The organism is Teichococcus aestuarii, from assembly GCF_042651065.1.
GTDB lineage: Bacteria > Pseudomonadota > Alphaproteobacteria > Acetobacterales > Acetobacteraceae > Pseudoroseomonas > Pseudoroseomonas aestuarii.
This window is the reverse complement of record NZ_JBHSCH010000003.1, coordinates 1-55,305: the sequence shown is the minus strand read 5'-3', so window position 1 is coordinate 55,305 and position 55,305 is coordinate 1. Positions and strand designations below refer to the sequence as shown.

Genomic DNA, 55,305 nt, shown 5'->3' with positions numbered 1-55,305 from the left:
GCAGTATGGCGGCTCCACCGCCTCCATCCTGATGAACCTGCCGGGCACCCCCGCCGCGGCCGTGGCCTGCCTCGACGGCTACCCGATGGCGCAGAAGGGCCGCGCCGGCGTGGCGCTGGCCATGACGACCATCGCCTCCTTCGTCGGCGCCAGCCTCGGCATCATCATCCTCACCGCCTTCTCGCCGCTGCTGGCGGGGGTCGCCCTCTCCTTCGGGCCGGCGGACTACTTCGCGATGATGCTGCTCGGGCTGGTGGCGGCGGCGACGCTGGCGCACGGCTCGCCAGTCAAGGGCATCGCCATGGTGCTGGTGGGGCTCGCGCTCGGCATGGTCGGCACCGACGTGCAGACCGGCCAGCAGCGCTTCACCTTCGACATCCCGCAGCTCGCCGACGGCATCAGCCTCGTGGCGCTGGCCATGGGCCTGTTCGGCGTGGCCGAGGTGATCGGCAGCATCAACCGCATCAAGGCCGGCAGGAGCCAGCACAAGATCACCATGCGCTCGCTGATGCCGACCGGGAAGGACATGAAGGATTCCACCCTGCCGATGCTGCGCGGCACCGGCGTCGGCGCCATCTTCGGCGCGCTGCCGGGGGCGGGCGCCACCATCGCCTCCTTCATGTCCTACGCGGTCGAGAAGAAGGTGGCGCGTGATCCGAGCCGGTTCGGCAAGGGCGCCATCGAGGGCATCACCTCCCCGGAATCCGCCAACAACGCCGCCTCGCAGACCGCCTTCATCCCGACGCTGACGCTGGGCATCCCGGGCGACGCCACCATGGCGCTGATGCTGGGCGCGCTGATCATCCAGGGCATCCAGCCGGGGCCGCGGCTGGTCACCGAGCACCCCGAGCTGTTCTGGGGGCTGATCGCCAGCTTCTGGATCGGCAACGTCATGCTGGTGATCCTGAACCTGCCGCTGATCGGGCTGTGGGTGAAGATGCTGTCCATCCCCTACCGCATCCTCTACCCCGCCATCCTGATGTTCATCTGCATCGGCGTGTACAGCGTCAACAACAGCGCCTTCGACGTGCTGCTGGTGATGATCTTCGGCGTCTTCGGCTACGTCATGGCACTGCTGAAGTTCGAGCCGGCGCCGCTGCTGCTGGGCTTCATCCTCGGGCCGTTGATGGAGGAGCATCTGCGCCGCGCCATGCTGCTCTCGCGCGGCGACGCCATGGTGTTCCTGGAGCGGCCGATCAGCGCCGGCTTCCTGGCCGTCACCGCCGCGCTGCTGGTCTGGGCCGCCGTCGCGCTGATGCGGCAGAACCGGGCGCGGCAGCGCGCCGCCGCGCTGGCGGAATAACGGCAGGGCCATGCAGGAGAAGATCATCGGCCCCTTCCTGGCCTGGATCGCCGCGCACCAGGATTGGGCGGGGCCGGTGGCCTTCCTGCTGGCCTTCACCGAATCCCTGCCCCTGGTGGGGCTGGTCATTCCCGGCTCGGCGCTGCTCTTCGCCGCCGGGGTGCTCATCGTCAGCGAGGCGCTGCCGGCCTGGCCGGTGGTGCTGGGCGCCGGCCTCGGCGCCGCGCTGGGCGACAGCACGGGCTATGTCATCGCGCGCCGCTGGGGCCCGGCGATGGTGCGGCGCCACCTGCCACGCGGACAGTGGCGGCTCTATGCGCGGGCGCGCCTCGGCTTCCGCCGCTGGGGGCTGTGGGCGGTGTTCCTCAGCCGCTTCTTCGCGCCGCTGCGCGCCTTCATCCCCGTGGTGGCGGGGCTGTCGGGCATGCGGCACGGGCGCTTCCAGCTCGCCAACATCCCCTCGGCGCTGCTCTGGGCGCCGCTGCTGCTGATGCCGGGGCAGGCCATCGGCTGGGCCACCGGCCTGTTCCGGCGCGAGGAAGGCTGGCCGATCGCGGCGCTGGCCGGGCTGGGCGTGGCCGGCATGGCGGCGGCGGCCTGGGCGCTGGCCGCCGCCCTGCGGGGCGGCCCCCGCCGCTAGAGCAGATCGCGAGCAGGCTGCTTCGCCTGATCGCATTAAGATGCTCGCGAACACAATGAGCTAGAGCCTTTTCCGTGAGGCAGTACGAACGGAAAAGGCTCTAGCCGCCCACCGCCCCGCCGCCCAGGCGGGTGAAGGAGACCAGCGTGCTGCGCGGCGGCAGGGTCGGGTCGAAGGCCGGCCAGCGCGTGCCGGGGCGGCCATAGCTGGCGCCCGGCTCGGCGCCCGGCGTGCGCACCAGCGCGAACAGCGCCGCGCCGTCCGGGCTCATCGCCGCGCCGCCCAGGGCGGCGCCGCGCGGCGCCCCGTAGAGCGGCAGCGCCAGCCCCCGCCCCGCCCCCTGCGTGTCGCAGCCATAGAGCGCATCGGGCGCGGGCCCTACACGCCCGTCATGGTCGGTGCCGATCCAGAGCCGGCCGCGCCCGTCCAGCGCCAGGGTGGCGGGCGCCTCCGGCCAGGCGGTGCCGAGGCCGGCATGGCGCGGCTCCGGCGCGCCGCCGGTCAGCAGCAGGCTGGCCGAGGCCTCGTCCGACCCATGGTCGCCCCCCGTCGGGCGGATCTCCACCACATGCCCGGCATTGCTGCCGGCGCGCGGGTTCAGCCGGTCCACTTGGTCGGGGCGGCGCGCGGCGTTGCCCTTGCAGGCCAGGAACAGCCGGCTGCCATCCACGGCGAGGCCGCTCGGCAGGTCGAAGGCGGTGGCGCCGAGGCCGGCGGCAGCCGCGATGGGGTTGAGCAGCGTCTGCGCGTCGCGCGGCAGGGCTTCCCAGCGGATCCCCTGGCCGGCGAGGCGCGCCACGGCGAGCGTGCCCTGCTCCAGCGCCCCCGGCTCCGCCGCCGGCCCGTCCGAGACGAAGCGGAACAAGTGGCCGAAGGCGCGCCGGTCGGAGAGATAGACCACGGCGCGGCCATCCCGCCCCAGCGCCGCGGCGGCATCCCCGCGCGGGAAGCGGGCGAGCGCGGTGCGCTTGGCCGGCACCGCGCTCGGGTCCAGCGGGTCGAGCTCCGCCACCCAGCCGAAGCGCAGCGCGTCGCGGAAGCGGGCGTCGAGGGGCGCGAGGCGGGTGGACCAGGGGGCCGGGTCGTCCTCGGCCAGCAGCAGCGTGCCCCAGGGCGTGGCGCAGCCGCCGGAGACCGCCAGCAGCCCCTGCACCGCCTCGCCCACGCTGGCGGAGGCCGGACCGGTGATGCGGCACAGCGTCTCCGCCGTCAGCCGGCGGGACTGGTAGCCGCCATCGGCGACGATCCAGCGGCCGCCCTGCCGCTCCAGGTTCAGCAGCGAGGCGCCCTGCATCATCGCCGCCACGGCCGGGCGGTCCCGCCCGCCGGGGAAGGCCATGGCCGGGTCCACCGTCGGGTGGGCCACCGCCAGCACGGCGCGGCCGATGCCGTCCGCCGCCGCCGGCTGCGGCACCAGGGCGCAGATGCGGCCATCCCAGCCGAACTGGGTGGCGGCGGCCTCGGGCGTCGGCGCGGCGGGGTTCCAGGGCAGCGCGTCGAAGGTGACGCGGTCGCCCCAGCGGGCCAGCACGTCGCGCCGGTAGCCGGGGGCCACCGTGTCGTCCGGCTTCACCGGCAGCAGGGCGGGCGGCATGTCCAGCGTGGTGACCTGGGCATGCGCCGGGCGCGCCGCCGCCAGCGGCAGCGCCGCCCCCGTGGCCAGCAGCGCGCGGCGGGAGAGTGTGTTCACGCCGCCGGCTCCGCCACGGGCCGGGGCGCATCATGCACCGTCACCGCCGGCAGGGCGCCGTCGAAGCGCTCCACCTCGACGAGGCAGGACTGTGCCGCGCTGCCCTGGCCGAGGCGGGAGGTGCCGATGTCGCGCGTCAGCACGTTGGGGTTGCCGTGCACGTCGAGCCCGCCCTGCTCCGGCGAGGGGTCCCACCAGGCGCCGGTGGCCATGGCCACCACGCCGCGCCGGATGCCCTCGCTGAGGCGCAGCCCGGCGAGGCAGGCGCCACGGTCGTTGAACACGCGCAGGATGTCGCCGTTCCGCAGGCCGCGCGCGGTGGCGTCCTGGGGATGCATCAGCAGCGGCTCGCGGCCCTGGATCTTGTCGGCGGCGGCGACGCGGCCGGGGTCGAGCTGCCCGTGCAGCCGGGTGGCGGGCTGGTAGGAGAGCAGGTGCAGCGGGAACCGCGCGGCGAGCGGCGCGCCGAGATACTCCTCCGGCGCCTGCCAGCGCGCATGGCCGCCGATCTCGTCGTAGCCGAAGCCGGCGATGGTCTCCGAGTACAGCTCCACCTTGCCGGAGGGCGTGTTCAGCGGATGCGCCGCCGGGTCGCGCGCGAAGTCGGAGAAGAGAACAAAATCCTCCTCCGGCGGCGGGATCTCGATGAAGCCCTCGGCCCAGAAGCTGTCGTAGTCCGGCGCGTCGAAGCCGAAGCGGGCGCAGGCCTGGCGCCAGCGCTCGTAGAGGTGGCGCAGCCAGGCGGCCTCGTCCCGCTGCTCGGTGAAGCGGTCGCGGAAGCCGCAGGCCTCGGCGATGTCGGTCAGCATGTCGTGGTCGTTGCGCGCCTGGCCCAGCGGCGGGATGGCCTGGTGCATGGCGCGCAGGAAGCGGTCGCGCGAGGAGGAGGCGATGTCGTTGCGCTCCAGCGTCGTCGTCGCCGGCAGCACGATGTCGGCGTGGCGGGCGGCGGCCGTCCACCACGGCTCCTGCACGATGATGGTCTCCGCCCGGTTCCAGCCGCGCCGCAGCCGGTTGAGGTCCTGGTGGTGGTGGAAGGGGTTGCCGCCCGCCCACCAGATGATGCGGATGTCGGGCAGCACGATGTCCCGCCCGTTGTATTGCAGGATCTCGCCCGGCCGCTCCAGCAGTTCGGTGACGCGCGCGACGGGGATGGAGAGGCCGCCCGGGTTGCGCGTGGCCGGCAGCGAGACGGAGGGCAGCTCGCGGCGCGGCGTGCCCATGCCGTTGAGCGAGCCATAGCCGAACATCACCCCCTCGCCCGGCTTGCCGATGCCGCCCAGCGCCGCGGCCAGCGCCACCAGCGCCCACCAGGGCTGCTCGCCATGCTCGGCGCGCTGGATCGACCAGGTGGCGGTGAGCATGGTGGGCAGCCGCGCCGCCTCCAGCGCCAGCGCCCGGATGGTCTCGGCCGGCACCTCGGTGATGGCGGCGGCCCAGGCGGCGGTCTTGGGGGTGCCGTCCGTCTCGCCCAGCACGTAGGGGCGCAGCCTGTCCCAACCGGTGCAGTGGGTGGCGAGGAAGCCGCGATCCTCCAGCCCGGCATCGACCAGCGTGTGGATCATGGCGAGGATCAGCGCCGTGTCGGTGTTGGGGCGGATCGGCACCCATTGCGCGTCGAGGAAGTCCGGCGTGTCGCCCCGGAAGGGCGAGATGTTGACGAAGCGCACGCCCGCCGCCGCCACCTGCTTCAGCCAGGGCACGTATTCATGCGCGCCGGCGCCGCCGGCCGTGACCAGCGCGTTCTTCAGCGGCAGGCCGCCCAGGCAGATCATCAGCTTCGTGTGCCGGAGGATGCTGCGCCAGTCCGTCACCGGCCCCTGGATCACCTCGTTGGTGCCGAGGATATGCGGCATCAGCGTCATGCCGGCGCCGTAGGAATAGTTCGTCACCTGGTTGGTGTAGCCACCGCCGAGGCCGAGGAAGCGCTGCAGCTGGCTCTTGGCGTGGTGGAAGCGCCCGGCGCTGGACCAGCCATAGGAGCCGCCCATGATGCTGGGGTGGCCGAACTCGGCGCGCACGCGCTGCGTCTCCTCCGCCACGAGGCGGATGGCGCGGTCCCAGGAGACGGGGACGAAGTCGCGGTCGCCGCGCTCGGCGCCGCGCCGCTCGCCGCGCAGCCAGCCGGCGCGCACATGCGGGCGGTCGATCCGGCTCTTGGCGTGCACCACGTCGGGGATGGCGTCGATCAGCGGCCCGGGATGCGGGTCGCGGTGGAAGGGGCGGACGCCCACCACGCGGCCCTGCTCCACCACCGCGTCGAAACTGCCCCAGTGCGCGGCGTGCGGCTTGATCCCCGACATGCTGCTCCATCCTCCAGCCAATGGCGGCGGAGAATGCGCCGGCAGGCGGCGGGGGGCAAATGCACGCGGCGCACGGCGCGCAAAAAAAAACGCGCCCCTTCAGGGGCGCGATGCGGGCGGGGCCGGGAAAGGGGCGCCGTTCAGCGGCTGCCCGTGGCATCCATGTTGAGGTTGCGAACGGCGCCGGCCATGTGCTCGGCATGGGCGCTGCGCACCGAGGGGGCCTCGGCCATTTCCTCGAAGCCGGCCTCGCCCTTGGCCATCATGGTGCCGGAGGCGCGGTTGTGGATGAAGCCGTTGGTGGCATAGACGCGGCCATAGGCGTCGTCGCTACGGCCGACCTGCACGCGCACCGCCGTCCAGTCGTTGCGGTCCGACACGTCGATGACGGAGACGCCGCGCTGGACCGTGCCCTTGCGCAGCCCCGGGCCTTCCCAGTTGGCGTGGTCGATCAGCACCTCGCGCGGGCCGATGACGCGGGAGACGACGGCGACATGCCCAAGCCGCATGCCACCCGAGGCGCGGAAGCTCAGCACCGAGCCACGCTCGGGCCGGTTGCCCCGGGCATAGACGCCGGCGGCGCTGGCCCACCAGGTATGGGCGTTGCCGGAAAGCTCGATGCCGCTGATGGCGCGGGCGAAGGGCACGCAGGAGATGTTCTCGGCGCGGCGCAGCTCGGCCGGGAGCGGCTTGAGCGTCGGCGACTTGGCGCTGCGGGCGGCAGCCGGCTGGTGCAGGGCGGCGCGCGGCTGCTTGACGGTCTCCCGGGTGTTGCGGCCGGTTGCCGCATCGGCGGCCACAGGCACGGCGCACATCGCCCCGAAGAGAACGGCAAATGCCACTGCTGCGCTGTTTACCCGCATGAAACCCCCAAAGCCCTGTCTCCACTACGGCCTGCACCGCGTTGTTATTCCGCTAGCAAGGACGTGAGGGCGGCGGCAATGCCGGAGCTTGTTACTGGGGGAAATACGACGTGATTCGCATTTTCACGCAGTACGTGAGGGTCCTCAATAAGACCTTAATCCTAAACCACCGAAGATCTCTGCAATTTACCACAGTGTTGCGGCAAAAATGCAACAGCCCTGCCGCAGCAGGGATTCCGCTAAGCATATGTTTCAAAAACAAGAAAGGCGCCGGGAAGTTGCATCCCCGGCGCCAATTTCTTTCCGGACGCCCGGAATTCCGGGCCCGCTTTGGCTCAGCGGCAGGCGGTGACCATGATCTCAACCAGGTGGCGCGGGTCGGCCATGTTGGCCTGCACGCAGGCGCGCACCGGGGCGCCGCCTTCCGGCAGCCAGGCCGTCCAGAGCTTGTTCATCGCGTCGCGGTCGCGAATGTCCTTCAGCCAGATCTGGGCCTGCAGCAGCCGGGTCTTGTCGGTGCCGTGGCCTTCCAGCGCGGCGTCGATCTTGGCCAGCACCTGCTTGGTCTGGCCGACCACGTCCTGCGACAGGTCGTCGGCGGTCATGCCGGCCAGGAAGACGAAGCCATGATACTCGACGGCGCCGGAGAGGACCGGGTTGACGTCGTGGCGGGTGATCTTGCTCATCGGATCTTCGCACTCCCTGCTGTGAAGCCGCCGGGCCGGGCGAATCCGGCCGGCGGCATGGGGCCCGGCGCTTCTAGGCCGCACATGGACGGCCCGCAAGGCAGGCGCCGCCCGCCCATCGAGCCCTCCGCTCAGGGCACCGCGTGCGCGCCCCCCGAGGCCGCGGCCACGATCATCGTCTCGAACACCGACACGCCGTGCACCGCCTGCTCCAGCGGCAGCGGATAGGCCGGGCCACCCGCCACGGCGGCGGCGAAGGCCTCCAGCTCGGCGCGCTCGATGTCCACCTTCGGGAAGTCGCGGGTGAAGCCCTCCCCCTCGCGCGGGCGATAGACGAGGTGCTCGTGGTCGGTCAGCTCCGCCCAGCCCTCGCTGCCGTAGAGGGCCACGCGCCAGCAGCGCGGCGCATAGGCCAGGGTGGCGAAGGTGCCGGTGGCGCCGCTGGCGAAGCGGCAGAGCATGGCGGTGGTGTCGTCGAGCCCGTTCTCCAGCACGCGGGCGGTGCTGTGCACGGCCACCTCGCCGATGGGGCCGGCCAGGTTCACCATCATGTCGATCATGTGGATGCCCATGCCGCCCATGCCGCCGAGCGGGCTCTCGCTGCGGTCGGCGCGCCACATGCCGGCCTTGTAGGCGGCGGCGCCGGGGCCACTGAAATGCCCCTCCACATGCAGCAGCGTGCCGATGCGGCCATCGGCCAGCATCGCCTTCAGCTCCGCCACCGCCGGCAGGAAGCGGCGGTTGTGGCCGAGCGCCAGCACCACGCCCGCCTCGCGGCAGGCCGCCACCGCCGCCTCGGCGCTGGCCTTGCTCAGCGTGAAGGGCTTCTCCACGAAGACCGGCTTGCCCGCCCGCGCGGCGGCGATCACCTGCTCGGCGTGCAGCTTGTGCGGCGTGGCCAGCACCACCGCCTGCACCTCCGGGTCGGCCAGCACGGCCTCGAAGCTGTCGTGCAGGCGCAGGCCCTGGGCGGCGGCCCAGTCGCGCGCCTTCTCCGGCGTGCCGGTGCTGCCGGCGACGAAGCGGAGGCCCGCCTCGTTGCGGCCCTGCACGCTCTCCACCAGGGTGCGGCCCCAGCGTCCCATGCCGACGATCGCGGCTTGCAGGCTCATCGCTTCTCTCCTTCGAGGGTTTCGTCCGGGGGCGGGCCTTCCAGCGCCGCCTCGATATCCCGGTAGCGCGTCCAGCCCCAGGCGAAGACCAGCAGCCCGAGCACGACGCCCACCAGCGTGGGCCAGCGCAGGCCGAACGCCTCCCCCGCCGCGCCGAGCAGCAGCGCCCCGAGCGCCGGGCAGGCACGGGTGATCATGCCCCACAGCGCCAGCACCCGGCCGCGCATGGCCGGGTCCGCCGCCGTCTGGGCGAGCTGCTGCACCGAGATGCCGTGCAGCGAGGCGGTGGCGCCGATCAGCGCCGCGCAGAGCAGGCCGAAGGGGAACCAGCCCGTCGCGACGAAGCCCGCCGTCGCCACCGCCTGGGCCAGCCCGGCGAGGATGGCGATGCGGGTGGCGCCGTTGGTGCGCCCGCGCGCCGCCAGCCACAGCCCTGCCACCAGCGCGCCGATGCCGAAGCAGGCGGTGATCAGCGCCAGCGATTCGGCGCCGCGGCCGAAATTGCGCTCGACGAAGGGCGGCAGCAGCTCCTGCACCGCGCGCAGCAGCACGCCGAGCGAGGCGGCATACAGCAGCAGCGGCCCGAGCCCGGGGTGGCGCGCCACGTAGCCCCAGCCCTCCCGCACCTCGGCGAACAGGCTGGCGGTGGCGGGGTGGCCGTGCCGGTGCGCCGGGTCCACCCGCAGCATCGGCATGGTGACGACGGCGCTGAGATAGGCCACCGCGTTGCAGGCGATGGCCGGCGCCACGCCGAAGCCGGCGATGACCGGCCCGGCCAGCGCCGGCCCGATGAAGCGCGCCACGTTGAAGATGAGGCTGTTGCAGGCCACCGCCGCCGGCAGGTCGGCGCGGCCGACGATGCCGGCCATCAGCGTCTGCCGCGCCGGCTGGGCGAAGCTGGCGGCGGTGCCGCTGAACAGCTCCAGCAGCAGCAGGTACTCGATGCGCATGGCGCCGGTGGCGACCAGCGCGGCCACCGCCGCCGCCGCCAGCCCGATGGCGGCCTGCGAGACGGTGGCGAGGCGCAGCCGGTCCACCCGGTCCGCCACCGCGCCGGCGATGGGGCTGATGACGGCCGCCGGCGCCAGGTCGCAGAAGGCGACGAGACCGACCCAGAGGGCGCTTCCCGTCAGCTCCCAGGCCAGCCAGGCGACGGCGATGCGGTGCATCCAGAGCCCGGTCCAGGCGGCCAGGCTGGCGCCGAAGAAGATGCGGGCGTTTCGGGTCGCCAGCGCGCGTCCCAGCGCGCCGAAGGGCGACCGGAACAGCGGCAGCTCAGGAGCCCCGCCCGCCCCCCGTGGGTGAGGCCGGGCCAGGCTGGTCCTGGGCGCCGCGCATGCATTCGTCGAGCAGCCGGTCCCGCTCGAAGCGGGCGCCGAGCTGCGAGCGCTCCAGCGGGTTGCCCATGTAGGCGCCGCTGCCCAGCCGCGACTCGGCCTCGTCCACCCGCATGGTCTGGCCACGCTCGCGGAAGCGCATCTGCCGCTCGACCTGGTCGCGGCAGGCGGCGCTGGTGGCGTCCCGCTGGCGCTGCTCGGGCGTGGCCGGCGGCGGCGCGGCGCAGGCACCCGTCAGCAGCATCAGGGGAAGGATCAGGCGTTTCATGGCGCGCTCCGGCGGTGTCAGGCAGAGGATCGGGCGAGGGCCGCGCGCCGGAGGCCGGGCGGGCGGATCAGCGCGTGGCGCCCTGCCCCGCGACTCCCGTCTCCGCCCCTGCCCCCGCCGCGCCGGCGATGCGGTTGGACAATAGACGCTTCATGCCGGTTTCGTCGAACCGGGCCCCGCCATCCAGCGGCGCGGCGGCGGCGGCGGCCAGCAGCGCCGGGTGCAGCTCGATCCCGTCGGCGGCGATGGCGAACAGGCCGCGCGCCCAGGCCGCCCGGCCGAGCAGCTCGACCAGCGCCAGCAGCCGCAGGCAGAGCGCCAGCCCCGGCAGGGTGCCGAGCCCCACGGCGCGGTCCACCGCCTCCGCCCAGCAGGCGGCATCGGCATCGGCCAGCGCCATCACGGCGCCGCCCTCGAAGGCCAGGGTGCGGTGCGGCCCCCAGGCCTCGGCGGCGGCGGCGGCGCGCGCCGCGTCCCAGGCCAGGCTGAGGGCGCGGGGGGCGACGGGCGGCAGGGTCTCGGGCGAGCCGGGGATGGCGTAGTGCAGCGCGCCATCCGCCGCGACAGCGACGTGGATGGCGCCCTCTCGGGCGGAACGGGGCATCGCTTCAGAATGGGGACGCGGAGGGCGCGGCGCCAGGGCCGGCGCCAGGGCCGGCGGGAGGGCCGGCGGGTGCGGAGGACGCACCGCCCGGCAGCCAGAGGCCGGGCGCCCGGATGCCAGCGCAGGCACGGCATCCGGGCATTCCCCCACCCTTGGGGAGGTCTGGCCGGGGCGGTCCCGGCCAGTGGGCGGGCTCGGCGATCGTGGTCAGTGCGCGGGCGCGGTGGGGCCGGAGGGGGTGGTGGCGATCTGCGGCTTCTCGCCCGAGGCCGCATCCTGCCCCAGGCTGCGCGCCAGCCAGCCGCCCAGAACCGCGCCCGCCATCGGCGCCAGCCAGAACAGCCAGAGCTGGAAGATATAATCCCCGCCCGCGAACAGCGCCGGCCCGGTGCTGCGCGCCGGATTAACCGAGGTGTTGGTGACGGGGATGGACAGCAGGTGGATCAGCGTCAGCGCCAGCCCGATGGCGATCGGCGCGAAGCCGCCCGGTGCCTTCGGCGCCGTTGCGCCCATGATGACCACCAGGAAGACGGCGGTGGCCACCACCTCCATCAGCAGGCAGGCCAGCAGCGTGTACTGGCCCGGGCTGAGCGCGCCGTAGCCATTGGCGGCGAAGCCGCCCGGCTCGAAGCCGGGCTTGCCGCTGGCGATGAGGTAGAGCAGGGCCGCCGCCGCGACCGCGCCCGCCACCTGCGCCGCCATGTAGGGCAGCAGCGTGGCGGAGGGCACGCGCCCACCCACCCACAGGCCGAGCGTGACCGCCGGGTTGAAGTGCCCACCCGAAATGGGGCCGACCGCATAGGCCATGCAGAGCACGCTCAGCCCGAAGGCCAGGGCGACACCCGTGAAGCCGATGCCGAGGCCAGGATAGGCGGCCGCCAGCACGGCGCTGCCGCAGCCGCCGAAGGTCAGCCAGGCGGTGCCGAGGAACTCGGCCGCCATGCGCCTGCTCATGTCCATCCCCTTGGCTCCCTGACCGGATGCGACCGTGGACCGGCTTTGCCAGCGGCACCGCCACGGCCCCTTCAGCTTAGCCAGCATCCTGACATTTTCTTACAGTTATGGTGACGCAACGGCATGCCCCCGGTTGAACAAGCCGAGAGCGAAACAGATGTGCCGGGTGGACCTAGCCCGGCTTTTGCCTAGCATCGGCGCCATGACCCATCCCGCCGATCTCTCCGCCACCGAGGCCGCCGCGCGCATCGCCGCCGGCAGCCTCTCCCCCGCCACCCTGGCCGAGGCCTGCCTGGAGCGCGCCGCGGCGCGGGACAGCACGGTGCGCGCCTTCGCCACGCTGGAGCCCGCGCGGGTGCGGCAGGCCGCGGCGGCGGCGCTGCCCGGCCCGCTGCACGGCCTGCCGGTGGGCGTGAAGGACGTGCTCGACACCGCCGACCTGCCCTCGCAATACGGCTCGCCCATCTGGGCCGGGCACCGGCCGCGCGCCGATGCCGCCGCCGTGGCGCTGGCGCGGCGCGCCGGCGGTGTCATCCAGGGCAAGACCGTCACCACCGAGTTCGCGACGCGCCACCCCGGCCCCACCACCAACCCGCACGACCCGGCGCGCACCCCGGGCGGCTCCAGCCAGGGCTCGGCGGCGGGGGTGGCGGCGGGCTTCTTCCCGCTGGCCTTCGGCACGCAGACGGCGGGCTCCGTGCTGCGCCCCGCCGCCTATTGCGGCATCGCCGGCTTCAAGCCGAGCTACGGGCTGATCCACCGCGCCGGCATGAAGGTGATGAGCGAGAGCCTGGACACGATCGGCGTGTTCGGCCGCGGCGCGGCCGATTGCGCGCTGTTCGCCGGCGCGCTGACGGGGCTGGATTTTTCCGCCAGGCCCGAGGCGGCGCCGCGCATCGCCCTCTGCTTCGGCCCCGGCGAATTGCTGCTGACCGAGGACAGCCGCGCCCGCATCGAGGCGGTGGCCGCCGCCTGCGCCCGCGCCGGGGCGCGGGTGACGCCGGTCCCGCTCACCGCGCCGCTGCGGGCGGCGGTGGAGGCCCACCCGGTGGTGATGAACGCCGAGACGGCGCACGCCCTGGCCTGGGAGCGCAACGCGACGCGCGCCCTCATCTCCCCTGTGCTGACCGAGCGGCTGGACTGGGCCGAGAGCCTGCCCGCCACCGCCCTGATCGAGGGGCGCGCCACCTTCGCCACCGCCCGCGCCGCCTTCCGCGACCTGATGGCGGAGTACGACATCCTGCTCACCGCCTCCGCACCCTCCGAGGCGCCGCTGGGGCTGGAGGCGACCGGCGACCCGGCCTGCAACGCGCTGTGGACGGCGCTGCACGGCCCCTGCATCAGCCTGCCCGCCGGCACCGGCGCCGCCGGCATGCCGCTCGGCGTGCAGCTCGTGGCTCCCTTCGGCGCCGATGCCGCGCTGCTCGGCTGGGCCGGCTGGGTGGAGCGGGTGATCGGCGCCTGAGGCGGCCCGGAACAGGAGGAAGCGCGATGACGGTGTTCCTGTGCACGGCCTGCGGCACCGCCTACCCGGAGGCCGCCGCGCCACCCGATGCCTGCCCCATCTGCCAGGACGAGCGGCAATACGTCCCCGCCACCGGCCAGGCCTGGACGGGGCGGGAGGCGCTGGCGCAGGGCCACCGCAACGCCTGGCGCCGCCACGAGCCCGGCCTGTTCAGCGTGCAGACGGTGCCGGCCTTCGCCATCAACCAGCGCGCCTTCCTGCTGGTCACGCCGCACGGCAACATCCTGTGGGACTGCATCGCGCTGCTCGACGCGGCGACGGAGGCGCTGGTGCATGGGTTGGGCGGGATCCGCGCCATCGCCATCTCGCACCCGCACTACTACACCACGATGCAGGATTGGGCGGCCGCCTTCGGCGCCACCCTGCACCTGCACGCGGCGGACCGGGACTGGATCATGCGCCCCTCCCCCGCCCTGCGCCTGTGGGAAGGAGAGACGCTGGAGCTGGCGCCGGGAGCGACGCTGATCCGCGCCGGCGGCCACTTCCCGGGCGGTACCGTGCTGCACTGGGCGCAGGCCGCCGAGGGCGCCGGCGCCCTGCTGGCGGGCGACATCGTCCAGGTCGCCCCCGGGGCGCGGCGGGTGTCGTTCCAGTGGAGCTACCCGAACATGCTGCCGCTGCCCGCCGATGCGGTGCGGCGCATCGCCGCCACCCTGGCGCCCTGGCGCTACGAGCGCATCTACGGCGCCTTCGCCGGGCAGGAGGTGCTGCGCGACGGGCCGGGGATCGTCGCCCGCTCGGCTGCCCGGTACGTGGAGCTGCTGGACGGCCGGATGTAGCGCCGGCCCCTACCGGTCGGGCCGGAACACGTGCAGCATGAACCACTGCTCCAGATGGGCCCGCACGATGGGGTCGATCACCGCCTCCAGCGCGGCGATGTCGGCCTCCAGCGCGCCGCTGACCGGCACGGGCGGCAGGAAGCGCAGCCGGAAGCGCGGCCCCGGCTCGCGCAGCGCATAGGCCGGCACCAGGGCCGCGCCGGTCTTCGCCGCCAGCCGCAGGGCGGTGGCGATGTTGCCGCCGGTGGGCAGGGGCCGGCCCAGGGCGGGGGCGTTCACCCGGCCGCCCTTGTACTCGTCGAGATAGATCAGGAAGGGCGCGCGCCCCGCCTGCACCCGCCGCAGCGCCTCACGCGCCGCGCTGGTGCTGGGCGGGATCAGCCGCGCCCCGTAATCGGTGCGGGCCCGCACGGCGATGGCGTGCTTCGCCGGGCTGGCGGGCGGCTGGTAGATGGCGTCGAGCCCCCGCCCCATCCCGCACAGCGCGGCGCCGATCACCTCCCAGTTCCCCAGGTGCAGCCCGCCCACGATCACGCGCCCCGGCGGCAGGTTCTCCGCCCCCTCCACCAGGATGCGCCCCTCCGCCCACAGGCGGCTGAGTGCCGAGAACTCGGCCAGGCAGCGCGCCACCTGGCCGAGATTGTCCAGCGCCAGGGCGCGGCGCGCGTCAGGGCCAAGCTCCGGCCGCAGCGCGGCGAGCGCGGCCTCGGTGCGGGCGAGCTTCCCCTTGTGCCGCAGCGGGATGGCGAAGCGCGCCAGACCCGCCCCCATCGCCGAGCAGAGCGGCACCGGCAGCATCCGCATGAGGCCGTGCAGGGCGCGATCCTTGGCGCTGTCCAGACGCACCTTGAGGGTAGGCTCAGACATGGCGGGGCAGCAGGTGCATGGGCAGCGTCTCGCCCGGACGCAGCGTCAGCCGGCAGACGGGATAGACCACCGTGCCCGGCACCAGCCGCGGCGTCACGCCGCGCGCCAGGGTGGCCAGGCACAGCACCGCCTCGGTGAGGCCGAAGGCCGCGCCGGTGCAGACGCGCGGCCCGATAGCGAAGGGAATCCAGGTGTAGCGCGGCTTGGCCGCGGCCTCCCCCCCGGGCAGGAAGCGCTCGGGGCGGAAGGCGTCCGGCTCGTGCCACAGCTTGCGGTGCCGGTGCAGCAGCCAGGGCACGGCGATGACGAGCGAACCCTTGCGCACCGGCTGGCCGCCGATCTCGCCCGCCGCCACCGCCTCCCGCGCCAGCAGCGGCACGGGCGGGTAGAGGCGCAGCGTCTCCTCCACCACGGCGCGGGTGTAGCGCAGCCGCTCCATGTCGGCGTAGCGGGCGGGGCCGGGCAGCGCGTCGGCCTCCGCCTGCAGGCGGGCCAGCACGGCCGGCGACTGGCTGAGCAGGTACCAGGCCCAGGCCAGGGTGTTGGCCGTGGTCTCGTGCCCGGCCATGAACAGCACGGCGGCCTCGTTGCGGAAGGCCTCGCGCTCCATCGGGCGGCCGGTGGCGGGGTTGATGCCCTCGGCCATCGAGCGGATCAGGCTGGCCTCGTCGCCGGCGCGGCCGGAGAGGACATGCCCGATCAGCCCGTCCAGCACCGCCTGGATGCGCTGCCCGGCGCGGCGGGCGCGGCGGGGCTGCCAGCGCGGCATCCAGTCCGGCAGGCCGAGCAGCGAGATCAGGTCGGTCTGCCCGACGGCGCGCTGGTATTCGGCGAAGGCGCTGACCACGGTGGCCGCGGCACCACCGCCGAGCTGCCGGCCGAAGATGGTGCGGCAGATGATCTCGGCCGTCAGGTGGCCCATCTCGGCCAGCATGTCGACCGGCTCGGCCGGGTCGCACCGCGCCCAGGCCTCGGCCCGCTCGGCGGCGGCCTCGGTGATGGGGGGCGTCAGGGCGGCGAGGCGCGAGACATGCGTCACCGGCGCCACCACCCGGCGGCGCTCCTTCCACAGCGCGCCGTCGCTGATGAACAGCCCGTCGCCCAGCAGCGGGCGCAGCGCGTGGCGCATCTGCGGCGACTTCCGCTCGAAGGCGGGGGCCTGGTCGACGAAGGCCTCCTGCACGGTGGCGGGGCTGTTGCAGATGATGATGTCGCGCATCAGCACGCGGCGGCGCAGGATCTCCCGCTCGAAGCAGGACTGCGGCCAGAAGTCGAGGAAGGAGCGGCGCAGCGAGCGCAGCAGCTCGCGCAGCGGCGGCAGCCGGCGCGGCCGTGGCGGATAGGGCGGCACGAAGGCCGGCGCCTCCTCCCCCGCGAGAGGGGAAAGACCGGCCGGCTCGGCGTGGGAGAGGGTCATGCGGCACGCCCAGGTTTCGGTGCCGCAGCATAGCGCAACCGGGCGGGGCTGGTCACGCAGCCCCGCCCGGCGCATGGCGCCGGGGCCGCCTCAGGCGGCGGTCAGCACCACGCGGCCATGCACCTTGCCGTCCTTCAGGCGGTTCAGCACGCTGTTCACCGCCGAGCGCGGCTCGGTGCTGACCGGCAGGGGCGAGAGCTTGCCCTGCTGCGCCAGCTCCACCACCTCGCGTAGCTCCTGCGGGTTGCCGACATAGCTGCCGCGCACGGTCAGCGCGCGGGTGGCCATCAGCGGCAGCGGCAGGTTCAGTTCGCCGCCGAACAGCCCGACCTGGATCAGCTTGCCGCCCTTGGCCAGCGCGTCGAAGGCGAAGCGGGCGGTGGCGGTGCCGTTCACCAGGTCGATCACCGCATCCACCGGGCCGCCGGCCGCCTCGACGAGGCGCTTCGTCGTGTCGTCGCCGCCCGCCTGCACGGTGGCGGTGGCGCCGGCCTTGCGCGCGCCCTCCAGCTTCTCCTCCGAGATGTCGACCACCACGATGTTCTTGTGGCCGAGCGCCTTGAGCACCTCCACCGCGTTCAGCCCGAGCCCGCCGGCGCCGACGACGACGATGGCCTTCTCGGCCGGCATCGGCATCACCTTGCGGATGGCGGAATAGACCGTGATGCCGGAGCAGGCGTAGGTGGCGGCGACCGAGGGGTCGAGCCCGTCGAAGGCGACGAGGTGGCGCGGGCTGCGCGCCACCACATGGCTGGCATAGCCGCCATTCTGGTAGACGCCGAGGCTGCGCGCCGCCACCTGGCACATATTGTCCTCGCCCGCCTGGCAGCGCTCGCACTTGCCGCAGCCGAGCCAGGGGAAGACGATGCGGGTGTCCCCCACCTTCACGCCCTTGGCCTCCGGCCCGAGCTTGACCACGCGGCCGACGATCTCGTGGCCCATGATCAGCGGCAGCACCACGCCCCGGTCGGTCAGCGACAGGCGCCCGCGGCTGCCGAGGTCGTAGCCGCCCTCCCAGATGTGCAGGTCGGAATGGCAGACGCCGCTATGCGTCACCTCCAGCAGCACTTCCTCGCCGGTCGGCTCCGGCGTCGGGAACTCCATGTCCTCCAGCGGTTCACCGCACTTCACCACGGCCCAGCCACGCATCGGGTTCACTCCCACAATTCTTGGACGGGGGAATGGGAAACCCTGGCGGCGGGCCGGTCAAGGCCCCGGCTGAACAAGCCCGCGTTCAGCGCCCCGGCGCGGCGCCGCCCGGGCCCCGCGCGGTCAGCGCGCGGCGGATCTCGGCCTCCGCCTTGGCCAGCTCCACCGTCGCGTGCCGGCGGGCGGCGCGGCCCTCCTCGGCGATGCGCAGGCTGTCCTCCAGCGTCGCCACCAGCGCGGCATTGGCCCGCTGCACGGCGTCGAGGTCGAACACCCCGCGCTCCAGCTCGGTGCGCGCCTCGGCATTGCCCTGGCGCAGCGTCTCGGCATTGGCGGTGAGCAGGCGGTTGGTCAGGTCGGTGGCGGCGCGCACGGCGCCGCTGGCCTCGCGCATGTTGCGGATGGCCAGCGCCTGGGCCAGCTGGGTGCGCCAGAGCGGCACGGTGTTGGCCAGCACGGAATGAATCTTGGCAGCCAGTGCCTTGTCGTTCTCCTGGATCAGCCGCATGCCAGGCAGCGACTGCATGGCCACCTGCCGGGTCAGGCGCAGGTCGTGCACGCGGCGGTCCAGCTCGTCGCGCGCCGCGCGCAGGTCGCGCAGGCGCTGCGGCGCCAGCGGCTGGGCGGCGTCGTTCGCCTCGCGCTCGGCGGCGGGGATGATCTCGGCGTCGGTGCGGGCCAGCACCGCCTCGCCGGCGGCGATATGCTCGGCCAGCGCGTGGAACCATTCCAGCGTGGCGCCGTAGAGCCGCTCCAGCCGCTCCACATCCTCGAGCAGCCGGGTGCGGTGGCCGTCCAGCCGGTCGCCCGCCGCCTCGATCTGGCCGCGCACGCCCTCGTAGCGCTGGATGATGGCGGTGGCCTCCGCCCGGCCGCGGTTGAACAGCCGGCCGAGCAGGCCGGGCTTCTCGCCGGCCTGGGTCACGTCGAAGCCGCGCAGCGTGGCGAGCAGGCCGGAGAGCGCCTCCCCCGCCTCGCCCGTCGCCTGGTTGCGGGCGGCGCCCAGCATGGCGTCCGCCGCCGCCGTGGCGCGGTTCTGCGCCTCCGCGCCGAAGCGCAGGATGGTGGAGGGGTCGCGCAGGTCGATCTCGGCGGCCAGCGCCGCCACGCGCTGCGGCGCCACCGGGCGCTCGGCCTGGCTCCCGCGGGTCTCGGTCGTCGTGCCGCTCATGATGCGTAGCCCTCCTGGCGCAGGCGGTCGGCCAGCACCTTCACCTGGATCTCCAGCGCCTCGGTCTCCTCGGCGCGCAGCCGGTCGCGCAAGGACAGGCTGCCGCGCGCCATGTCGCCGATCAGCAGCGGCAGGCCGGGCGGCGGCGCCGCGCCCTGCGCCAGGCTGCGGTCGATTCGCTCCAGCCCGTCGAGCTGCAAATTGAGGAAGCGGCGCGCCTCGCCGGTGTGCTCGGGGCGGCGCTCCAGCTCGGCGGCCAGGGCGCGCAGCCCCTCCAGCGCGGGAGCGAGGCGGGGATCGGCGCCGGACAAGGTGGCCAGGCGCACCCGCACCGCATCCAGCGGGCCGGGCGCCGGCGGCGGCACGGGCTCCGGCTCGGGCGGGACGCTGTCCTCATACAGCAAGCGCGTGCCGAAGAAGGCCATGGCGCCGAACACCACCGCGCCGAGCGGCGGCACCGCGCCGGCGAGGCCGGCCACCAGCCCGGTGGCGACGCCCGCCAGCGCCGAGGCCTGCCGCACCCGGCCGCGCCGCAGCCGGCGGATGGCCAGCCAGAGCAGGCCCATGCCCAGCAGCACGCCGAGCAGCGGCCGCTGCGCGCCGGAGAGCAGCGCGATCAGCAGCGTCGGCGCCAGCGGCAGGGCCAGCAGCACCAGCACCGTGCCGCGCAGCCGGCGCAGCTGCTGGCCGAGATGGGCGATGCCGTCGCTGCGCTCCAGCCGCGCGCGCCAGGGCGGGAGACGGCCGCTCACGAGAACAGCCCGATGACCGAGCGGAAGAAGGCCAGCACCGCCACCAGCCACAGCGAGCAGCCGAGCAGCGCGAAACCGCCGGCGCGGCGTAGCGCGTCGCGCCCGGTGAGGGCCAGCCGGTCCTGCGCGGGGGCGGGGCCGGGCCGGAGGGGGGATGCGGGTGTCATGCCGCTCAGATTGCCCTGGCGGGCCGCGCAATCAAGCAGCGCGAGCGGGGCGGCATCATGCCGCCGCCCCGCTTTTTGCTCAGGTGCCAGCCTCAGGCGCCGACCACGCCGCCACCCTTGCGGGTGATGGCGATGATGGACGGGCGCGGCGGCGTCGCGGCGTCGAAATCCGGCCAGCGGGTGGAGGGCTCGGCGAAGTGGCTGCCCTTGTCGTCGCCCGGGTGCTGGATGGCCAGGAACACCGTCTCGTCATCCGGCGTGAAGCAGGGGCCGCACACCTCGGCGCCGGTCGGCGCCTGATAGAACAGGCGGGTCAGGCCGCGGCCGGGGCCGGCGGTGTCGGCGGCGTAGAGGCCGTCCGCCACCTTCGAGGTGCCGGGGGCGCCGTCGGTCGAGATCCAGATGCGGCCCTTGCTGTCGAAGGTGCAGTTGTCCGGGCAGGAGAGCCAGCCCTCGGCGCTGGTGCCCTGGTGGTACTGCGCCCCGGCATCGACGCCGGGGCGGCCGGCGATCAGGAAGATCTCCCAGCGGCCTTCCGTCGCGGCGTGGTCCACCTTCTCCGTGCCGGCGCCGGGCGGGATCATCTCGATGACATGGCCATGCGCGTTGGTCGGGCGCGGGTTGGCCTTGTCCACCTGCTCCGGCTTGCGGCGGGTGTTGTTGGTGAGCATGGCGTAGACGCGCCCGTTCACCGGGTTGGCCTGCACATCCTCGGGGCGGTCCATCGGCGTCGCCTTCAGCAGGTCGGCGGCGCGGCGGGTCTCGATCAGCACGTCGCCCTGGCTGGCGAAGCCGTTGGCCTCGGTCAGCGGGCCCTGGCCGTGCACCAGCGGCAGCCACTCCATGCGGCCGTCATCATGCAGGCGCGCCACGTAGAGCGTGCCCTCGTCCAGCAGGTCGCGGTTGGCCGCCGGGTCGTTGGGGTTCCAGGGGCGGGCGGTGACGAACTTGTAGATGTAGTCGAACCGCTCGTCGTCGCCCGAGTAGAACACCACGCGGCCATCGGCGGAGATGGCGTGGGTGCAGCCCTCATGCTTGAAGCGGCCGAGGGCGGTGCGCTTCACCGGCACGCTCTGCGGGTCGTAGGGGTCGAACTCCACCACCCAGCCGAAGCGGTTCGGCTCGTTCGGCTCCTGGCCGAGGTCGAAGCGCGCCACGTGCTGGCCCCAGCCATAGCCGGCCTTCTCGACGATGCCGTAGCGCTTGTAGGCGGCGGCCTGGTCGCCCGTGGTGGCGGCGGCACCGCCGAAATACTGGTTGAAGTTCTCCTCGCAGGTGATGACCGTGCCCCAGGGCGTGTTGCCGCCGGCGCAGTTGTTCAGCGTGCCGAGCACCTCCCGCCCGCTGGGGTCGGCGCTGGTCCGCATGCGCGGGTGGCCGGCGGCGGGGCCGCTGATGCGCATCGGCGTCTCGGCGGTGATGCGGCGGTTCATCCGGCCCGCCTGCACGGGCGCCCAGCGCCCGTTCTCGCGCCGGATCTCCACCACCGACATGCCGTGCGCCGCCATCTCGGTCAGCGCCTGCTCGCGGGAGGGGTTGGCCTTGGCGGGGCCTTCCTCGGGCAGGCCGGGGAACATCAGCTGCGGGTCGGTGTATTCGTGGTTCACCGCCAGCAGGCCATGCGTGGCGTTACGGCTGCCGCGCGGCAGCGGGAAGAAATCGACGTAGTCGTTGTTGTAGCCGAACTGCGCCGCCTGCGCCGCGGCGCTCTGGCGCTGCGGGTCGAAGGCCGGCGCGTCGGGCAGCACCGGGTCGCCCCAGCGGATCACGGTCTGGATCTCGTAGCTCTCGGCCACCGCGTCGCGCGGCGCCAGCTGGTGGGCGATCTCCGGGAAGGTGAGGCTGGAGGGACCGGCCACGGCCGCCGCGCCGGGCGCCGTCTGGGCCGCCGCCGGGCTTGCGGAGGCGAGCAGCTGGTCGGCGAAGCTCATCGCCGCCGCGCCGCCGAGCAGCCCGCGCAGCGCCGCGCGGCGCGACAGGCGGCGGGCGATCAGCGTGCCGATCGTCTCCTCGGGGTGCGGGTTGCTGCCGATATCCTCGAGTTCCACCCGGTCATGGGCAGGCGAATGGGTGTCAGGCATGGTGTCTGTCCCGGAGCATGGGGCCACGCCAGGGGAGCGGGCCGGTCGGCCGGCAAGGAAGCCACGGGCCGCGTCACGCTGATGACGATTCGATGAAGCTTCGATGATGGCCGGCCCCCCTCACCCGCCGCGCGCGGCGAAGAAGCGCGCGATGGCCTCGGCCGCGCGGTCCAGATGCGCCTCCAGCACCGCCACGGCGCCGGGAATGTCCTGCGCGCGGGCGGCCGCCAGCATGGCGCGATGGTCCTGCTGGGAGAGGTGCTCCCGCCCATGCGCGGCGAGGTGGAAGCGCAGGTAGCGGTCGAAGGCGGCGAGTTGCGCCTCGGTCAGCGCCAGCAGGCGCGGATGCCCGGCGGCGGCGTAGAGCGCCATGTGGAAGCGGCGGTTCAGCAGCCCCATCCGCCCCGCCTCCGTCTCCGAATCCATGGCCAGGATCAGCGCCTCCGCCGCGCCCAGCTGCGCCGGGGTGAGGCGCGGGATGGACAGGCGCAGCGCCGCCGGCTCCAGCGCGCGGCGGATGGCGTAGGTGTCGGCGGCGTCGGCGGCGGAGATCTCCGTCACCACGGCGCCCCGGTGCGGCACCATGTCCACCAGCGCCTGCGCCTCCAGTTGCCGCAGCGCCTCGCGCACCGGCATGCGGCTGACGCCGAAGCGCTCGGCCAGTTCCTCCTGCCGCAGCGGGGTGCCGCCGGGCAGGCTGCCATCGAGGATCGCCGCCTTCAGCACCGCCTCGACGAATTCGGTGGCGGTGCGCCAGCGCCCTTCCAGGGCCGGCGCCAGCGCGTCCAGCGGCGAGGCAGGGTCAGCCATGCGGCAGATCCAATATCCATCCGTTGATTGGATCCAATCTTACGCTACCCTGCCCGCCTCTTTCCAGCGGCATCGAGGGGAGGCCCGACGGGCATGGCCGAGACGAGGCAGGGGGCGGCAGCCCGGGCGGGACTTCTTCAGCCCGTGGTGGCGGGGGTGCTGGCGGCGGTGGTGGGCTTCGCCAGTTCCTTCGCCGTGGTGCTGCAGGGCTTCGCGGCGGTGGGCGCCACCCCCGCCCAGGCGGCCTCCGGCCTGCTGGCGCTCTGCGTGATGCAGGGGCCGCTGGCGGCGCTGCTGAGCTGGCGCTGGCGCATGCCCATCATCACCGCCTGGTCCACCCCCGGCGCGGCGCTGCTGGTGGCCACCGGCATGCCGGAGGGCGGCTTTCCCGTCGCCGTCGGCGCCTTCCTGCTGGCGGCGCTGCTGATCGTGCTGGCGGGGCTGTGGAAGCCCTTCGGCCGGGCGGTGGCGGCCATCCCGCCCAGCCTCGCCAATGCCATGCTGGCGGGCGTGCTGCTGGACATCTGCCTAGCGCCGGTGCGCGCGGTGGGCGCCATGCCGCTGCTGGCGCTGCCGGTGGTGCTGGCCTGGGCGCTGGCCTGGCGCTTCGCCCGGCTCTACGCCGTGCCCGTCGCGGTGGCGGTGGCGGCGGCGGTCATCCTGCTCGCCACGCCGCTGCCGCAGGAAGCGCTGGCCGACATCCTGCCGCGGCTAGAATGGGTGGCGCCGCGCTTCACCGCCGGCGCCGCCATCGGCATCGCGCTGCCGCTGTTCCTGGTGACGATGGCCTCGCAGAACGTGCCGGGCCTCGCGGTGCTGAGCGCCAATGGCTACCGGCCGGCGCCGGGGCCGATCTTCACCGCCACCGGCCTCGCCAGCGCGCTGATCGCGCCCCTCGGTGCGCATTCGCTCAACCTCGCCGCCATCACCGCCGCCCTCTGCGCCGGGCGCGACGCGCACCCCGACCCGGCGCGCCGCTGGGTGGCCGCCGTGGCCGGCGGCGCGGCCTATGTTGTGCTGGGGCTGGGGGCGGGCTTCGCGGTGGCCTTCATCACCGCCTCGCCGCCGCTGCTGATCCAGGCGGTGGCGGGGCTGGCGCTGCTGGGCGCGCTGGCCGGGGCGCTGCATTCCGCCCTGGCGAAGGAGGCGGAGCGCATCCCCGCCATCCTCACCTTCGTCACCGCCGCCTCGGGCCTGTCCCTGCTCGGCATCGGCGCCGCCTTCTGGGGGCTGCTGGCGGGCGGTGCGCTGCTGCTGCTGGAGCGCAGCCGCCGCTGATCAGCTTCCCACCTTCAGCGTCGCCACCAGCCCGCGCAGCGCCGCCAAGATGGAGAGCGGCGTGAGCCGCCCGGTGCGCGGGTTGGCCACGCTCGGCACGCCCTCGATCGTCATGCTGAAGCGTGCCGCCTCGGCCTCGACGCGGATGGTGTGGGTGTTGCGGGTGCTGGTCGGGTCGGCCCAGATCTCCACCCGCGTGCGCTCCGGCCCGATGCCGGCCAGCGCCAGGGCGGCGGCCACGTTCACATTGGCCGGAAAGCCGCGCGCCGCCTCCAGCGCATTGCCGGCGAAGATGCGCGTCGGGGCCGTGAGCCCTTCCAGCCCGAGGCCGTGCTCGCGCAGGTAGGGGGCGCCGGCCAGCCCGGCGGGCGGCTTGCGCGTCTCCAGCGTCACGCTCTCCACCGGGCCCTCGGCGGCGGCGCGCACCGCATCCAGCCCCAGCAGCGCGCCGGTCGGCACCAGGATGCGGGCGCCGCTGGCCCGCGCGGCCTCGATCAGCCCCGGACGCGCCAGCAGCGCGCCGACGCTGGCCGGCACGAAGATGCGCCCCGCCGCCACCGCCGGCTCCGCCACCGCGTCGAAGGCGGCGGCGGGCATGGCTTCCACCACGATGTCCGCCTCCGCCAGGGCGGCCAGCGGGCGCAGCGGCGGCGGCGCGCGGAAGCCGGCCAGCGCCGCCTCGGCCTTCGCCTTGTCCCGCGCCGAGACGGCCACCAGCCGCAGCCCGTCGGCGCCCGCATCGAGGCGCCGCGCCAGTTCCAGCCCGATGGCGCCAAGCCCCGCCACCGCCACCGTCATGTTCCGCATGCTGTGCCCTTTTCATCACCCCGTCGCCCCATCCGGGCGATTTTGTAGCTGGGGTCTTGCGCGAGAGGGGAGAAAGACTAAATCGCGGCCTTCACCGGAGCGGCCTCACGAAATTGTGGGGATTGTTCTTCCCGCCACCGCCGGCATCCCCATGCCGTCCTGGAACCGGGCATGACTCGATGAGCCAGACCGTTCTCTCCCCGCCGACGCAGGCGGGGGCTTCCCTGTTGCGTACGCCGGAGCGCGTGATTCCTGTGGTGCTGGATCTCGGGCGCCCCCTGCCGCAAATGTCCCAGGACATGCCGGAGGAGGGTTCCGCCTTCCTGGGCCTCTGCGCCGCCATGCTGCGCACCACGCCCGGCGCCCCGTCCAGCGCGCTGCGCGCCATGGAGGCGCTGCGCCTGCGCGGCTGGCGCAGCGCCGGCGCCCTGGGGGCGCAGCCGGCCGGCTCCCTGGAATCCCTGCTGCGCGAGGCCGGCTACAAGGGCCATGCCGCGCCGCTGTCCCGCCGCCTGCACGCCATGGCGGCGCATCTGGCCGAATGCTGGGAGGGCACGCCCGATGCCTTGCGCCTGGCCGCCAACGGCCAGGTGGCCGCGCTGCGCCGCCTGCTGCGCAAGATGCCCGGGCTGGGCAAGGCGGCGGTGGACAGCTTCTGCCAGGACATGCAGCTCCTCTGGACCGAGCTCTACCCCTTTGCCGAGCCACGCGCCCTGCGCGCCGCCCGGCGGCTTCGGCTGGGGGGGGACGCGGCCGCCCTCGCCGGCAACTGCCCGCCGGAGGAACTGCCGCGCCTGGCCGCCGCGCTCGCGCAGATCGAGCGGCAGGATGGCTACACGCTGCTGACGCGGCGGCTGAGTGCCTGAGAAGGCAAGGCCGGAGGGAAGGGCATTTCCTCCGGCCATTCCGGCAGGCGCGCCACAGCCATGCGCGCCCGTGGCACCGCACGCGCAGGATCGATGGAAAAGGCACTTCGGGGAGGGAGGCGTGGGGCGACCTACGGGACTCGAACCCGTGACATCCACGACCACAACGTGGCGCTCTACCAACTGAGCTAAGGCCGCCATACTCACGCCGCGGCGCCATCCGGCGCCGTGGTGGAGGGGGAATTAATCCGGCGCGGCGCCGCCGTCAACAGGCCGCGCGCGGGGTGAATCAGAAGATCGCCTCGCCCGCCAGCAACGCCAGAACCAGCACGATGACGAACAGCGCGAGGAACACGGCGAACAGGATCTTGGCGATACGCCCCGTCACCGCCGAGACACCCGTCAGCCCCAGCGCACCCGCGATGATGGAGATCACCAGGAAGATCAGCGCCCATTTCAGCATTGCGGCCTCCTCTCGCCCGCACGGCTGCGGGTTGCCCAGGCGCAACGCCCTGGCCAGAGCGCGGTTTCCAGCCGGAGCGCGGCTTTATTCGCGCCCTTCCTCCAGCATTGCCATCAGGGTTTCCAGCCGGTCCGCCTCGGCCGCCGGCTTGTCGGCGCGCAGCCGGGCGATTCGCGGGAAGCGCAGCGCCACGCCGGATTTGTGCCGCCCCGAGCGCTGCGCCGCGTCGAACACGATCTCCAGCACCAGCTCCTTCTCCACCTCCCGCACCGGGCCGAAGCGCGAGAGGGTGTGGTTGCGAATCCAACGGTCCAGCCAGACCAGCTCCTGGTCGGTGTAGCCGGAATAGGCCTTGCCCACCGGCACCAGCTCCTCGCCCCCCTGCCCGTCCGGCCGCCACAGGCCGAAGGTGTAGTCGCTGTAGGTGCTGCTGCGCTTGCCGTGGCCGCGCTGGGCATACATCAGCACCGCGTCGATCGAGAGCGGCGCGCGCTTCCACTTCCACCACAGCCCTTTCGGCCGGCCCGCCACATAGGGGGCGTCGCCGCGCTTGAGCATCAGCCCCTCGATGCCGGCGGCGCGGGCGCCCTCCCGCAGCCCGGTGAGCTGCTCCAGCGAGGCGAAGGCGATCTGCGGCGAGAGGTCCATCCGCTCCGGCCTCACGCGGGCGAACCAGGCTTCCAGCCGTTCGCGCCGCGTGTCGTAGGGCAGCGGGCGGAGATCCTCGCCATTCTCGAACAGCAGGTCGTAGAGGCGCAGCCCGGTCGGGTGGTCGCGCAGCAGCTTCGGGCCCACCACCTTGCGGTTCAGCCGCTGCTGCAGGTCGGCGAAGGGCGCCACCACGCCGCCCTCGCGCATCACCAGCAGCTCGCCATCGACCACGGCGTGGAAGCCCATCGCCTCCACCACCTCGGGGAAGGCGGCGGACATGTCCTCGCCGGTGCGCGACCACAGGCGCCGCCCGCCCGGGCCGGCGGCGGCCTGCACCCGCACCCCGTCCCATTTCCACTCGGCGCGGAAGGCGGCGTGGTCCAGCGCCGCGATGTCCGGCGCCTCCAGCGGCTGCGCCAGCATGGGCGAGCGGAAGACGGGCGCGTCGCGCGGGTCGGGGCGCGGCCCCTTCCCCTCCAGCCAGCGGAACAACGGCAGGTAGGGCGGCGGCACGCCGTGCCACACCTCCTCCACCTCCTCGACGGGGTGGCCGGACCAGTCCGCCAGCGCCTGCCGCGCCAGCCGCGCGGAGGCGCCGACGCGCAGCCCGCCCGTGACCAGCTTGATCAGCGCGAGGCGCCCGCCGGCGTCCAGCACGTCCAGCCATTCGGCCATGCGCACCGGCACCTCGGATTTCGGCAGCAGCTCCAGCGTCTCCACCACTTCGGAGAGATCGGGCGGCGGGCGGTTGGGGCGGGACTCCGGCTCGGGCCAGATCAGCGCCACCGTCTCGGCCAGGTCACCCACATAGTCGTGGCTCCAGGCCAGCAGCACCGGGTCCACCCGCGTCGCCACCAGCTCCCGCACCAGGGAGGGCTTGGCGGTGGAGAAGCGCAGCTCGCCGGCAATGGCGGCCAGCGCCACGCCGCGGTCCGGGTCCGGCTGGGTGGCGAACCACCGCTTCAGCAAGGCGAGCTTGGCGTTGCGTCCGGGGGTGAAGAGCAGCCGCTCCAGCAGTTCGGCGAAGGCGGGCAGGCTCATGCGGCGTCCTCCGCGCCAACGGCTGCGCTGGCCAGGTCGAGTGCCGCCTCGCCGCTCTCCTCCTCCTCGCGGCCCAGCAGGTGCAGGGCGCGGCCGCGCACGCCGCGCCCGGCCAGGGCGTGGATCAGCGCCTCCTCCCGGCCATGCGTCACCCAGACCTCGGGGGCGCCCACCTCGGCGATGCTGGCCAGCAGATCGTCCCAGTCCACATGGTCGCTGACGATCAGCGGCAGCTCGACGCCGCGCGCCTTGGCGCGCTGCCGCACCCGCATCCAGCCCGAGGCCACCGCCGTCACCGGGTCGGCCAGGCGGCGGGCCCAGGGGTTGGCCTCGGCCGAGGGCGGCGCCAGCACCAGCTCGCCGGCCAGCACGGTGGCGCCACGCTTCTCGGGGCGCGGCAAGGGGCGCAGCTCGCCCATCGGGATGCCGAAGCGCTCATACAGCGCGCACATGGATTGCTGCGCGCCATGCAGGTAGATCGGCCGCTGCCATCCCGCCTCGCGCAGCAGCGCGATCAGCCGCTGGCACTTGCCCAGCGCGTAGCAGCCGACGAGATGCGCCCGCTCCGGGAACAGCGCCACGCTCTCCAGCAGCCGGCGCACCTCCTGCGCGGCGGGCGGGTGGCGGAACACCGGCAGGGCGAAGGTGGCCTCGGTGACGAACACGTCGCAGGGCACCGGCTCGAAGGGGGCGCAGGTGGGGTCGGGCTGTCGCTTGTAGTCGCCCGAGACGACGATGCGGCTGCCCTGCCATTCCAGCACCACCTGCGCCGAGCCCAGCACATGCCCGGCCGGCACCAGCGTGACCCGCACGCCCCCCACCGTGATGGGCGCGTGATAGGCCAGCGCCTGCTGGCTGCGCCCGGCCCGCCCCTCGCCGAGGCGGGCGGTCATGATGGCCAGCGTCTCCGGCGTGGCCAGCACGGCGCCGTGGTCGGGCCGGGCGTGGTCGGAATGGCCGTGGCTGATGATGGCGCGTGGCGCGCCGGCCATCGGGTCGATGAAGAAGTCACCCGGCTCGCAGTAGAGGCCCTGCGGGGTGACGCGGATCCAGGTGTCGGGGTGCGGCGGGGGCATGCTGCTGCAACACCTGGGCGGCGCCCCCGGCTGCACAAGAGCGCGCGCGGGGCCTCGCCGTCAGCGGGGCGGCACGGTGCGGGCGCTGGCGCCGGGGGCGCAGAAGGCCTGGCGGAAGGCGGCGCCGGTCCTCGGCCAGGTGTTGCCGGAGATCTTCCCGGCATAGTCGGCGTCGTGGTTCCAGTAGTTGGTGTAGAGCACGTTGTGCTGGCTCACCCACTCGCGGAAGCGCTGGATGAAGGGGCCGGCATTGTCGCCCTGCACGCCCCACTCCGAATAGGCCGTGGGCTTGCCGCGGCGCTTCGCGAAGTCCTCGATGTAGCGCAGGCCGTAGCGGTTGTCGCGGATCGCCTCGAAGGCGCGCACCGGGTCGGAGGGCAGGTACTGCTTCTTCCAGTAGAAATCCATGCCGATGATGTCGACATACGCATCGCCCGGATAGGCCTTCGCCGGGTCCATCGTCTCGCCGTAGTTGATGTTCCACTCGAAGCGGAACCTGTCCGACACGGCGCGGAAGGAATTGACGATGTGGCGGAAGGTGGCGACGAAATCCGCCTCCTTGCCCTGCGCCGCCCAGGGGAACCAGTCGCCATTCATCTCCCAGCCAAGGCGGATGCGGATGGTGCCGTCCGGGAAGGGCTTGGTGCGCGCCAGCTCGCGCGCCGCATCCGTGTAGTAGCGGTTGTAGCGGCCGCTGGCCGCCTCGCGCAGGCTGGAGTTCTTCGGGATCATGGCGACGGACCACAGCGCCGGCAGGTCATAACTCGCGAATTGCTGGATGAACCATTGCGGCTTGCCGATCTCCTCCCAGGTGCGCTGCCCGGTGAAGATCATCAGGTGCTCGACCTTGCAGCCCAGCCAGTCCTCGAATTCCCGCACCAGCTTCGCGTCGTTGGCGCCATAGACGCCGAGCGGCGCCGCCTGGGCCATGGGCGCCCAGGCGGGCGTGGCGGCCAGCCCGGCCAGCAGCGGCAGGGCCAGCGCCGGCCGCAGCCAGCGCCGCCAGGGGCCGCGCTGCCACCGCGTGCCATCCAGGGCGGGGCGCCCGTCTCCGGCCTGCATCCGCTTCGCCTGCTGCCGCATGGTGCCTCCGTTCTTTCCGCATCGCATCATGGCGGGATTGATCGGTATGCGAGGAGGCCCGGTAAAGCCTCCTGGCGCGGATGTGTTGGGCGCTGTCGGCCTGTTCAGCCCGCCCCTGCCCCGCCCGCCGGGCCGATGGGAGCCGCCCAGTCCGGCGCCGGCATGCGCCGGTAGGCTTCGCGCAGCGCCTCGGACCAGCTCTCCCGCAGGCCGCGGAAATACGGCTCCTCCTCGGTGATGCGCCGCTGCAGGCGCACCGCGTAAGTGTCGGCCTCATAGACCAGCAGGTCCAGCGGCATCCCCACCGTCAGGTTGGAGCGCAGCGTGCTGTCCATGCTGACGAGGGTGAGCTTGATGCCGTCCTCCAGGCTGGTCTCGTGCCGCAGCGCGCGGTCGAGGATCGGCTTGCCATATTTATGCTCGCCGATCTGCAGGAAGGGCGTGTCCGGCGTCGCCTCAATGAAATTGCCCGCGGCGTAGACGAGATACAGCCGCACCGGCCCGCCGGCGATCTGCCCGCCCAGCATGATGGAGACGTCGAACCCCACCCCCTGCGCCTTCAGCATGGGGCCGTCCGTCTCATAGACCGAGCGGATGGCGGCGCCGACGAGCTGCGCCGCGCGGAACATGCTGGGCACGGAGAACAGCGTGTGCCGCTCCTCCTCCAGCATCACGCCCTCGCTCAGGTGGTTCCACACCGCCTGGGTGATGGCCAGGTTGCCGGCCGCCATCAGGCACAGCATCCGCTCGCCCGGCGCGGTGGCGGTGTACATCTTGGAGAAGGTCGAGATGTGGTCGACGCCCGCATTGGTGCGGGTGTCGGCCAGCATCACCAGCCCCTCGCGCAGCCAGAGACCGACGCAGTAGGTCACGGCTGCCGCCCGTTCAGGTAGAGGCGGCCGATCTCCTGGCCGAGCGTGATGTTCTGGTCGATCACGCCGGTGAGGAATTCGTGCAGCCCGCCGGCCAGCAGCCCGTCGATGCGGCCGTAGCGCAGCTTGGCATGCATGGCCCCGGCCAGGCGGTGGCACTCGCCGCGCGCGCCGCCATTGGCCGTCGCGATCGAGTCCAGTGTCTGCTCCACGCGGCGGTAGCAGGCGAGCAGCGAGCGCGGCAGCTCGGGCCGCAGGATCAGCAGCTCCGCCACCTGGGTCGGGTCGAGGCGCGCATGATAGACGTGCTGGAAGGCGCGCAGCGCCGAGACGGAGCGCAGCACCGCCTGCCACTGCGCGTAGTTCGCCGCATCCGCCGCAGCGCCGGGTTCGAAGGCGGCGTGGCGCACGTCGAGCAGCCGCGCCGTGTTGTCGGCCCGCTCCAGCACGGTGCCGAGATGGCAGAAGCGCCAGGCGTCGTCGCGCAGCATGGTGTCGGCCGCGGCGCCGTTGAACAGCAGGGTGCGGGACTTCACCCAGTCGAGGAAGCCAGGCAGCCGGTCGCCCTTGATGGCGCTGGAATCGAGGCGGCGGAACTCGATCCAGGTGTCGTTGATCGCCTCCCACATGTCGACGGTGAGCGCGGTGCGCACGGTGCGCGCGTTGCGCCGCGCGGCTTCCACGCAGGCGGCGATGCCGGCCGGGTTCTCCGCGTCGAGCGTCAGCCACTGGATGGCGGCCTCCTGCGCCAGCACCTCGTGCCGGGTGCGGAAGGCGGGCTCGCAGCCGGTGGCGATCATCAGCGCGCGCCATTCCTCGTCGGCGGCGCTCAGCGGGTCGGCGAGCAGCGCCATGCGCAGCGTCGCGGCCAGGCCGCGCGCCACATTGCCGGCGCGCTCGGAATAGCGCCCGAGCCAGAACAGGCTGTCGGCGGTGCGGGAGAGCATTGCTCAGCGGTCTCCCCGGGGGGTGTCGTTGGCGGGCGCCGCCGGGGTTGGGTCGGGCGCGGGCATGCCGAGGCTCTGGCTCATGTCGCCCATGATCTGCGTCATGCCGCCCATGCCCTGGCTCATGCCGCCCATCGTCTGGCGCATGCCGGCGGCCGACTGGCTCTGGCCTTGGGCGGGGGGTGCATCGTCCAGCACCCAGGTGTCCTTGGTGCCTCCGCCCTGGCTCGAATTGACCACCAGCGAGCCCTCGCGCAGCGCCACGCGCGTCAGCCCGCCCGGCACGATGCGGATGGTGCGGCCGAACAGCACGAAGGGCCGCAGGTCGACATGGCGCGGCGCGATGCCGCTGTCGCACAGGGTCGGCACGGTGGAAAGGGCGAGGGTCGGCTGGGCGATGTAGTCGCCGGGGCGGGCGCGGATGCGGGCGGCGAAGTCGGCGCGCTGCTCCTCCGTCGCGTGCGGCCCGACGAGCATGCCGTAGCCGCCCGAGCCGCGCGCCAGCTTCACCACCAGCTTGTCGAGATTGGCCAGCACATAGTCCCGGTCCGATTCGCGCTCGCACATGAAGGTGGGCACGTTGGAGAGGATCGGCTCCTCGTTGAGGTAGAAGCGCACCATCTCCGGCACGTAGGGGTAGACCGCCTTGTCATCGGCGATGCCAGCGCCGGGCGCGTTGGCCAGCGCCACATTGCCGGCGCGGTAGGCCGCCATCAGCCCGGGCACGCCGAGCGCGCTGTCGGGGCGGAACGCCTCCGGGTCGAGGTACTCGTCGTCGATGCGGCGGTAGATGACGTCGACGCGCTGCGGGCCGGCGGTGGTGCGCATGTACACCACCCTGTCGCGCACGAAGAGATCGGCGCCCTCCACCAGCTCGACGCCCATCTCGTCGGCCAGGAAGGAATGCTCGTAATAGGCGCTGTTGTAGGGGCCGGGGGTCAGCACCACCACCTTCGGCCCGCCATCGCAGCCCGGCGGCGCCAGGCTCTTCAGCGTCTCCAGCAGCTCCTCGGGGTAGTGGCTGACGGGGGCGATGCGGTGGCGGGTGAACACGTCCGGGAACAGGCGCAGCATCGCCTCCCGGTTCTCCAGCATGTAGGAGACGCCGGAGGGCGTGCGGCAATTGTCCTCCAGCACATAGAACTCGTCCGGCCCGGTGCGCACCAGGTCGATGCCGGAGATGACGGTGTAGACCCCGCCCGGCGGGGTGAAGCCCACCATCTGCGGCAGGAAGCCCTCATTCTCGCGCACCAGCTCGGCCGGGATGCGCCCGGCCTTGATGATCTCCTGCGGCCCGTACACGTCGGCCAGGAAGGCGTTGAGCGCCCGCACCCGCTGCTCCAGCCCCTTCGAGAGGCGCTCCCACTCCTCACGCGAGAGAATGCGGGGGATGACGTCGAAGGGGATCAGCCGCTCCGGGTCGCCGCCCTCGGTGTAGACGGCGAAGGTGACGCCGATGCGGCGGAACAGAACCTCCGCCTCGCGCCGCTTCTGGTCGAGCGCGTCCTGTCCCGTGGCTTCCAGGAAGCGGGCCATTTCGGCATAGGGGGGGCGGATGACGCCATTGGCGTGCATCTCGTCGAAGGCGGAGGCAGGGCGATCGGCCACGGTGGTTCCGGCGTCCTCACTGGTTGCGCGGCATTGCTCCTGCGTGAAGGGTCCTGCCCCCGCAAGGTTCCACACGAGGAACAACGCCCGCGTCAATTGAGCAAGGCCCCGGCCTGCTGCGCAAGCCGGCTTACGGTGAAGATGACGCTGCCGGGGCCGCCGATCACGCGGGGTTGCCCAAGCCGGCGGCATCCGCTGCCCGCACCCCGGGCGGTCCGGCCTTGACCGCGGCCGGCCCGGCGCCGGAGGCTGCCGGGCCGGCCCGAGAATGGGTCCGTCACAGGGAGCGACCGGATGCGACGCCGCCATCTCCTCGCCTTGCCTGCCGCCCTTGGCGCCGTCGCGCCCCAGGGCCCCGCCCCCGCCCTTGCCCAGCCCGCCTCGGACACGCCTGTGGACATGGCGCTGGTGCTGGCGGTGGATGCCTCCGGCAGCATCGATGCGGCGGATTTCCGCCTGCAGCGCGAGGGCTGCGCCGAAGCGGTGACGCACCCGGCCGTGCTGGCGGCGATCCGCGGCGCCATGCTGGGGCGGATCGCGGTGGCGATGGTGGAATGGGGCGCGCCCGGCGGCGCGGAGACGGTGGTGCCCTGGCACGCCGTGGCCGACGCCGCCGGCGCCGCCGCCCTGGCCCGGGCCTTTCGCGACGCGCCGCGCTCCCGCCAGAGCTGGAACGCCATCGGCGACGCGCTGGACCACGCGGCCGCGCTGATCGGCGCCTGCCCCTTCGAGGCGACGCGGGCGGTGATCGACCTCTCGGGCGACGCGCCGGACATGCGCGGCCACCGCCCCGCCCCCGAGGCGCGCGACGCGGCCGTGGCGGCCGGCATCACCATCAACGCGCTGGCCATCCTGGAGGGCCGGCCGGGGCTCGAGGAGACCTATGCGCGGACCGTGATCGGCGGCCCCGGGGCCTTCGTGATGGCCGCCTCGGGGCGGGAGGACTTCGCCCGGGCCCTGCGCGCCAAGCTGGTGCGCGAGATCGCCTGAATTTCAGATTCGGAACAAAAGTTAATTTAACCCTTGCGAGGCAAGGCCTTAGCGCGAATCGCGACGGCTTTTTTTGTTGGGATCGTTCACCGGTCCGTGCTAGCGAAGTTTCCATGACGTCCGCGACCCGCAGGGTGGTGCCCCCGCACCGCCCACGCCCCGCGGCGTTCCCGTGCCAGCAGGCACGGAGCGCCTCATCGCCCCGCCCCAGGGGCGCCCACGCAAGACCCCGAAAAGCACCACCAAGACGGTGGCCGGGGCTCATCCTGGGAGCCTTCCTGCTGGGAGCTCCCGCCCTGCTGTCCACGCCGGCCATGGCGTCCGGGCCCCGTTCGGCCTGCCTTGCCGCCGCCCGGACCGCGGAGAAGAAGCACGACCTGCCGGAAGGCCTGCTGGTGGCCATCGCGCTGGCGGAATCGGGGCTGCATGCCCATGCGCTGAGCGTCGGCGGCCGCGCCTATTACCCGGAGAGCCGGTCCGAGGCGCGGGCCATCCTGGCCGGCGCCAAGGCCAGCCAGTCCGTGATGGCGGGCTGCCTGCAGGTCAACACCCGGGTGCATGCCAGCGCCGGGCAGGACTGGCCGCTGGATGCCGCGCGCTCGGCGGATTGGGCGGCGGGCTATCTGCGCCGGCACTACAACAATTCCGGCAACTGGGCGGATGCCCTGCGGCGCTGGAATGGCGGCGGCCCCAACGCCGAGAAGCTGGTCTGCCGTGTCGAGGCGAAGCTGCAGGTGGTGCGGCCCGGCCACCGCATCCTGGGCAACCCGGCCTGCGGCAAGACCCAGACGGCCCGCCTGCGCCGCGACGCCCAGGCGCATCTGGAGCTGGCCGAAGCCAGCGACTGAACGGCCGCGCGGGCGCCGGGCGGCACCGTCCGGGGCCATCTCCCGCGCAACGGGAGATGGCCCCGCGGCCTCAGCTCTGCAGCCAGAACTTCAGCGCCGAGGCGGCGGCGATGACCCACACCGCGCCTCCCACCTGGCCGGCGCGCCCCGCCACCACCTTCACCAGCGCATAGGCGATGAAGCCGAGGCCGATGCCGGTGGCGATCGAGAAGGTGAAGGGCATGGCCAGCGCCGTGACGATGGCGGGCAGGTATTCCGTGGTGTCGTCCCAGGCGATGTCGCGCAGGCTCTGGGCCATCAGGCAGGCCACCAGCACCAGCGCCGGCGCCGTGGCGAAGGCCGGGATGGAGGTGGCGAGCGGCGCCAGGAACAGCGTCAGCAGGAACAGCCCGGCGACGGTGAGCGCGGTGAGGCCGGTGCGGCCGCCCGCCTGCACGCCGGCGGCACTCTCGATGTAGCTCACCGTGGTGGAGGTGCCGAGCGCCGCGCCGATCATGGCGCCGCCGGAATCGGCCATCAGCGCGCGGCCGAGGCGCGGCACGGAGCCATCCTTGTTCATCAGCCCGGCGCGGTGGGTGGTGGCGATCAGCGTGCCGGCATTGTCGAGCAGGTCCACCAGGAAGAAGGTGAAGACGATGCCGACCAGGCCGAGGCCCAGCGCGCCGGCCAGGTCCATCTGCAGGAAGGTGGGCGCCAGCGAGGGCGGCATGGCGAAGACGCCCTGGAACGTCGTCAGCCCGAAGGGGATGCCGAGCAGCGCCGTGGCCAGGATGCCGATGACGATGCCACCGGTGACGCCGCGCGCCACCAGCCCGGCGATGAGGATGAAGCCCAGGCAGGAGAGCAGCGTGGCCGGCTCGCGGAAGGAGCCGAGGCCCACCAGCGTGGCCGGGTTGTCCACCACCAGCCCCATGCCGCGCAGCCCGATCAGCCCGAGAAAGAAGCCGATGCCGGCGGCGATGCCGAGCTTGAGGGAGAGCGGGATGGCGTTGATCAGCCATTCGCGGAAGCCGGTGACGGAGACGGCGAAGAAGATGAGGCCGGAGATGAACACCGCCCCCAGCGCCACCTGCCAGGAGATGCCCATGCCCCCCACCACGGCGAAGGCGAAATAGGCGTTCAGCCCCATGCCCGGCGCCAGCGCCACGGGGTAGTTGGCCAGCAGCCCCATCAGCGCCGAGCCGATGGCGGCGGCGAGGCAGGTGGCGACGAAGGCGGCGCCATGGTCGATGCCGGCGGCCGCCATCATGCCGGGGTTGACGACGACGATGTAGGCCATGGTGAGAAAGGTGGCGAGGCCGGCCATCATCTCCCGGCGCGGTGTGGTGCCGCGCTCGGCCAGCTCGAAGAAACGTTCCAAGGCGGGGGTGCTCCGCGTGATGCTGTGATGCAGCATCCTACCGGTGGTCACAGGGCCTTCACAATTGCCGCCGCCCGGATACGCGAAGGGCCGGCGGAGCAAAGCCCCGCCGGCCCTTCGGCTGACCCCATCGCCACCCGCACCAGGGCGGAGCGGGATCTCTCCCCTCCCCACCCTGGCCGGCAGCCGACGGAAAAATCAGACGGAGTAGTACATCTCGAACTCGACCGGGTGCGGGGTGTGCTCGAAGCGATACACATCCTGCCACTTCAGCTCGATGTAGCTCTCGATCTGGTCCTTGGAGAACACGTCGCCGGCGAGCAGGTACTCGTGGTCGGCGGCGAGGGACTCCAGCGCCTCGCGCAGCGAGCCGCACACCGTCGGGATGCCCTTCAGCTCCTCGGGCGGCAGGTCGTACAGATCCTTGTCCATGGCTTCGCCCGGATGGATCTTGTTCTTGATGCCGTCGAGGCCGGCCATCAGCATGGCGGCGAAGGCCAGGTAGGGGTTCGCCGTCGGGTCGGGGAAGCGGACCTCGACGCGCTTGGCCTTCGGGTTCGTCGCATACGGGATGCGGCAGGAGGCGGAGCGGTTGCGGGCCGAGTAGGCCAGCAGCACGGGGGCCTCGAAGCCCGGGATCAGGCGCTTGTACGAGTTCGTGCTGGGGTTGGTGAAGGCGTTCAGCGACTTGGCATGCTTGATGATGCCGCCGATGTACCACAGCGCGTAGTCGGACAGGTCGGCATAGCCATTGCCCGCGAAGAGCGGCTTGCCGGCCTTCCAGATCGACTGGTGCACGTGCATGCCCGAGCCGTTGTCGCCGTAGATCGGCTTCGGCATGAACGTCGCGGACTTGCCGTAGCTGTGGGCGACGTTGTGGATCACATACTTGTAGATCTGCATGTGATCGGCCTGCATCACCAGCGGACCGAACTTGGTGCCCAGCTCGTGCTGCGACTGCGCCACCTCATGGTGGTGCTTCTCGCCGGCGACGCCCATCTCGATCATGGTGGACAGCATCTCGGCGCGCAGGTCGACCTCGCTGTCGACCGGGTTCACCGGGAAGTAGCCACCCTTGACGCCCGGGCGGTGGCCCATGTTGCCTTCCGGATAGTCCTTCAGGCTGGCGCCGGGGCCCTCGATGCTCTCGAGCTGGTAGATGCCGTAATTGCCGCCCGTGCCGAACTTCACGTTGTCGAAGATGAAGAACTCGGCCTCGGGGCCGAAGAAGGCGGTGTCACCGATGCCGGTGGAGGCCAGGTAGGCCTCGGCCTTCTTGGCGGTCGAGCGCGGGTCGCGGCTGTAGGCCTGGCCGGTCGAGGGCTCGATGATGTCGCAGAACAGGATCAGCTGCGGCTTCGCGGCGAACGGGTCCATGCAGGCGGACTCGGCGTCCGGCATCAGGATCATGTCGGACTCGTTGATCGCCTTCCAGCCGGCGATGGAGGAGCCATCGAACATGATGCCGTCGGTGAACATCTCCTCCTCGATGGTGGAGACGTGCTGCGCGGTGTGCTGCCACTTGCCGCGCGGGTCCGTGAACCGGAAATCCACGTACTCGACGCTGTTCTCCTTGATCATCTCCATGACCTTGGAGACGGCGCTGGGCGCTGCGGTCTTCTTCGCCATCGTGTGCGGTCCTGTTCCCCTAACGACACTCATCGTCGGTATTAGACGGGCCGGGGCCCTTCCCCCGTCCCGTTCGGCGGCGCGCGCGCCACGCGCGCGCCCGCCAGTGCTGCGCCGCCCGCCGCCGCGCGCCGGTCAGGCTGCGGCGGAGGGCGGAATCCCCGTGGTCAGACCGCGTCCTCGCCCCGTTCACCGGTGCGGATGCGGATGACCTCATAGACATCCGAGACGAAGATCTTGCCGTCGCCGATGCGGCCCGTGCGGGCGGCGGCCTGGATGGCCTCGATCGCGCGCTCGGCGAGATCGTCGGCGCAGACCACCTCGATCTTCACCTTCGGCAGGAAGTCGACGACATATTCGGCGCCGCGATACAGCTCGGTGTGGCCCTTCTGGCGCCCGAAGCCCTTGGCCTCGACCACGGTCAGGCCCTGCAGCCCGATCTCGTGCAGCGCGTCCTTCACCTCGTCGAGCTTGAAGGGCTTGATGATCGCCTCGATCTTCTTCATCGGCTCCGTTCACGGACCGCCCCGCTGGGGTGCGCGGTCCGTCCTTCCTTCCTCCCGGGTTTCCGCCCTGCTGCTGGCTGATCCGTCTCCGGATCATCCGACCTGGGCGGCGGGCGGCTCGCCTGCTGTGTCGCACGCCCCAGGCCAGCCCGGCAATGGCGTGCGAAGGGTTTTTGGCGGGGTCCAGGCCACGCTTCGCCTGCATTGCAGGCACCCTGCCCGCGGAAGTGGCAGCCATGCACAGCATCATGGTTGCACCCACCGGCGCGCCCCACCATTATCCGCCTCCGCCCGGGGCCGGGGCGCGGGGGAGGCTTCCCCTGGAGCAGCGGGCCGCGTCGTCCCCGCCCCGCGCGCGGGACCCCTGTTGGACAGTGCATTCCGCCCATGAAGCCGCAGAACGACCTGCTCTCCGCGACCGGCACCACCGTCTTCACCGTCATGTCGGCGCTCGCCATGCAGCATGGCGCCATCAATCTCGGCCAGGGCTTCCCGGACTACGAGGGTCCGGAGGATGTGGTGCGCGCCGCCGCCGACGCGCTGCTCGACAACCGCAACCAGTACCCGCCGCTGACCGGCCTGCCGGAGCTGCGCCGTGCCGTGGCGGCGGCGAACCGCCGCTTCTACGGGCTGGAGATCGACCCCGATTCGGAGGTGATCGTCACCTCCGGCGCCACCGAGGCGCTGACCGCCTGCCTGATGGCCGTGCTGAACCCGGGCGACGAGGTGGTGCTGCTGGAGCCGCTCTACGACACCTACCTGCCGGTGGTGAAGCTGCTGGGCGCGGTGCCGAAGCTGGTGCGCCTCAGCCCGCCCAAGTGGGAGCTGCCGCGCGCCGAGCTGGCCGCCGCCTTCGGCCCGAAGACCAAGGCGATCCTGCTCAACTCGCCGATGAACCCGGCGAGCAAGGTGTTCACCGCCGCCGAGCTGACCTTCATCGCCGATCTGTGCCAGCGCCACGACACCTACGCGGTGTGCGACGAGGTGTATGAGCACCTCACCTTCGATGGCTGGCGCCACATCCCGCTGATGACGCTCCCCGGCATGCGCGAGCGCTGCATGCGAATCGGCTCGGCCGGCAAGACCTTCAGCCTCACCGGCTGGAAGGTGGGCTACATCACCACCGACCGCGGCCTGGCGCCCAACGTGGCCAAGGCACACCAGAACCTCACCTTCACCACCGCGCCCAACCTGCAGCGCGCCGTGGCGGTGGGGCTGGCGAAGGACGACGCCTATTTCGAGAGCCTCTCCACCGACCTGCAGGCCAAGCGGGACCGGCTGGCCGAGGGGCTGGCGGCGCTCGGCTTCGGCGTGCTGCCGGCGCGCGGCAGCTACTTCGTCACGGCCGACTTCACGCCGCTCGGCTTCGCGGGCGACGACATTGCCTTCTGCCGTCACCTGACCGAGGTGGCGAAGGTGACGGCCATTCCGGTCTCGGCCTTCTATCCGGGGCCGGACGCGCCGAAGCACTTCGTCCGCTTCGCCTTCTGCAAGCGGGTGGAAGTGCTGGAGGAGGCGCTCTCCCGCCTCGCCGCCTGGAAGGCGGCGCACGGCCCGGCCAGCCTCGCCGCCGCCGGCTGAAGGGCCGCGTCAGAGGGCGAGCTGGTCTCGCCCCAGCGCCTTGGCCTGGTAGAGCCGGTCGTCGGCACGGGCCATGGCGTGCTCCAGCCCGGCCTCGCCGGGGGCCACCATGGTCAGCCCCAGGCTGACCGTGTAGGGCGGCAGCCCCGGCCCGCCGGCCGCCACCGCGCCGCGCATCCGCCGGGCCAGGAGCTGCCCTTCCTCGGCCGAGGCATCCGGCAGCACGGCGACGAACTCGTCGCCGTGCTGCCGGGCCAGCCACCCTCCTTGCTCCGCCGCCAGCGCCGCCGCCCGCGCGGCCAGAGAGGCCAGCACCGCATCTCCCGCCGCGTGTCCGTGCCGGTCGTTGATCGACTTGAAATGGTCGATGTCGATCAGGATCAGCGCGGCGCCGGCCATGACCAGCGCAGGCCGCTGCGCCTCCAGCCCGGCGCGGTTCCAGGCGCCGGTCAGCGGGTCCCGCAGCGCGGCCTCGCGCAGGGTCTGCTGGGCGCGCTCGCCCGGCATGGACAGCAGGCCGAGATACAGCACCGCCAGCAGGAGCTGGTCGGACAGCATCGGCAGCAGGGCCGCGGCATTGAGCCTCGCCGCGCCATCGAACTCCAGCAGGATGGCGACGACATAGCCCGGCACATAGCCGAGCATCGCCAGCCCGGCGATGCGCCGGCCGCGCCATCCGGCGCCGCCCCCGCGCAGCAGCACCCAGCCCACCAGGCAGACGCCAGCCAGCAATCCCAGCGTGCCGCAGATCCGGCCGGCCTGAGGCATCGGCAGCGGAAGCCCCCACGCCGCCAGCCAGAACGGCGCGGAATAGGCCAGGGCGCAGCCCAGCAGCGGCAGCAGCATCCAGGCGGCGAAGGGCCGCTGTCCCTCGAACACCCGGGCGCCGCTGATCAGCAGCAGGTTGCTGCCCACCAGCGAGGCGAAGAACAGGCTTCCCGGCCATGGCGGCAGCGTGTCGGTGAAGAGCTGGAAGCCCAGCAGCACCGCCGTGTAGAGCGCCGAGCTGAGGGCCCAGTGCAGCAGATGATCGTCTTCCCGGCGGCCACGCCAGAGGACCAGGAAGACCGCCGTGAAGGCTATGCTCAGAAGCAGGCTGCACAGGCGGACCGTGCTGACATCAGGCAGGGGAAACATTGTCCGGGCGGAAGGTCTGAAGCGGTTTCGGCAGCTTGTAGCATGGCTTCGTCAGGGCCCGCTGCCGCGGCTTCCTGTTGCAGCATCGCATGGACCTTCCGGGGCATGTCTGCCCTGCGGCGTGGCGTGCCGGCCACAGCGGCGGCCGCTGGCGGAGCCCTGCCGGGATTGCTAAGCAGCGCCGCGCCAGACCCGGCGCCACGCACCGACCTTACCGATAAAGAAAGCAAAGTCAGATATGTCGAAGGCCTTCATTTCCCAGGTCATCCAGGATTCCACGGGCTGCACCGGCGTCGCCGCCAATCGTGCCGCCGGTGACCTGATTGCGGCCATCGTCAAGGAAATGAAGAAGAATGGCGGCTTCACCCTGCCCAGCTTCGGCACCTTCGCCGTGCGCAAGACCAAGGCGCGCAAGGGCATGAACCCCCGCACCGGCGAGCCGGTGAAGATCAAGGCGGGCAAGACCGTCCGCTTCAAGGCCTCGCCCAACCTGAAGAAGGCGGTCTGACAGGCGGCCGGGCGGGGGTTCTCCTCCCCCCGCCCGCCAGCCTCAGGCCACCCGCCGGCCGGCAGGGCCGCGCAGCCGCGCCACCAGCCGCAGCACCCAGGGCGCGCCCAGCCCGAGCAGCGTGACGCCGATCAGCAGCAGCGCGATCGGCCGGCCCAGGAAGCCCAGCACCCAGCCATCCTGGAAGATCAGCAGCGACTGCTTCAGCGATTCCTCGAGCAGCGAGCCCAGCACCAGCCCCATCACCAGCGGCGCCGGCGAGAAGCCGTGGCGGCGGAACAGCAGCCCCACCACGCCGAAGAACAGCATCAGGTAGACTTCGCCCATCGACTGGTTCGGCCCGTAGGCGCCGATGACCGACAGGACGAAGACGGCCGGCCACAGCAGCGCCGGCGGCACCATGCTGATGCGCGCGAAGAGCTTCGCCGAATACAGCCCCAGCACCAGGTAGATGAGGTTGGCCGCCAGCATGGAGGCGAAGACGGCGTAGAGCAGCGTCGGCTGCTCGTTGAACAGATGCGGCCCCGGGCGCACGCCCTGCACCACCAGCGCCGCCAGCATGATGGCGGTGGTGGAGCTGCCGGGGATGCCGAGCGCCAGGGTCGGCACCATGGCGCCGCCGACGGCCGAGTTGTTGGCCGCCTCCGGCCCCGCCACGCCCTCGATCGCGCCATGGCCGAATTCATGCTTGTGCTTCGACCAGCGCCGCGTCTCGTTGTAGGAGACCAGCGCGGCGGTGGTGGCGCCGAGCGCCGGCAGCGCGCCGATGAAGGTGCCGAGCCCGCTGCCCAGCACGATGCTCCTGGCGCATTTGCGGAACTCCGCCATGCCGGGGATACGCACGGAATCCAGCTTCAGCAGCTTGCCCAGGGAATGCTGGCGGCTGGCCTGGTCGAACATCTCCGCCAGCGCGAACAGGCCGATCAGCACGGGCACGAAGCCGATCCCGTCCGTCAGGTCGTAGAGGCCGAAGGTGAAGCGCTCCACCCCGGTGGTCAGGTCGATGCCGACCGTGGCGAGCGCCACGCCGAACGCCGCGGCGATGAGGTTCTTCACCGGGGAATCGCCGCCCACCGCCGCGCACATCGACAGGCCGAACAGCGCCAGCGCGAAGTATTCCGGCGGGCCGAAGCTGTAGGCCGCCCGCGCCAGCAGCGGCGCCGCCACGATCATGACGATGACGCTGAAGATGCCGCCGATGGCGCTGGCGACGGCGGACATGCCGAGCGCCAGCCCCGCCTCGCCCTTCTCCGCCATCTTGTAGCCCTCGAGCGCCGTGGCCGAGGCCGAGGGGTCGCCGGGGCTGTTCACCAGGATGGCGGTGATCGAGCCGCCGAAATTGGCGCCGCAATACACCGCGCCCATGAAGGCGAGCGAGGCGATGGGGTTGATGCCGATGGTCAGCGGCAGCAGCAGCGCCAGCGTGGTGCTGCCGCCGATGCCGGGCAGCGCGCCGACGAACACGCCGAGCAGCGTGCCCGCCACCGTCATGCCGAGGATGAAGGGGTCCGCCAGGACCGCCATGCCGCTCAGGAAGGCTTCCATGTCCGTGCGCCCCGCTCAGTTGAACAGCATGTCGCCGAGCAGGCCGCCCGGCAGGGTGAGGCCGAACACGCGCACTAAGAGCAGCCAGAGGCAGAGCACCATGCCGCCGGCGCTGGCCAGCAGCACGCCGGGGCGCCGCTCCCCCCACAGCCAGCCCACGCCGACCATGAAGGCGAACATGGCCACCAGCATGCCGGCCAGCGCCAGCACCACCAGGAAGGCCAGGCAGGCGGCGAAGGTGGCCCAGCCGCAGCGGTTGATGGCGGGCAGCGCCTCCTCCTCCGCCGGGGCGGGCTGCAGCGCCAGCACCAGGGCCAGCAGCAGGATGACGAAGCCCACCAGGCGCGGGAACTCGCTGGCGCCCATGCCTTCCATCAGCGCCGCCGGCACCGCGTCGAAGCTGAAGGTGCCGGCGAGGAAGGCCAGGGCGACGGCGGCCACCGCCAGCGCCACGCGCCGGTCCCGCCACAGGAAGGGGGTGGGGCGGCTCACCGCGCCAGCCCCAGCTCGGCCAGCGCCTCGCGGCTGAGCGCCTGGTACTCGGCGAGCTGCCGCGCCCAGCCCTCGGCACCCGCCACGCTGTCGGCCGACTGGCCGGAACTGGCGAGGTAATTGCCATAGGCCGGCGTCCGCATGGCGCGCACCAGCCCCTCGCGCAGCTTCGCCACGCGGTCCTCCGGCGTGCCCTTCAGCACGCAGTAGCCGCGCGCCACCGTGGCCGAGAAGTCGATGCCGGCCTCCTTCGCCGTGGGCGTGTCCGGCAGGGCGGCGATGCGCGCGTCGGAGAGCACCAGCAGCGGGCGCACCTCGCCGGCGGTGATCTGCGATTCCGCCTCGGCGTAGTTCAGCAGGCCGATGTCGATGTTGCCGCCGACTAGGTTCACCACGATGTCGCCACCGCCGCGGAAGGGCACGGCCGAGAGCGGCTGCAACGCCGCCGCGCGGGCGAAGCCGAAGCTCGCCACATGGTCCAGGCTGCCCACCGCCGTGACGCCGATCTTCAGCGAGCGGCTCCGCCCCTGCTCGCGCAGCGCGTCGGCCGAGCGCAGCGGGCCGCCGGCCCGCACCATCACCACCTGCGCGTCCGCCGTGCCGCGCGCCAGCGGCACAAGGTCGTCGAACTGCACCGGCAGGCGCATGCGCAGCATGGTCAGGATATGGCTCTGCGTCACCAGCAGCAGGGTGTGGCCGTCCTTGGGGCGGCTGGCGGCGTAGGCGATGGCGGCGGCGCCGCTGCCGCCGGTCTTGTTCACCACCGTCATCTCGCCGCCCAGCTCGGCCGGCGCCTGCATCATCATCATCCGGGCGGTGATGTCGGTGCCGCCACCGACGCCGGCATGGGTCACCACCTCGATCGGGCGCTGCGGGAAGCCCGCCGCGCGCGCGGGGCGGATGAAGGGGGCGGCGAGCAGCGCCCCCCCGAGCCCGGAGAGCAGCGCGCGGCGGCACCAGCCGGCATTCGCGCCAGGGAGGGCGTCACCGCGCGCCAGGGCCTCGATCTTGTCCATTTTTCCTCCTCGGCCCTGCCGCGTCGGCCGCGCGGCTGTGGCCTTTTACTGTCCCGATGGGGCGCAGCCTGTGGCCCCCAACATTAAACTGTCAACAGTTGGTAGCATAGAAAAGGCCGCGCCCTCCTGAAGGGCGCGGCCCCGGCCGGCGCGGCTTACTGGTCGCGCCAGGGCTTGCGGGCCCACATCTCCTTCAGCCGCGCATCGAGGCCCAGCACCGTCTTGCGGTACTCGTCGCCCACCATGCCCTTCACCGGCAGCACCACGCGCTCGGCATCGGCCAGGAACTGCGGGTCGGACAGCGCGGCGCGGAAGGCGGTGACGAGCTTGTCCCGGATCTCCGGCGGCAGCCCGGGCGGGGCGACGACGCCGCGCTGCGCGCCGGCCACCACCTTCACCCCCTGCTCCGTCAGCGTCGGCACGTCGGGCATGGAGGGGTCGCGCTGCGCGCCGGCCTGGGCCAGGCAGCGGAAGCGGCCGTCGCGGTAGCCCGGCCCGCCCTCGCTGACATTGAAGCAGCCGAGATCGAGGTGGCCGCCGAGCACCGCGGTCTGCAACGGCGCGGCGCCGTTGAAGGGGACATGGCTGAAGCTGACGCCCGGCACCGCCTGCTCCACCTCCAGCATCACCAGATGGTCGTCGGAGCCGATGCCGGTGGTGCCGAAGCTGAGGCCGCCCGGGTCCTTCTTCGCCCGCTCCAGCAAGTCGGCCAGCGACTTGATGGGCGAATCCGCCTTCACCCACAGCCCACCCGGATCGTCCACCACGTTGGCGATGTAGGTGAACTCATCCACCTTGTAGCGGACGGGCCGCTCGAAGGGGATGGTCATCATCGCCGGCGAGGTGACGGCGCCCAGCACATAGCCATCCGGCTTGGTGTTGAAGGTCGCCTCCATGCCGATCTGGCTGCCCGCGCCGGGGCGGTTCTCGACGACGAAGGTCGAGCCCGGCAGGTGGCGCTGCACATGCGGCAGGATCACGCGCGCCATCTGGTCCACCCCGCCGCCGGGGGGGAACGGCACATACACCACGATCGGGCGCTCGGTGGGCCAGGCGGCGGCGCTGGCCGGGCGGACGGCCAGCGCCGCCACACCCAGGGCCGCGAGGCTGCGGCGGGTGATGGTCATGATATCTTGTCTCTCCTTCCTCCCGTCCCTGGTGGCGCCCGCCCCCTCTTGGTGGAGGGCGTGGCGCCGGGCCGGGTTCAGCTCTTCTTGCGGCTCGCCTCGTAGCGGGCCTTGTTCTCGGCGTTCGGCGGATACAGGCCAGGCAGCGAGGCGCCCTGCTCCACCTCGCCCATGATCCAGCTCTCCTGCGCCTCCTGCTCGGCGGCGAGGTCCGCGATCTCCTCGACCAGCGCGGCCGGGATCAGCACGGCGCCGTCATCATCGACGACCACCACATCGTTCGGGAACACGGCGACGCCGCCGCAGCCCACCGGCTCCTGCCAGTTGATGAAGGTGAGGCCGGCGACCGAAGGCGGCGCCGCGTTGCCCTGGCACCACACCGGCAGCCCGGTGCCAATGACGCCGGCGCCGTCGCGCACCACGCCGTCGGTGATCAGCGCCGCCACCTTCCGCTTCGCCATCCGGGCGCAGAGGATGTCGCCGAAGATGCCGGCATCGGTGCAGCCCATGGCGTCCGCCACCACGATGACGCCCTCCGGCATCGCCTCGATGGCGCTGCGGGTGGAGATCGGGTTGGACCAGGAGGCCGGCGTCGCCAGGTCCTCGCGGGCGGGGACGAAGCGGAGCGTGAAGGCGCGGCCGACAAGGCGCGGCTGGCCCGGCTTCAGCGGGCGGGTGCCGCGCATCCACACGTTGCGCAGGCCCTTCTTCAGCAGCACCGTGGTCAGCGTGGCGGTGGAGATGCCGGAGAGGGTCTCGATGATCTTCGGATCGAGGGCTGCGACTTCGACGGACATGGGCATGGACCTCAGATGCTGGCGATCAGCCCGCCATCCACGCGGATGACGGAGCCGTTGATGTAGGAGGCGCGGGTGGAGGCGAGGAAGGCCACCGCGTCGCCATATTCCTGCGGCTCGCCATAGCGGCCGGCGGGGATGGAGCCGGTGCTCTCGGCCTCGACCTGCGCCACGTCCCGCCCCTCGCGCTTCGCCTTCTGCTCGTCGAGGAAGCGGATGCGGCTGGTGGCGATGCGGCCCGGCAGGATGATGTTGGCGGTGATGCCGTCCCGCGCCACCTCGCGCGAGAGGGTCTTGGACCAGCCCAGCAGCGTCGAGCGCAGCGCGTTGGAGATGCCGAGGTTGGGGATCGGCGCCACCACGCCCGAGGAGGTGCTGGTGACGACGCGGCCCCAGCCGGCGGCCTTCATGCCCGGCAGCACGCGGTCCGTCAGCGCGATGACGCTGAGCACCATGGCGTTGAAGTGCTTGGCCCACAGCGCCGGGTCCTGGCCCGCGGCGGGGGTGGGCGGCGGGCCGCCGGTGTTGTTCACCAGCACCTGCACCGGGCCAAGCTCCGCCTCGATGCGCGCCACGTTGGTCTCGATGGCGGCGAGGTCGGCCAAATCCCATTCCAGGGTGATGGCTTCCGCCCCCAGCCCCTTCACCTCAGCGGCGATGCGCGCCAGCCCCTCGGCGCTGACATCGGCCAGCGCCAGCTTCGCGCCCTCGGCGGCCAGCGAGCGGGCAATGGCGCCACCCAGGCCGCCACCGGCGCCCAGCACCAGCGCCACCTTGTCCTTCAGGCCCAGATCCATCGGCCTTGTCCTCTTGCAGTCTGTCGGGGTGCAGTCTGGCAAGCGGGAGAAGAACAGAAAACCCTTCCTTTCCTGCTTTCGGACGATAGATTTCCTTTACGATGGACACGCGCTTCCTCGACAGCTTCGTGGCCGTGGTGGAGGAAGGCTCGATCGCCGCCGCCGCGCGCCGCCTGCACCTGACGCCGGCCGCCCTCTCCCAGCGCATCCAGGCGCTGGAGGCGGAGATGGGCGCCACGCTGCTGCTGCGTGCCGGCCGCACCGTGGCGCCTTCCGAGGCCGGGCTCGCCATCCTCGACCGCGCCCGCGCCCTGCTGCGGGAGGCGCGCGACCTGCGGGCGCTCGCCACCGCCGGGGCACTGGCGGGGGAGCTGCGGCTGGGTGCCATCGCCACGGCGCTCACCGGGCTGGTGCCGGCCATGCTGGCGCGGCTGGCCACGCGCTACCCGCAGATGGAGACGCACATCTCCCCCGGCATCTCGGCCGATCTCTACCGCCGCGTGCTGGTGGGCGAGCTGGACGCGGCCTTGATCGTGCAGCCGGAATTCGCCCTGCCGAAAAGCTGCGAATGGCGCCTGCTGCGGGAGGAGCCCCTGGTGGTGCTGGCTCCCGCCGCCCAGGCCCAGGCCGAACCGCACGCCCTGCTCGCCGCCGAGCCCTTCATCCGCTACGACCGCAACCAGTGGGGCGGGCGGCTGGCCGACCGCTACCTGCGCGCCGCACGCATCGCGCCGCGCGAGCGCTTCGAGCTGGATGCGCTCGACGCCATCGCGGTGATGGTGGGGCGCGGCCTCGGCGTCTCTCTGGTGCCGGATTGGGCGCCGCCCTGGCCGGTGGGGCTGGAGATCGCGCGCCTGCCCCTGCCCCGGCCCTTTCCGCCCCGGCGCATCGGGCTGCTCTGGATGCGGGGGGGCACGCGGGCGCGGCTGGTGCGGGCGTTTCTGGAGAGTTAAAAGAAAGACGTTCTTTTTTGGAAAAAAGAACCAAAAAACTTTTGCCAGTTGGCGGCACGCTGGCGGAGAGCGCAGCGCCGAACTGACAAAGTCTTTTTGCTTCTTTTTCTTCAGAAAAAGAAGGTTCTTTCCTTACGCTTCCTTCAGCCGCGCCAGCAGCGCCTGGATGGGATGGCGCAACTGCACCCCATCGAACCGCTTCACCTGGCTGCGGCAGGAATAGCCGCTGGCCAGCAGCGCCTCGCCCCGCTTCGCCACATGGCCGCGCCAGGAGAGATCGTAGATGTGCTCCGAGGTGTCACGGTGCTCCGCCTCGTGCCCATAGGTGCCGGCCATGCCGCAGCAGCCCGAGGCCAGCACGGCGAGCGGCGCGCCGAGCCGCGCGAACACCGCCTGCCATTCCTTGAGCGAGGCGGTGGCGTTGGTCCGCTCCGTGCAATGCGGCAGCAGGGAGAAGCCCTCGCCCTGGGGCAACTCGGGCAGCAGCTCCAGGCGCCTGGCCAGCCATTCCTGCGGCAGCAGCACCGGCGGCACGGGAATGCCCTTGTATTCGGAGCGGTAGGTCAGCGTCATCGACGGGTCGAGGCCGACCAGTTCCACCCCGCTCTCGGCCAGGGCGTGCAGCATGGCGGCATTGGCCTCGGCCTGGCGGCGGAAGGCGCCGAGGAAGCCATGCACATGCAGCGGCTTGCCGTTCGGGCGGAAGGGCGCCAGCCAGGGGGTGAAGCCCATGGCCCGCAGCGCCGCCAGCAGGTCCAGCACCAGCCCCGTCTCGAAATGCGTGGTGAAGGCGTCCTGCACCAGCACCACATGGCGCCGGCGCTCCGCCTCGCCCAGGCCGCGCAGCGCCTCCGGCGTGGCGAGGCGCACGCCCTGGGCGGCGGCCTCCCGCACCAGGTTGCGCCCGCTGAACAGCGGCGCGTCCACCAGCCCGCCCTTCGCGGCCAGCGCGCGGCCGATCCCGCTGCCCAGCACCGCATTGGCCAGCCCCGGCGCCCGGGCGCCGAGCGGCAGTACTTGCTCGATCATGCCCACCAGGTAGTCCTTCAGCGGGCGCTGGTAGCGGCCGTGGTAGATCTCCAGGAACTTTGCGCGGAAGCTCGGCACATCCACCTTGATCGGGCATTGCCCGGTGCAGGACTTGCAGGCGAGGCAGCCATCCATCGCCTCCTTCACCGCGTGGGAGAAATCGTCCTCGCCGCGGCGGCGCGCCCGCTCGTTGCGGATGCGGGCAGGCAGGCCGGAGAGGAAGGAGGTGCCGCGGATGCGCTCCGCCTCCGCCATCGGGTCCACCCCCGCGGCGGAGAGCTGGCGCAGCCATTCGCGGAACAGGCTGGCGCGCCCCTTCGGCGAATGGCGGCGGTCGCCCGTCGCCTTGTAGGAGGGGCACATGGCGTCCTGCGTGTCGTAGTTGAAGCAGGCGCCGTTGCCGTTGCAGTGCAGCGCATCGTCATGGGCGGCGCGCACGGGGGCGGGGATGGTGCGGTCGAGCTGCCCGCGCATCGGCACGCGGTCGATCGCCAGCAGCGCCTCGCCATCGGGGGCCGCGATCTTGCCGGGGTTGAGCTGGTTGCGCGGGTCGAAGGCGGCCTTGATGGCCTGAAGGCTCGGGTAGAGCGGCCCGAACACCTCCGGCACGTATTCGGAGCGCACGCCCTTGCCGTGCTCGCCCCAGAGCAGTCCGCCATACTTCCGGGTGAGGGCGAAGACCTCGTCGGTGATCTCGCGGATCATCCGCTCGGCGCCCTCGGCCTTCATGTCGAGCGCCGGGCGGACATGCAGCACCCCGGCATCGACATGGCCGAACATGCCGTATTCCAGCCCGCGCCGGTCCAGCGCGGCGCGGAACTCGCCGATGAAGTCGGCGAGGTTCTCCGGCGGCACGGCGGTGTCCTCGACAAAGGCGATCGGCCGGCGTTCGCCCTGCATGTTGCCGAGCAGGCCGACGCCGCGCTTGCGCATGGCCTGGATGCGCTCGCCCGCCGCATCCCACGCCACGGTGTGCCCGCGCCGCCCGAGGCTGCGCCCCTCGGCGGCGAGGCGCGCCTCCACCACGCCGAGCTTGGCCTGCACCTCGGCCTCGCTGTCGCCCACGAACTCGATGAGGTTGATGCCGGCGGCGGCGCCTTCCGGGTCGTCCGGCAGGTATTCGGCGATGCTGGTCCAGACGATGTCGCCGCGCGCCAGGCCCAGCACCTTGGAGTCGACCGTCTCCACCGAGGCGGCGCCGAGCGCCATCAGCACGCGCGCGTCACGCAGCGCGGCGTCGAAGCTGTCGTAGCGCAAATTGATCAGCGCGCTGCGCTTCGGAATGGGCAGCACGCGGATGCGGGCTTCCGCGATCAGCGCCAGCGTGCCCTCGGAGCCGCAGAGCAGCGAATTGAGGTCGAACCGCCCTTCCCCGTCGCGGATATGGGCCAGGTCGTAGCCGGTGAGGCAGCGGTTCAGCGGCGGGAAGCGCTCGGCGATGAGCTGCGCCTGCTCGCGCGCGATGCCGTCCGCCACGCGGTGGATGGCGCCCACCATGTCCTGCCGCCGCGCCACCGCCGCCAGCGCCGCGTCGTCCATCGGCCGGCTCTCCCAGAGGGTGCCGTCCATGAGCACCACCGTGAGCCCCAGCACATGGTCCCGCGTCTTGCCGTAGAGGCAGGAACCCTGGCCGCAGGCATCGGTGGAGATCATGCCGCCGAGCGTCGCGCGGTTGCTGGTGGAGCATTCGGGCGCGAAGAACAGGCCAAGCGGCTTCAGCGCCGCGTTCAGCGCGTCCTTCACCACGCCGGGCTCGACGCGCACCCAGCCCTCCGCCGCGTTGATCTCCAGGATGCGGGTCATGTGGCGCGAGACATCGACCACGATGCCATCGGTCAGCGACTGGCCGTTGGTGCCGGTGCCGCCGCCGCGCGGCCCGATGGCGAGGCCCTGGAAGCGAGGGTCCGCCGCCACCTTCGCGATGCGCTGCAGATCCTCGGCGCCGCGGGGGAAGACCACCGCCTGCGGCTGGCGCTGGTAGATGGAGTTGTCGGTGGCCATCACCACCCGGTCCGCCGCGCCGGAGGAGAGATCGCCCGAGAAGCCGCGCAGCCGCAATTCATCCAGGAAGGCCAGGGCGGGCGCGACCGGGGCGGGCAGTTCGGCGAGGCGGGGGATCATCGGGGATTGGCCTTTCACGCGCGGGGAGGCAGCCCGGCCCGGCCCGATGGCCCGCCCGGCTGCCGCCCCTGTCATGCCACCGCACCGGAAAAAGAGAAGAGGCCGGGTGCGGATTTCAGCCCTGCCCGGCCAGCAGGGCGCCTGTTGTTACTCGCCCTTCCAGACGGGCGGGCGCTTGTTGAGGAAGGCGTCCATGCCCTCGCGGAAATCCTGGCTCATGTAGCACATCAGCACCAGGTCCTTGCCCTCCTCGGAGGAGATGGCCGGGCGCAGCCGGGCGATCGCCTCCTTGGTGGCGCGCAGCGTCAGCGGCGCGTTGCCGGCGATGGTGCGGGCCAGCTCCTCGGCGCGGGCCTGAAGGTCGCCGCCCTCCGGCACCACCTCGTGCAGCAGGCCGATCTCCTTGGCCTCGGCCGCGTCCAGCAGGCGGGCGGTGAAGATCATCTCCTTGGTGCGCGAGGGGCCGATCAGCGAAACCAGCCGCGAGAAGGCGCCCATGGAGAGGATGTTGCCCAGCGTGCGCGCGATGGGGAAGCCGAAGCGGGCGTTGCTCGCACCCACCCGGATGTCGCAGGAGGCGGCGATGGCGCCGCCGCCGCCGGTGCAGGCGCCGTTGATCGCCGCGATGGTGGGCTTGGGGCAGGATTCCAGCACCGTGATGATGCGGCTGATCCGCTCCTCGTACTGGATCGCGTCCTCCGGCGTCTTGAAGGCACGGAACTGGTTGATGTCGGTGCCCGCCGCGAAGGCCTTGTCGCCAGCGCCGGTCAGGATGATGGCGCGGATCGACTTGTCCTCCGCCACCTCCTGGCAATAGGCGGCGAGGCGCTCATACATCTCGAAGGTGAAGGCGTTGCGCGCCTGCGGGCGGTTGAAGGTCACGCGGGCGATGCCGCCTTCCAGCGTCTGGAAGAGAATGTCGTCGTTGCCGCTCATGCCGGTTGTTTCCCTGTCGGGCCGGCGCCGCCGGCCGTTTCCTCGTGCGGTCGGGCGGCCATGCCGCCATTCCTTGCGGTAGTCTTACGGGCAGGCGCGAAGGCTGTAAACAATCAACACCTGACAGTTCCGGGGCACCGCTTCGCCACGGTGGCGCGAAACAGCCCTCCCGCCAAGCTGGCGCCCGTGTGATGGTGCATTGCATCGCGTATCATGCGGTCCATCTCCGCGCAGAGCGCGGAGCTTCCCGCCTGCGCCAGCCAGGAGACACTCCGTGACCGGTTCCTCTTCCCTGCAACGCTTCGCGCCACACGTCCTGGCTGCCTTGCGCATCATGGCCGCCCTGCTGTTCATCGCGCACGGCACGCAGAAGCTGCTCGGCTTCCCTGCCCCGCCCTCCAGCGGCACGCTGCCGGCGGCCTTCACCATGGCCTGGACGGCCGGCATGCTGGAGCTGTTCGGCGGCCTGCTGGTGCTGGTGGGGCTGTTCACCCGGCCGGCCGCCTTCGTGCTGTCGGGGCTGATGGCCTTCGCCTACTTCCTGGCGCATGCGCCGCGCAGCTTCTATCCGGTGCTGAACGGGGGCGATGCCGCCATCCTGTTCTGCTTCGTGTTCCTCTACCTGGTCTTCGCCGGCCCCGGCAGCCTCAGCATCGACGGCCGCCGCCGCTGAGAGGGCGCCGCCAGGAGAGGTGCCACCTCTCCTGGACGGCCCCGCCGGCCTCAGAAGCCCTCGGGCTCCAGCAGCACCACCGGCTCGCCATCGCCCAGCACGCCCATGCCGGCCACGCCGGGCAGGCTGGCCAGGGCCGGGTGCAGCGGGCGCAGCAGCAGGTCCGACCGGCGGCGCACCCGGTCCACCCGCAGCGCCAGCAGCCGCCCGCCCGAGCGCACCAGCACCGCCACCCCCGCCCCGCCCGGCCCCGCATCCTCCGGCAGGCCCAGCAGCGCCGAAAGCACGCGCGGCTCGGCCTCCACCGGCAGGCTGCCCGCCTCCACCACGCCCTGCACCCGCGCCGCCGGCAGGGCATAGGGATGGCCGGCCACCTCCACCAGCAGCACGCTCTGGATCGAGGCCGTCAGCGGCAGGCGGAGCAGGAAGGCGGTGCCCTCGCCGGGCCGGCTCTCCACGCCCAGCGTGCCGCCGGCGCGGCGCACGGCCTCCTGCACCACATCCAGCCCCACGCCGCGCCCGGAGGTCTCCGTCACCCGCTCGGCGGTGGAGAAGCCGGGACGGAACAGCAGCGCCTGCACCTCCGGCTGGGAAAGCCGCGCCGCCCCGGCCTCGTCCACGAGGCCCTGCGCCACCGCCCGCCGCAGCACCCGCCCGGCATCGATCCCCGCCCCGTCATCAGCGACGCGCACCAGGATCTCGCTGCCCTCCCGCGCGGCGGCGACGCGCAGCAGCCCGCGTTCCGGCTTGCCCGCCGCCCGCCGCGCCGCCGGCCCTTCCAGCCCGTGGTCCACCGCATTGCGCACCAGATGCAGCAGCGGGTCGGAGAGGATTTCCACCAGGCCGCGGTCGATCGCCACCGCCTGCCCTTCCAGCAGCACCTCCACCTGCTTGCCGCCCGCCTGCGCCACGGTGCGCGCGACGCGGGGCAGGCGCGACAGCAACGTGCCGATGGGCACCACGCGCAGCCCCATCACCGCCTCGTCCAGCCGGCGCAGCTCGAGGCCGACGCGGCTCTCCAGGGCTTCCAGCGCCTCCTGGCCCTGGCGCAGCCGCTCCATCTCGGCCGCGAGGCGCGGCGCGGCATGGGGCGGCAGCGAGGATTCCAGCCCCGCCAGCCGGCCCAGCGCGGCGCGCGTGCCGCCCTCCCGCACCACCTCGGAGAGGGAGAGGACGGCCGCGCCGAGTTCCGCCTGCAGGGCGATGATGTCGTCCACCGTCTCCTGCCGCACCCGCAGCGTCACCGGGCCGGCGGCCTCGGCCTCCGCCGCGGGGGCGGCCTCGGGCAGCGCGGCGATCTCCCGCAGCACATGGCACCCGGGGTCCAGCAGCGCCGCCTGTTCCGACAAGGCGGGAAGGCCTTCCTCGCTGGCCAGCAGCAGCTCCAGCACGGGTGGCTCGGCACCGGCGGGGTTGTGGCTGGCCAGCACCTCGCCCTTCCGGCGCAGCCAGTCGCCCGCCTGCTCCTCCAGCGCCGCGTCCACGCCCAGCGCCAGCCGCGCCAGGAACAGCCCCCGGCCCGCCGCCCGGGCCGCCAGGGCGCGGCGCCGCGCCTCCGCCCCCATGACGGGGAGGAACATGGCCGGCAGGCCGGATTCCGTCTCCCCCGGCGCGGCATCGGGCGGGAGGGGGGCGGCGTCACGCCGGCCGTGCAGCATGGCGGCGGCGGCCTGGGCCAGGGCGGCGGCGGCATCGGGCTCGGCCGCGCGGTCGGCCAGGTCTTCCAGCACCAGCAGGCGCTGCTCCAGCGCGTCCTCCCCCAGGGCGGCGGCCATGGCGGCAGCCTCCCGCGCCGCGCAGGCCACGGCGCCGGGCGCGGCTTCCGCCTCCAGCGTGGCCAGCAGCGGCTCCAGCCATGCCTCCTGGGTGCCCCGCAGGGCGACGGGAAGTTCCTCGGCTCCGGCGGCCTCGCCGGTCAGGGTGCTCAGCCGCTCCAGCTGCCGGCGCAGGCGGCCGAGCGCCACCAGCACCGTCTCGCCCTCCGCCAGGGCGGCGAATCCGGCGGCCAGACGGTGCAGCCCGAGCAGCGCCGCGCCCTCAGAGAGCGCGCCGGCCTCGCGCCGCGCCGCGAGGTCCGGCGCCGGTCCCGC

The 55,305-nt window shown here is 72.7% G+C and carries 50 protein-coding genes and 1 tRNA gene (1 of these 51 only partly in view); 12 read left to right on the top strand and 39 right to left on the bottom strand.

Translation table 11 applies throughout. The features are described 5' to 3' along the window. Together ACFOY6_RS02290 and ACFOY6_RS02285 are read left to right on the top strand one after the other, a co-directional pair. Window positions 1-1,303: the 3' portion of a tripartite tricarboxylate transporter permease gene (locus ACFOY6_RS02290; RefSeq protein ID WP_109517679.1), read on the top strand. It extends 212 nt beyond the left edge of the window; only the last 1,303 of its 1,515 coding nucleotides appear in the window; its start codon lies off the left edge, out of view; the stop codon is at window positions 1,301-1,303. A 10-nt stretch (window positions 1,304-1,313) separates the two neighbouring features. Further along, window positions 1,314-1,943: a DedA family protein gene (locus ACFOY6_RS02285; RefSeq protein ID WP_379648687.1), complete on the top strand. Its 630-nt coding sequence runs from the start codon at window positions 1,314-1,316 to the stop codon at window positions 1,941-1,943. A 100-nt stretch (window positions 1,944-2,043) separates the two neighbouring features. Here ACFOY6_RS02285 and ACFOY6_RS02280 read toward each other — a convergent pair whose 3' ends face one another. The 9 genes from ACFOY6_RS02280 to aqpZ form a co-directional block, all read right to left on the bottom strand. After that, window positions 2,044-3,633, bottom strand: a complete 1,590-nt coding sequence (locus ACFOY6_RS02280; protein WP_379648685.1) for a PhoX family protein — start codon at window positions 3,631-3,633, stop codon at window positions 2,044-2,046. Continuing rightward, complete coding sequence (locus tag ACFOY6_RS02275) at window positions 3,630-5,936, bottom strand: molybdopterin-dependent oxidoreductase (RefSeq protein WP_379648683.1); 2,307 nt, start codon at window positions 5,934-5,936, stop codon at window positions 3,630-3,632. The genes ACFOY6_RS02280 and ACFOY6_RS02275 overlap by 4 nt, the downstream gene beginning before the upstream one ends. A 140-nt stretch (window positions 5,937-6,076) precedes the next feature. Next, window positions 6,077-6,751, bottom strand: coding sequence for a CHAP domain-containing protein (locus ACFOY6_RS02270; protein WP_379648681.1), 675 nt, complete (start codon window positions 6,749-6,751; stop codon window positions 6,077-6,079). A gap of 383 nt (window positions 6,752-7,134) precedes the next feature. Next, window positions 7,135-7,485 (bottom strand): RidA family protein, encoded by a 351-nt coding sequence (locus ACFOY6_RS02265; protein ID WP_109517674.1) that lies wholly within the window; start codon window positions 7,483-7,485, stop codon window positions 7,135-7,137. A 131-nt stretch (window positions 7,486-7,616) separates the two neighbouring features. Continuing rightward, window positions 7,617-8,597: a Gfo/Idh/MocA family protein gene (locus tag ACFOY6_RS02260; protein ID WP_379648679.1), complete on the bottom strand. Its 981-nt coding sequence runs from the start codon at window positions 8,595-8,597 to the stop codon at window positions 7,617-7,619. Continuing rightward, complete coding sequence (locus ACFOY6_RS02255; RefSeq protein WP_379648793.1) at window positions 8,594-9,865, bottom strand: MFS transporter; 1,272 nt, start codon at window positions 9,863-9,865, stop codon at window positions 8,594-8,596. Before ACFOY6_RS02255 ends, ACFOY6_RS02260 begins: the two co-directional genes overlap by 4 nt. 7 nt (window positions 9,866-9,872) lie before the next feature. Further along, complete coding sequence (locus tag ACFOY6_RS02250) at window positions 9,873-10,202, bottom strand: hypothetical protein (protein ID WP_146201910.1); 330 nt, start codon at window positions 10,200-10,202, stop codon at window positions 9,873-9,875. A gap of 67 nt (window positions 10,203-10,269) precedes the next feature. Beyond that, window positions 10,270-10,806, bottom strand: a complete 537-nt coding sequence (locus tag ACFOY6_RS02245; protein ID WP_109517672.1) for a hypothetical protein — start codon at window positions 10,804-10,806, stop codon at window positions 10,270-10,272. A gap of 207 nt (window positions 10,807-11,013) precedes the next feature. Then, entirely contained in the window at window positions 11,014-11,760 is a 747-nt protein-coding gene (gene aqpZ, locus ACFOY6_RS02240) for an aquaporin Z (protein ID WP_109517754.1), read from the bottom strand. A 202-nt stretch (window positions 11,761-11,962) separates the two neighbouring features. Here aqpZ and ACFOY6_RS02235 point away from each other — a divergent pair, with 202 nt between their 5' ends. Then, window positions 11,963-13,225 carry an amidase gene (locus tag ACFOY6_RS02235; RefSeq protein WP_379648676.1) on the top strand — a complete coding sequence of 421 codons (1,263 nt, stop codon included), beginning with the start codon at window positions 11,963-11,965 and terminating at the stop codon, window positions 13,223-13,225. A gap of 26 nt (window positions 13,226-13,251) precedes the next feature. Next, the gene (locus tag ACFOY6_RS02230; protein WP_379648674.1) at window positions 13,252-14,064 is read left to right on the top strand and encodes an MBL fold metallo-hydrolase; all 813 of its coding nucleotides are present in this window, start codon (window positions 13,252-13,254) and stop codon (window positions 14,062-14,064) included. 9 nt (window positions 14,065-14,073) lie between these two features. Here ACFOY6_RS02230 and ACFOY6_RS02225 read toward each other — a convergent pair whose 3' ends face one another. The 8 genes from ACFOY6_RS02225 to ACFOY6_RS02190 form a co-directional block, all read right to left on the bottom strand. Continuing rightward, on the bottom strand, window positions 14,074-14,931 hold the full coding sequence (locus ACFOY6_RS02225; RefSeq protein WP_379648672.1) for a lysophospholipid acyltransferase family protein: 858 nt from the start codon (window positions 14,929-14,931) through the stop codon (window positions 14,074-14,076). Continuing rightward, window positions 14,924-16,348 (bottom strand): cytochrome P450, encoded by a 1,425-nt coding sequence (locus tag ACFOY6_RS02220; RefSeq protein ID WP_379648670.1) that lies wholly within the window; start codon window positions 16,346-16,348, stop codon window positions 14,924-14,926. Before ACFOY6_RS02220 ends, ACFOY6_RS02225 begins: the two co-directional genes overlap by 8 nt. A 90-nt stretch (window positions 16,349-16,438) precedes the next feature. Continuing rightward, window positions 16,439-17,497 (bottom strand): alcohol dehydrogenase, encoded by a 1,059-nt coding sequence (locus ACFOY6_RS02215; RefSeq protein WP_109517669.1) that lies wholly within the window; start codon window positions 17,495-17,497, stop codon window positions 16,439-16,441. Between the two features lie 85 nt (window positions 17,498-17,582). Further along, on the bottom strand, window positions 17,583-18,668 hold the full coding sequence (locus ACFOY6_RS02210; protein WP_379648667.1) for a toxic anion resistance protein: 1,086 nt from the start codon (window positions 18,666-18,668) through the stop codon (window positions 17,583-17,585). Further along, window positions 18,665-19,420, bottom strand: a complete 756-nt coding sequence (locus ACFOY6_RS02205) for a hypothetical protein (protein ID WP_379648665.1) — start codon at window positions 19,418-19,420, stop codon at window positions 18,665-18,667. Before ACFOY6_RS02205 ends, ACFOY6_RS02210 begins: the two co-directional genes overlap by 4 nt. Further along, window positions 19,417-19,587: a hypothetical protein gene (locus tag ACFOY6_RS02200; protein WP_181378170.1), complete on the bottom strand. Its 171-nt coding sequence runs from the start codon at window positions 19,585-19,587 to the stop codon at window positions 19,417-19,419. The genes ACFOY6_RS02205 and ACFOY6_RS02200 overlap by 4 nt, the downstream gene beginning before the upstream one ends. Window positions 19,588-19,679: 92 nt before the next feature. Next, on the bottom strand, window positions 19,680-21,668 hold the full coding sequence (locus tag ACFOY6_RS02195; RefSeq protein WP_379648663.1) for a PhoX family protein: 1,989 nt from the start codon (window positions 21,666-21,668) through the stop codon (window positions 19,680-19,682). Between the two features lie 120 nt (window positions 21,669-21,788). Further along, entirely contained in the window at window positions 21,789-22,478 is a 690-nt protein-coding gene (locus ACFOY6_RS02190; protein WP_109517665.1) for a GntR family transcriptional regulator, read from the bottom strand. Window positions 22,479-22,571: 93 nt separating this feature from the next. Here ACFOY6_RS02190 and ACFOY6_RS02185 point away from each other — a divergent pair, with 93 nt between their 5' ends. Then, window positions 22,572-23,756, top strand: coding sequence for a benzoate/H(+) symporter BenE family transporter (locus ACFOY6_RS02185; protein WP_109517664.1), 1,185 nt, complete (start codon window positions 22,572-22,574; stop codon window positions 23,754-23,756). On the opposite strand, the gene ACFOY6_RS02180 is transcribed toward ACFOY6_RS02185, so the two are convergent. After that, a complete protein-coding gene (locus tag ACFOY6_RS02180) occupies window positions 23,757-24,563 on the bottom strand; it encodes an aspartate dehydrogenase (protein WP_379633957.1) in 807 nt (268 codons plus the stop codon). It abuts the gene before it with no gap. A gap of 179 nt (window positions 24,564-24,742) precedes the next feature. Here ACFOY6_RS02180 and ACFOY6_RS02175 point away from each other — a divergent pair, with 179 nt between their 5' ends. After that, on the top strand, window positions 24,743-25,429 hold the full coding sequence (locus ACFOY6_RS02175; protein WP_379648661.1) for a hypothetical protein: 687 nt from the start codon (window positions 24,743-24,745) through the stop codon (window positions 25,427-25,429). Between the two features lie 122 nt (window positions 25,430-25,551). Here ACFOY6_RS02175 and ACFOY6_RS02170 read toward each other — a convergent pair. From ACFOY6_RS02170 to ACFOY6_RS02135, 8 genes are all read right to left on the bottom strand, one after another. After that, window positions 25,552-25,627, bottom strand: a tRNA-His gene (locus ACFOY6_RS02170). A gap of 91 nt (window positions 25,628-25,718) precedes the next feature. Beyond that, entirely contained in the window at window positions 25,719-25,892 is a 174-nt protein-coding gene (locus ACFOY6_RS02165) for a DUF1328 domain-containing protein (protein WP_109517662.1), read from the bottom strand. A gap of 84 nt (window positions 25,893-25,976) precedes the next feature. After that, a complete protein-coding gene (locus ACFOY6_RS02160; protein WP_379648659.1) occupies window positions 25,977-27,584 on the bottom strand; it encodes a cisplatin damage response ATP-dependent DNA ligase in 1,608 nt (535 codons plus the stop codon). After that, window positions 27,581-28,660 carry a ligase-associated DNA damage response exonuclease gene (locus ACFOY6_RS02155; protein WP_379648657.1) on the bottom strand — a complete coding sequence of 360 codons (1,080 nt, stop codon included), beginning with the start codon at window positions 28,658-28,660 and terminating at the stop codon, window positions 27,581-27,583. The genes ACFOY6_RS02160 and ACFOY6_RS02155 overlap by 4 nt, the downstream gene beginning before the upstream one ends. 60 nt (window positions 28,661-28,720) lie before the next feature. Next, window positions 28,721-29,743 carry a glycoside hydrolase family 26 protein gene (locus ACFOY6_RS02150; RefSeq protein ID WP_379648655.1) on the bottom strand — a complete coding sequence of 341 codons (1,023 nt, stop codon included), beginning with the start codon at window positions 29,741-29,743 and terminating at the stop codon, window positions 28,721-28,723. 104 nt (window positions 29,744-29,847) lie between these two features. Next, complete coding sequence (locus ACFOY6_RS02145; RefSeq protein ID WP_379633950.1) at window positions 29,848-30,615, bottom strand: peptidase; 768 nt, start codon at window positions 30,613-30,615, stop codon at window positions 29,848-29,850. Then, window positions 30,612-31,562 (bottom strand): alpha-E domain-containing protein, encoded by a 951-nt coding sequence (locus ACFOY6_RS02140; protein WP_109517658.1) that lies wholly within the window; start codon window positions 31,560-31,562, stop codon window positions 30,612-30,614. Before ACFOY6_RS02140 ends, ACFOY6_RS02145 begins: the two co-directional genes overlap by 4 nt. A 3-nt stretch (window positions 31,563-31,565) precedes the next feature. Further along, window positions 31,566-33,170 carry a circularly permuted type 2 ATP-grasp protein gene (locus ACFOY6_RS02135; RefSeq protein ID WP_456316926.1) on the bottom strand — a complete coding sequence of 535 codons (1,605 nt, stop codon included), beginning with the start codon at window positions 33,168-33,170 and terminating at the stop codon, window positions 31,566-31,568. A 294-nt stretch (window positions 33,171-33,464) separates the two neighbouring features. On the opposite strand from ACFOY6_RS02135, the gene ACFOY6_RS02130 reads away from it, so the two are divergent. Then, a complete protein-coding gene (locus ACFOY6_RS02130; protein ID WP_379633946.1) occupies window positions 33,465-34,160 on the top strand; it encodes a DUF1194 domain-containing protein in 696 nt (231 codons plus the stop codon). Window positions 34,161-34,474: 314 nt separating this feature from the next. After that, window positions 34,475-35,008, top strand: coding sequence for a transglycosylase SLT domain-containing protein (locus ACFOY6_RS02125; protein ID WP_379633944.1), 534 nt, complete (start codon window positions 34,475-34,477; stop codon window positions 35,006-35,008). 70 nt (window positions 35,009-35,078) lie between these two features. Here ACFOY6_RS02125 and ACFOY6_RS02120 read toward each other — a convergent pair whose 3' ends face one another. The 3 genes from ACFOY6_RS02120 to ACFOY6_RS02110 form a co-directional block, all read right to left on the bottom strand. Next, window positions 35,079-36,368 carry an NCS2 family permease gene (locus tag ACFOY6_RS02120; RefSeq protein ID WP_379648652.1) on the bottom strand — a complete coding sequence of 430 codons (1,290 nt, stop codon included), beginning with the start codon at window positions 36,366-36,368 and terminating at the stop codon, window positions 35,079-35,081. Window positions 36,369-36,566: 198 nt separating this feature from the next. Next, window positions 36,567-37,997, bottom strand: coding sequence for a type I glutamate--ammonia ligase (glnA, locus tag ACFOY6_RS02115; RefSeq protein ID WP_109517654.1), 1,431 nt, complete (start codon window positions 37,995-37,997; stop codon window positions 36,567-36,569). Between the two features lie 167 nt (window positions 37,998-38,164). After that, window positions 38,165-38,503 (bottom strand): P-II family nitrogen regulator, encoded by a 339-nt coding sequence (locus ACFOY6_RS02110; RefSeq protein ID WP_109517653.1) that lies wholly within the window; start codon window positions 38,501-38,503, stop codon window positions 38,165-38,167. Between the two features lie 387 nt (window positions 38,504-38,890). Here ACFOY6_RS02110 and ACFOY6_RS02105 point away from each other — a divergent pair, with 387 nt between their 5' ends. Then, entirely contained in the window at window positions 38,891-40,084 is a 1,194-nt protein-coding gene (locus tag ACFOY6_RS02105) for an aminotransferase (protein ID WP_379648650.1), read from the top strand. 9 nt (window positions 40,085-40,093) lie between these two features. Here the strand turns inward: ACFOY6_RS02105 and ACFOY6_RS02100 are convergent, their stop codons facing one another. Beyond that, entirely contained in the window at window positions 40,094-41,221 is a 1,128-nt protein-coding gene (locus ACFOY6_RS02100) for a GGDEF domain-containing protein (RefSeq protein WP_379633938.1), read from the bottom strand. A 238-nt stretch (window positions 41,222-41,459) separates the two neighbouring features. Between ACFOY6_RS02100 and ACFOY6_RS02095 the strand changes: the two genes are divergently transcribed. Next, complete coding sequence (locus ACFOY6_RS02095; RefSeq protein ID WP_109517650.1) at window positions 41,460-41,729, top strand: HU family DNA-binding protein; 270 nt, start codon at window positions 41,460-41,462, stop codon at window positions 41,727-41,729. A gap of 42 nt (window positions 41,730-41,771) precedes the next feature. Here ACFOY6_RS02095 and ACFOY6_RS02090 read toward each other — a convergent pair whose 3' ends face one another. From ACFOY6_RS02090 to ACFOY6_RS02065, 6 genes are all read right to left on the bottom strand, one after another. Beyond that, entirely contained in the window at window positions 41,772-43,274 is a 1,503-nt protein-coding gene (locus tag ACFOY6_RS02090; protein WP_109517649.1) for a tripartite tricarboxylate transporter permease, read from the bottom strand. Window positions 43,275-43,289: 15 nt separating this feature from the next. Next, on the bottom strand, window positions 43,290-43,766 hold the full coding sequence (locus ACFOY6_RS02085; RefSeq protein ID WP_379648648.1) for a tripartite tricarboxylate transporter TctB family protein: 477 nt from the start codon (window positions 43,764-43,766) through the stop codon (window positions 43,290-43,292). Beyond that, window positions 43,763-44,782, bottom strand: coding sequence for a Bug family tripartite tricarboxylate transporter substrate binding protein (locus tag ACFOY6_RS02080; RefSeq protein WP_379648646.1), 1,020 nt, complete (start codon window positions 44,780-44,782; stop codon window positions 43,763-43,765). Before ACFOY6_RS02080 ends, ACFOY6_RS02085 begins: the two co-directional genes overlap by 4 nt. 155 nt (window positions 44,783-44,937) lie before the next feature. Then, the gene (locus ACFOY6_RS02075; RefSeq protein WP_379648644.1) at window positions 44,938-45,909 is read right to left on the bottom strand and encodes a Bug family tripartite tricarboxylate transporter substrate binding protein; all 972 of its coding nucleotides are present in this window, start codon (window positions 45,907-45,909) and stop codon (window positions 44,938-44,940) included. A gap of 77 nt (window positions 45,910-45,986) precedes the next feature. Next, window positions 45,987-46,706: a ribonuclease activity regulator RraA gene (locus ACFOY6_RS02070; RefSeq protein ID WP_109517645.1), complete on the bottom strand. Its 720-nt coding sequence runs from the start codon at window positions 46,704-46,706 to the stop codon at window positions 45,987-45,989. 11 nt (window positions 46,707-46,717) lie between these two features. Then, window positions 46,718-47,503 (bottom strand): SDR family oxidoreductase, encoded by a 786-nt coding sequence (locus tag ACFOY6_RS02065; protein WP_379633925.1) that lies wholly within the window; start codon window positions 47,501-47,503, stop codon window positions 46,718-46,720. A gap of 101 nt (window positions 47,504-47,604) precedes the next feature. Here ACFOY6_RS02065 and ACFOY6_RS02060 point away from each other — a divergent pair, with 101 nt between their 5' ends. Continuing rightward, on the top strand, window positions 47,605-48,456 hold the full coding sequence (locus ACFOY6_RS02060; RefSeq protein WP_379648641.1) for a LysR family transcriptional regulator: 852 nt from the start codon (window positions 47,605-47,607) through the stop codon (window positions 48,454-48,456). A 132-nt stretch (window positions 48,457-48,588) separates the two neighbouring features. Here the strand turns inward: ACFOY6_RS02060 and ydiJ are convergent, their stop codons facing one another. Then, a complete protein-coding gene (gene ydiJ, locus ACFOY6_RS02055; protein WP_379648639.1) occupies window positions 48,589-51,606 on the bottom strand; it encodes a D-2-hydroxyglutarate dehydrogenase YdiJ in 3,018 nt (1,005 codons plus the stop codon). Between the two features lie 147 nt (window positions 51,607-51,753). Beyond that, window positions 51,754-52,542: an enoyl-CoA hydratase/isomerase family protein gene (locus ACFOY6_RS02050; RefSeq protein ID WP_109517641.1), complete on the bottom strand. Its 789-nt coding sequence runs from the start codon at window positions 52,540-52,542 to the stop codon at window positions 51,754-51,756. Window positions 52,543-52,816: 274 nt separating this feature from the next. Here ACFOY6_RS02050 and ACFOY6_RS02045 point away from each other — a divergent pair, with 274 nt between their 5' ends. Beyond that, window positions 52,817-53,215 carry a DoxX family protein gene (locus ACFOY6_RS02045; RefSeq protein ID WP_379633917.1) on the top strand — a complete coding sequence of 133 codons (399 nt, stop codon included), beginning with the start codon at window positions 52,817-52,819 and terminating at the stop codon, window positions 53,213-53,215. Window positions 53,216-53,265: 50 nt separating this feature from the next. On the opposite strand, the gene ACFOY6_RS02040 is transcribed toward ACFOY6_RS02045, so the two are convergent. Then, on the bottom strand, window positions 53,266-55,305 hold a 2,040-nt coding region (locus tag ACFOY6_RS02040; RefSeq protein ID WP_379648636.1), incomplete at its 5' end, for a chemotaxis protein CheA.

What these genes read in the sequence shown, in the direction of transcription:
- ACFOY6_RS02245 (WP_109517672.1), bottom strand. Translation starts at nt 10,806, where the DNA reads ATGCCCCGTTCCGCCCGAGAGGGCGCCATCCACGTCGCTGTCGCGGCG.
- ACFOY6_RS02225 (WP_379648672.1), bottom strand. Translation starts at nt 14,931, where the DNA reads ATGTCTGAGCCTACCCTCAAGGTGCGTCTGGACAGCGCCAAGGATCGC.
- ACFOY6_RS02270 (WP_379648681.1), bottom strand. Translation starts at nt 6,751, where the DNA reads ATGTGCGCCGTGCCTGTGGCCGCCGATGCGGCAACCGGCCGCAACACC.
- ACFOY6_RS02095 (WP_109517650.1), top strand. Translation starts at nt 41,460, where the DNA reads ATGTCGAAGGCCTTCATTTCCCAGGTCATCCAGGATTCCACGGGCTGC.
- aqpZ (WP_109517754.1), bottom strand. Translation starts at nt 11,760, where the DNA reads ATGAGCAGGCGCATGGCGGCCGAGTTCCTCGGCACCGCCTGGCTGACC.
- ACFOY6_RS02185 (WP_109517664.1), top strand. Translation starts at nt 22,572, where the DNA reads ATGGCCGAGACGAGGCAGGGGGCGGCAGCCCGGGCGGGACTTCTTCAG.
- ACFOY6_RS02275 (WP_379648683.1), bottom strand. Translation starts at nt 5,936, where the DNA reads ATGTCGGGGATCAAGCCGCACGCCGCGCACTGGGGCAGTTTCGACGCG.
- ACFOY6_RS02075 (WP_379648644.1), bottom strand. Translation starts at nt 45,909, where the DNA reads ATGACCATCACCCGCCGCAGCCTCGCGGCCCTGGGTGTGGCGGCGCTG.
- ACFOY6_RS02090 (WP_109517649.1), bottom strand. Translation starts at nt 43,274, where the DNA reads ATGGAAGCCTTCCTGAGCGGCATGGCGGTCCTGGCGGACCCCTTCATC.
- ACFOY6_RS02100 (WP_379633938.1), bottom strand. Translation starts at nt 41,221, where the DNA reads ATGTTTCCCCTGCCTGATGTCAGCACGGTCCGCCTGTGCAGCCTGCTT.
- ACFOY6_RS02130 (WP_379633946.1), top strand. Translation starts at nt 33,465, where the DNA reads ATGCGACGCCGCCATCTCCTCGCCTTGCCTGCCGCCCTTGGCGCCGTC.
- glnA (WP_109517654.1), bottom strand. Translation starts at nt 37,997, where the DNA reads ATGGCGAAGAAGACCGCAGCGCCCAGCGCCGTCTCCAAGGTCATGGAG.
- ydiJ (WP_379648639.1), bottom strand. Translation starts at nt 51,606, where the DNA reads ATGATCCCCCGCCTCGCCGAACTGCCCGCCCCGGTCGCGCCCGCCCTG.
- ACFOY6_RS02105 (WP_379648650.1), top strand. Translation starts at nt 38,891, where the DNA reads ATGAAGCCGCAGAACGACCTGCTCTCCGCGACCGGCACCACCGTCTTC.
- ACFOY6_RS02175 (WP_379648661.1), top strand. Translation starts at nt 24,743, where the DNA reads ATGAGCCAGACCGTTCTCTCCCCGCCGACGCAGGCGGGGGCTTCCCTG.
- ACFOY6_RS02215 (WP_109517669.1), bottom strand. Translation starts at nt 17,497, where the DNA reads ATGCGTGGCTGGGCCGTGGTGAAGTGCGGTGAACCGCTGGAGGACATG.
- ACFOY6_RS02160 (WP_379648659.1), bottom strand. Translation starts at nt 27,584, where the DNA reads ATGAGCCTGCCCGCCTTCGCCGAACTGCTGGAGCGGCTGCTCTTCACC.
- ACFOY6_RS02065 (WP_379633925.1), bottom strand. Translation starts at nt 47,503, where the DNA reads ATGGATCTGGGCCTGAAGGACAAGGTGGCGCTGGTGCTGGGCGCCGGT.
- ACFOY6_RS02210 (WP_379648667.1), bottom strand. Translation starts at nt 18,668, where the DNA reads ATGAGCGGCACGACGACCGAGACCCGCGGGAGCCAGGCCGAGCGCCCG.
- ACFOY6_RS02060 (WP_379648641.1), top strand. Translation starts at nt 47,605, where the DNA reads ATGGACACGCGCTTCCTCGACAGCTTCGTGGCCGTGGTGGAGGAAGGC.
- ACFOY6_RS02110 (WP_109517653.1), bottom strand. Translation starts at nt 38,503, where the DNA reads ATGAAGAAGATCGAGGCGATCATCAAGCCCTTCAAGCTCGACGAGGTG.
- ACFOY6_RS02050 (WP_109517641.1), bottom strand. Translation starts at nt 52,542, where the DNA reads ATGAGCGGCAACGACGACATTCTCTTCCAGACGCTGGAAGGCGGCATC.
- ACFOY6_RS02230 (WP_379648674.1), top strand. Translation starts at nt 13,252, where the DNA reads ATGACGGTGTTCCTGTGCACGGCCTGCGGCACCGCCTACCCGGAGGCC.
- ACFOY6_RS02180 (WP_379633957.1), bottom strand. Translation starts at nt 24,563, where the DNA reads ATGCGGAACATGACGGTGGCGGTGGCGGGGCTTGGCGCCATCGGGCTG.
- ACFOY6_RS02125 (WP_379633944.1), top strand. Translation starts at nt 34,475, where the DNA reads ATGGCGTCCGGGCCCCGTTCGGCCTGCCTTGCCGCCGCCCGGACCGCG.
- ACFOY6_RS02285 (WP_379648687.1), top strand. Translation starts at nt 1,314, where the DNA reads ATGCAGGAGAAGATCATCGGCCCCTTCCTGGCCTGGATCGCCGCGCAC.
- ACFOY6_RS02165 (WP_109517662.1), bottom strand. Translation starts at nt 25,892, where the DNA reads ATGCTGAAATGGGCGCTGATCTTCCTGGTGATCTCCATCATCGCGGGT.
- ACFOY6_RS02260 (WP_379648679.1), bottom strand. Translation starts at nt 8,597, where the DNA reads ATGAGCCTGCAAGCCGCGATCGTCGGCATGGGACGCTGGGGCCGCACC.
- ACFOY6_RS02265 (WP_109517674.1), bottom strand. Translation starts at nt 7,485, where the DNA reads ATGAGCAAGATCACCCGCCACGACGTCAACCCGGTCCTCTCCGGCGCC.
- ACFOY6_RS02235 (WP_379648676.1), top strand. Translation starts at nt 11,963, where the DNA reads ATGACCCATCCCGCCGATCTCTCCGCCACCGAGGCCGCCGCGCGCATC.
- ACFOY6_RS02155 (WP_379648657.1), bottom strand. Translation starts at nt 28,660, where the DNA reads ATGCCCCCGCCGCACCCCGACACCTGGATCCGCGTCACCCCGCAGGGC.
- ACFOY6_RS02250 (WP_146201910.1), bottom strand. Translation starts at nt 10,202, where the DNA reads ATGAAACGCCTGATCCTTCCCCTGATGCTGCTGACGGGTGCCTGCGCC.
- ACFOY6_RS02140 (WP_109517658.1), bottom strand. Translation starts at nt 31,562, where the DNA reads ATGCTCTCCCGCACCGCCGACAGCCTGTTCTGGCTCGGGCGCTATTCC.
- ACFOY6_RS02150 (WP_379648655.1), bottom strand. Translation starts at nt 29,743, where the DNA reads ATGCGGCAGCAGGCGAAGCGGATGCAGGCCGGAGACGGGCGCCCCGCC.
- ACFOY6_RS02200 (WP_181378170.1), bottom strand. Translation starts at nt 19,587, where the DNA reads ATGACACCCGCATCCCCCCTCCGGCCCGGCCCCGCCCCCGCGCAGGAC.
- ACFOY6_RS02220 (WP_379648670.1), bottom strand. Translation starts at nt 16,348, where the DNA reads ATGACCCTCTCCCACGCCGAGCCGGCCGGTCTTTCCCCTCTCGCGGGG.
- ACFOY6_RS02080 (WP_379648646.1), bottom strand. Translation starts at nt 44,782, where the DNA reads ATGGACAAGATCGAGGCCCTGGCGCGCGGTGACGCCCTCCCTGGCGCG.
- ACFOY6_RS02070 (WP_109517645.1), bottom strand. Translation starts at nt 46,706, where the DNA reads ATGTCCGTCGAAGTCGCAGCCCTCGATCCGAAGATCATCGAGACCCTC.
- ACFOY6_RS02190 (WP_109517665.1), bottom strand. Translation starts at nt 22,478, where the DNA reads ATGGCTGACCCTGCCTCGCCGCTGGACGCGCTGGCGCCGGCCCTGGAA.
- ACFOY6_RS02195 (WP_379648663.1), bottom strand. Translation starts at nt 21,668, where the DNA reads ATGCCTGACACCCATTCGCCTGCCCATGACCGGGTGGAACTCGAGGAT.